The organism is Tahibacter harae, from assembly GCF_024437735.1.
GTDB classification, from domain to species: domain Bacteria; phylum Pseudomonadota; class Gammaproteobacteria; order Xanthomonadales; family Rhodanobacteraceae; genus Tahibacter; species Tahibacter harae.
Genome location: NZ_JANFQO010000028.1, coordinates 1 through 57671, shown reverse-complemented (window position 1 = coordinate 57671; position 57671 = coordinate 1). Strand labels below are relative to the sequence as shown.

The window sequence follows — 57671 nt, the reverse complement described above, 5'->3', positions numbered from 1 at the left end:
CCCTGCACCTGGATTTCCACCGCATCCAGTTCACTCCGGACCTGATGCCCAGCGACATACTCGGCACCGAGATCCTGGAAGAAGACCACGGCACCGGCCGGCGCCATTTCAAGTTCCAGCGCGGCCCGGTGTTCACCAACCTGCTGCTCGCCGACGAACTCAATCGCACGCCGCCCAAGACGCAGGCGGCCCTGCTCGAAGCGATGCAGGAGCGCACCGTCTCCTACGCCGGCGTCACCCACGCCCTGCCGCAGCCATTCTTCGTGCTGGCCACGCAGAATCCGCTGGAACAGGCCGGCACCTATCCGCTGCCCGAGGCCCAGCTCGACCGCTTCCTGCTGCATGTGCGCGTGGACTATCCCGACGAGGGCGAGGAACGCGCCATCCTGCAGCAGACCACGGGCCAGGCCTCCGGCGCGGTGCAGGCGGTGATGGGCGGGGAGGAACTGATCGCCCTGCAGCAGCTGGTGCGGCAGGTGAACGTGAGCGAGGACGTGCTGACCTGGATCACCCGCCTGGTGCGCGCGACCCGGCCGCAGACGTCCACCATTGCACAAGTGAAGGAATGGGTACGCTGGGGCGCCGGGCCGCGCGCGGGGCAATCGCTGGTGCTGGCCTGCAAGGCGCGCGCACTGCTGCACGGAAGGCTGGCGGCCACGCGCGAGGATGTGCGCGCACTGGCGGCGCCGGTGATGCGGCACCGCCTGTTGCTGTCGTTCGTGGCGGAGGCGGAGCGGCGGTCTGGGGATGATGTGGTAGGGGCGGTGCTGGAGGGGGTGGAGTTCCCGCGCGGATGAGTGGAGTGGGTTTCAATTTCCTGGCGGGCCGGTTTTCTGGGGCTGGCGGCGGCGGAGGCTTCTTGCCTCTTCCGGTGGCGACGCTGCGCGATGGCCTGGCCAAAGGCTTTCGCTCGCCCGCAGAGCGAACGCCGCGCGATGCCAGAGGCTTTCGGTCATCCGCGGCGCCCGACCCGCGCTTCCTTTGCTTGTGCAAAGAACGCGCAGACAGAAAGAGACACATCCCGGAAGCCGTGACGGCAACCACGGCAGCGACGGTTGGCGATGATGGTGTAGCGCAACTGCCTCCATCGCCTCGCCGCAAAGCCCTCTCCCCCAAGCTCGCTTGGGGGAGAGGATTGGGTGAGGGGGCGGCGTGTCAGTTTGCTTCGAAGCCGGGCTTTCGCCGAAGGTTTGTGCTGCGCAATACGGCAAAAACCCAGCTTGGCCGCATTAGTCCGCGTTTCCCCCTCACCCCAACCGCACGTATTCCGGTCGTTGGGCTGGATCGGACGAAAGGCAGCGCGAAACAAGACAGGGCGGCGAACGTATCGCCTGCGCCGTCGCACGGTTTGTCCTGCGTCGTCGCGGAGCGAAGCTCGCACTGCCGACCCGGCGGTAGCCCGTCCATGCACACCCCAATCCAAAGCCATCCATCTGCGCTCCGCCTTCACTTCACCGGCTCCCTCCAGCCACCAGGTCGCATCCACCCATGAGTTCCACGGAACTTATCTCCCCCGCCCTGCGCGCCCGCCTGCGCGATCTGCGCCTGGCGCCGCGCCTGGCCGCCGGCGGCCAGGGGCTGGGCCAGCACAGCAGCCGCAGCCGCGGTGTGGGGCTGGAGTTTGCGCAGTACCGCGCGTATGCGCCGGGGGATGAGCCGCGGCGGGTGGACTGGAAATTGTTTGCGCGTTCGGACCGCTATTTCGTGCGCGAATCCGAACGCGATTCGCCGCTGGAGTTGTGGCTGCTGGTCGATGCGACGGCCTCGATGGCACAGGCGGATGCAGCGAACCCACAGCATTCGCGGCTGGCCGCGGCGCGGACCCTGGCAGCCTGTGTCATCGAGCTTGCGCTGCGCCAGGGCGATCATTTCGGCCTGGCGGCGCTGTCGGATCAGGTGCAGTCCTTCGTCGATCTGGGACTGGGACCGCGCCAGCGCGACCGCTGCATCCAGGAGATGCTGGGCTGGCAGGCGCGCGGCAACTGGCCTGCGGCGGCGCAGTCGTTGCCGTTGTGGGAGCGGATAGCGCCGGCGTCGCTGGTCGTGCTGCTCAGCGACGGTTTCGACGAAGCCGCCATCGCGCTGGCGCAACGGCTGGCGGCGGCGCGGCGCGAGGTAGCGCTGATACAGATTCTCACGGCGGAAGAACGCGATTTCCCGTTCCGCGGCAGCCGCCGTTTCGTCGATCCGGAATCGGACAGGCAGGTGCTGGCCGATCCGGCCGCCGCACGCGCGGAATATCTGCAGGCCTTCGCCGCGGCGCGCCAGGCGCTGCGCGCACGCCTGACTGCCAGCGGCATACGCCTGGCCACGCATTTCCTGGACCAGCCCGCCGACGCGGCGCTGCGCCAGCTGTTCGGCACGCGGCCAGGTGGAGAACAGGCATGGGATTGAGCCTGTTGCTGCCGCTGGGGCTGGCCGCGCTGGCCGCGCTGCTGATTCCGCTGCTGCTGCATCTGCACCGGCGCCAAGAACAGCAGGCGACGCTGTTCGCCGCGCTGCGCTGGATACGCGGACCGGCCAAGCCGCGCCGGCGCATACAGCTGGAACAGTGGCCGCTGTTGCTGCTGCGCCTGGTGCTGCTGGCCCTGCTGGCGCTGCTGCTGGCGCAGCCGCAGTGGCGCGGCGCGGCCACGCGCGACGGCGAGTGGGTGGTCGTGGCACCGGGCGTGGATGCAGCCCAGGCGCGTGCGCAGCTGGCGCTGCCGCGGGCGCAGTGGCGCTGGCTGCTGCCGCAGTTTCCCGCCCTGGACAATGCCGCGCACGGCGCCGCCGAGGCACAGGCCAGCGCCAGCCTGCTGCGTGAACTGGACAGCGAACTTGCGCCCTCGGCGCGGCTGCATGTGATCGTGCCGGGCACGCTGCACGGCCTGGACGGCGGCGAGATCGCGCTGAGCCGCGCGGTGGACTGGCAAGTGATCGCGCAGGCTCCCGGTGCGCTCAGCGCCTTGCCCGCGCCGCGTCTGCGCATTTCGCTGCGCGGCGCCGATGTCCCGGCGCGGATCTACCTGCAGGCCGCGGTCAAGGCCTGGAACCAGATCGAACCGGAACGCTTCCCGCTGACCGAGGAAGCGCCCGAAGCAGCACTGGACGCGAACACCGCCCTGGTGTTCTGGCTGGCCGGCGAGCCGTCGCCGGCGCTGCTGCGCTGGGTCGAAGCCGGCGGTACCGCTCTGCTGGACGCACCGCAGCTGGCCGATGCCGAAGTGATCGCACGCGACAGCGATGCTGCGCCGCTGCTGCTGGCCAAAGCCCACGGTAACGGCCGCCTGCTGAGCTTCAGCAAGCCGCTGGACCCGGCACAACTGCCGCTGCTGCTGGACGCCACATTCCCGCAAACCCTGCGCAGCGCGCTGCTGCCGCCACAGCTGGTGCCGGACTGGGCTTTCGCCGCCCACCTGCCGCCGCGCGAAGGCGCTGCGCGCGGTACGCCGGCGGCGCGGCCGCTGGCACCGCCGCTGATCCTGCTCGCCGCCCTGGCCTTCCTGGCCGAACGCGCGCTTTCGCTGTACTACCGCCGGCGCCGCGCATGAACCGCCTGCTGCATTCCGCCCTCGCCGCCGTGCGCGGCCGCCGCCGCGCCATTGCGCTGCTGCTGGCGCTGCCGCCGCTGGCCGCGCTGACCTGGCTGGCGCTGCGCCAGGTCGGCACCACAGCCGCGCTGCTGACCGCCGCCGCGGCAGTACTGACCTTGCTGCTGTGGCAATGGCAGGACCTGCGCCGCATCCAGCCGCGCTGGCTGGTGCGCGCGCTGGATGCAGCCGATCCGCGCTGCGAGGATAGCGCCGCACTGCTGCTGGCCGCTGCGGACACGCTCCCGCCGCTGGCCCGGCTGCAGCGCGAGCGCCTGCTGGCGCGCCTGGCGCAGCAGCTGCCGGAACTGCGGCCGGCCTGGCCGCGCGCGGCGATCGCGGCCAGCCTCGCGCTCAGCGGCGTGCTGCTGCTTCTGTCGCTGTGGTCGCCGGAAAAAACCACCGTGCCGGCGCCCGGCGCCGCCGCAGAAACCGCGCAATCCGGCCCGTTGCGCCTGCTCGCGCAACGCCTGGATATCACACCGCCGCGCTATACCGGCCTGGGCGCCAGCCAGCAGGACGGACTGGACGCGCGCGTGCCGCAAGGCTCGCTGCTGCGCTGGCAGCTGCGCTTCTCCGCGCCGCCGCGCGCGGTGCGGCTGCGCTTCCACGACGGCCGCACGCTGGCGCTGCAGCCGGCCGGCGACAGCTGGAGCGGCGAGACAAAACTGGACAATGCCGCCTTGTACCGTATCGAGACCGACGCCGACGGCGCGCTGGCCGAAGACCGCCGCCACCGCCTGGACACCATCGCCGACCAGGCGCCGCAGATCCGCGTGGAAGCGCCGGACAAGACCCTGAGCCTGCGCGAAGCCGGCCAGGACGCCTGGGATTTCGATTTCCGCGCCAGCGACGATTACGGCCTGGGCGAGGCCGTGCTCGACATCACCCGCGCCCAGGGCAGCGGCGAGAACATCGAGGTGCAGCAGCAGAGCCTGCGCCTGCGCGGCGAAGGCACGGCGCGCGAGCGGCGCTACCGCCATCGCATCGACCTGGCCGCGCTGAATCTCGCCGCGGGCGACGAGCTGATCGTGCGCCTGGACGTGAGCGACAAACGCGAGCCGCAGCCGCAGCAAAGCCGCAGCGCCAGCTACATCCTGCGCCTGCCGCCGCCCCAGGCGGACCAGGGCGTAGGCGTGGAAGGACTGGTGCGCAAGACCTTGCCGGCGTATTTCCGCAGCCAGCGCCAGATCATCATTGATACCGAGGCGCTGATCGCCGAGAAGCCCAAACTCAGTGCCGAAGCCTTCGTCGACAAGTCCGACGAACTGGGCGTGCAGCAGAAGATCCTGCGCCTGCGCTACGGCCAGTTCCTGGGCGAGGAATTCGAGAGCGGCGGCGGCCACGGCCCCAAGCCGGCGGCGAAGAAAGAATCCGGCGACAAGGAAGCAGGCGAGGAACACGAAGACCACGCCGCCGAAGCCCCCGGCCACGACGATCACGCCGCCGCGCCGGCCAAGCGCTTCGGCGATGCCGGCAATGTGCTGGCCGAGTTCGGCCATACCCACGACCACGCCGAAGCCGCCACTCTGCTCGATCCGGATACCAAGCGCATCCTCAGGGTCGCGCTGGAGGCGATGTGGCAGGCGGAACTGCAACTGCGCAGCGGCGCGCCGGCCGCGGCCCTGCCGCATGAATACAAGGCGCTGGAGCAGATCAAGCTGGTGCAGCAGGCCAGCCGCATCTATCTGGCGCGGGTCGGCCTGGAACTGCCGCCGGTGGACGAGACGCGCCGGCTCAGCGGCGAACGCAAGGATGTGCGCAACAGCGAAAATGCGGCAAATGTCGCAACTGTGCCGGAGCCGCAGCTCGACGCATTCTGGCAGGCGCTGGAACGCAACGAGGCGCCGGACTGGGCCGGCTTCGACAGCTGGCTGGGCAAGCGCGACCCGAACGCGCCGGGCACGCTGGACCTGGCCGCCGCCGCCGACAGCTGGCGCCGCGATCCGGCCTGCACCCGCTGCCGTGACGAACTGCGCGGCCGCCTGTGGCCGCTGCTGCCGCGCGCGGCCGCCGCAACGGCCGGACGCCGCAGCGGCGGCGCCGCCGGCAAGGCCTATCTGCAGGCGCTGCAGGCCGCGGAGGCGCCGCCATGAGTACCCAGCTCATCGTCACCATTGCGCTGCTGGCCGGTGCCGTCTTCAGTCTGATCGAATGCTGGCGCCTGCGCGGCCTGCGCCGCGTGCTGGGCCTGCTCGCCAGCCTGGCTGCACCGCTGCTGTTCTACCTGCTGCTGTATCCGCCGCCGCAGCGCACGGACACCGTGCTGGCCGTGCTCACCGCTGGCACGACACCGGCGCAGATCGCGCAGCTGCCGCCGGGCGCGCGCCGCGTCGCGCTGCCCGGCGCCGCGGTGGAGGCCGGTATCGAACAGGTGCCGGATCTCGCCACCGCGCTGCGCCGTCACCCGGACGTCGCCGCGCTGCACGTGACCGGACTGGGCCTGGGCGCCGCCGACCGCGACGCCGCGCGCGGCTGGCCGCTGCGTTTCGATGCAACCGAACCGGCGCGCGGCTTCGCCGAACTGCAGCTGCCCGCGGCGATCCGCGCCGGCCATGGCTTCGCCATTCAGGGCCGCGTACGCGGCGCAGCCGGATTGCAGGTCGCGCTGCAGCAGCCCGGCGCCGCCGAACTGGTACAGGCCGCGCCGGATGCGCAAGGCCGCTTCCGCTTCGACAGCCTGGCCCGGCGCGCCGGCACGGTGGATTACGAACTGCGCCTGCTCGGCGCCGACGGCAGTGTGCTCGACCGTCTCGCCGTACCGGTGCGGGTGGAAGCCGGCGCCGCGCTGCGCCTGATGCTGCTGTCCGGCGGGCCGGACCCGGATCTGAAATACCTGCAACGCTGGGCGCTGGATGCGGGCCACTCGGTGTCCGCGCGCACCCTGCTCAGCCGCGGCATCGCCCAGCAGCGCGGCGCGGCCGGGCTGGACGCGGCCGCGCTGGCGCAGACCGATCTCGTGATCGTGGATGAACGCGCCTGGTCGCAGTTGGACAAAAATGTCCGGACCCGCCTGCTGGCCGCGGTCGACGAAGGCCTGGGCCTGCTGCTGCGCCTGGGCGGCCCGCTGCCGCCGGCACTGGCGGCGGAACTGCGCGCGACCGGGCTGGATCTGCGCAATGTAGCCATGGATACAAGGCTGCAATTGCCCGGCGCCGCGGAAAGCCAGGCGCTGCAGCGCCTGCCGCTGCAGGCTGCGCCCGGGCCGCTGCAGGTGCTGGCCGCCGCCGCCGACGGCAAGCCACTGGGCGTGGCGCGCAACCGCGGCCTGGGCCGCATCGGCGCCTGGTGGCTGCAGGGCAGCAGTGCCCTGGTGACCAGCGGCCAGGCCGGCCTGCACGATGTGCTGTGGGCGCAACTCGCCGACGCGCTGGCGCGGCCGCGCGCGCAGGCCGCCGCCCTGCTGCCGGAAGCCGCCTGGCGCGGCGAGCGCAGCCTGCTGTGCAGCGGCGAGGCATCGCTCGCAGTACGCGCGCCCGATGCCGGCATGACGCCGCTGCTGCCGCGGCGGGCGGACGCGCAGACCTACTGCGCCGGCTTCTGGCCGCGCCTGTCCGGCTGGCACGAACTACAGGCCGGCGACACGCGCCAGCCGTTCTACGTGCGCGCCGCCGAAGACGCGCCCGGCCTGCACCAGACCCAGTTGCAGGCCGCCACCCGCGTCCTCGCCGGCGGCGGCCAGCCCAACGCGGCAGCCGGCGCCGCCGGTGCGCGCTGGCCCTGGTTCCTGGCCTGGCTGCTGCCGGCCACCTTGCTGTGGTGGCTGCAGCGCCGGCCTGCGGCCGACGCATGATCCGGCACGTCCTGTGCAAGCGGCTGCGGCACCGCTGCGCGCAGGCGCCGGCGGATTCTGTGACCAGGGCCACGCTGGCCGTCCACACTGTCTTGACGCAAGGCCGAAACGCGCTACCGTCGTGGTGGTGAACGGCTCCGGGGGGAAGCTCGATGCAGGCAATTTTCGCACTCGCTCTGGCGCTCAACCTGAGCCTGCCCGGAGTGAGCTACAAATGCCGCGACGCCCAGGGCAACTGGACCGCACAGGCCTGCCTCAGCGCCGCGCCGCTGCCCGAATCGGACTACGTGCGCCAGCAGCGCGTGCGCCAGGCCGTCGCGCGCCAGCGCCGCGAGGTGCGCGACCGCCTCTCCATGTACTGCTTCCGCCTGGACACCAAGGCCTCGGTCTATGACTGCGTGGACCAGCAGATGCTGGCCTACGACATCATCAACACCCTGGCCAAGCAACTGGGCCCGGTCTCGCCCAACAGCGCCAAGCTGGCCAGCTGCATGAACCGCAACCTGGACCCGCGCAGCCAGGCGACGGACTACCGCCGCGCGATGGAGTGCTATTTCACGCGCTGAGCGGGCCGTCGAAGCCGTCGCGGAACAGATTTCCGGCACGGCTGCCCAGGGCCGGATCGCTGACGCCGGCCGTACCGTTCTCCATATGCCCGGCCAGGCGACGCAGCCATTGCGCGTCGTGGTCGCTGCGCAGGCTGAGGTCGTACCAGCGCGCGGCCGCGTCCAGCGGCCAGGACACATCCACCGTGGCCCCTGCAGCCAGGTCGTACTGCTGCAGCGGTGCGCGGCTGTAGCGGTTCGCCGCCAGGCTGACGCGGCAGGCGGCGTTGCCGGAATTGCTCAGGCGCAGCACCAGGGCATTCTCCGGCGTGTCGTACAGCGCCACCACTTCCGGATTCGCACCGGCCAGGCCCAGGGCGATATCGCCGCTGAATTCGCGCAGGAAACCGTTCGGGCCGTGTACGCGCAGATCGTAGATGCCGGCGGTGACGGCCTGGGCGCTCCAGTAGTCGCTGAGTGCCGTGCCGCCTTCCAGCGAATAGAACCAGGGCCCGTCGCTGCGGTTGCCGGCGTAGACATTCAGGCCGGCGCCGGCGCTGCCGTCGTTGAAGAAATCCAGCCAGTAGCGGCCGCTGTCCGCCTCGATGCGGCCGTTGACGCTGAGTTCGTACGGCAGGGCGCGCGCCGGCCGGCTGCCGGCTTCCTGCGCCGGCACGGCGCCCGCGGCCGGCGCGGGGGGCGCGCCGAGCTGGCAGCTCAGGTCCGCGTTGGCGATGCTGTGCGAGGTATCCGGCAGCGCCGGCCACAGCGGCTGCGGCGCGGAGAAATCGAAGGCCGAGGTCAGGTCGCCGGTCATGGCGCGGCGCCAGGCGCCGATGTTCGGCTCGGCCACGCCGAAGCGCGCTTCGAGGAAGCGGATCACCGAGGTGTGATCGAACACCTGCGAATTGACCCAGCCGCCGCGGCTCCATGGCGACACCACCAGCGTCGGCACGCGCACGCCCAGACCCACCGGCACGCCGTTGTAGCTTTCGCTGGCCGTGGCCACCGTGCTCTTGCCCAGCGCCGCGGTCAGCGCCGGCACATGAGAGGGGATATGGTCGAAGAAGCCGCCGTTCTCGTCGTAGGTGATGATGAACACGGTGCGCGACCACACCGCCGGGTTCGCCGCCAGCGCGGCGAGCAGGCGCGCCGTCAGCGCTTCGCCGTAGGCCGGCGCGGCCTCCGGATGTTCACACATGGAAAACGGCGCAACGATCCACGACACCTGCGGCAGGGTGCCGTTCTGCACGTCGCTGCGGAACTGCTCGATCAGCGGCAGGCCCAGGGTCTGGTAGGCGTTGGCCGCGCTGGAGCCCGGCGCCCAGTCGCGGCCGCGGCGGTACAGCGGCGAATTCGTGTCCAGGCCGCGGAAATTGCGGAAATAGGCCAGCGAGTTGTCGCCGTAGTTGTCGTATTCCTGGTACACCTTCCAGCTCACCCCGGCGTTCTGCAGGCGTTCGGCGTAAGTGATCCAGTCGAAGGCGCTGAAGCCGGCATTGTCGCGCGCCATGTCGGCGGTCCAGTTGCCGTCGTCCACATTGTTCACCGCGTGATTGCCGGGCCGCCCCACGGCCAGGCCGCTGGTGCCCGTGAACAGATGCATGCGGTTCGGATTGGTAGGCCCGTGCACGGAGCAGAACCAGGCGTCGCAGACAGTGAACGCATCGGCCAGCGCGTAGTAGAACGGCAGGTCGGCGCGCGTGAAGTAGCCCATGCACATAGGCCCCTTCTCGCGCACCCAGTTGTCGTGGTTTTTCCAGCGCGCATGGTTGCCCTTCCAGCTGTGGTCGATATCAGCCATGCACTGGGCGCCGCTGAGCGTGGTGTCCAGACGGAACGGCGCGAGCCGGCCGCTGCCGCTGCGCGGCTGCTGCCATACGTCCACGCCGCCGGGCAGCGGGATGGGACGCGGATCGTCGAAGCCGCGCACGCCGCGCAGCGCGCCGAAGTAATGGTCGAAGGAGCGGTTTTCCTGCATCAGCACCACGACGTGTTCCACGTCCTGGATGGTGCCGGTCACGCGCGCCGGCTGCACCGCGAGCGCTTCGCGTATCGCCGGCGGCAGCGCCGCCAGTACCGCCGCCGCGCCGGCCGAGCCCGCCGCCAGGCGCAGGAATTCGCGTCGATTGGTGCCGGCCATGGACCTGCCTCCGCTGCAGTGGACGAGTGCCGCCGTTTTCCGGGGCGCGGCGCGCATGCTCGGCGGGCTTTGTTGCAGCGAGGTTTAAGGCAGTTGAAGGTTTGGATTTTTGCGGAATTGCGGCGCGGAAATGCCAGCAGCCGCCTACGGCCGGCGCAGGATCAGTCCTGCCGTGGCGGCCCATGGACCGCGGCGCTGCCGGCCTGCGTTCGTGCCTGCATCGACGGCGCATTCCATGCCGGCAAGTGCAGCGCAAAGCCGGCCGACCGTACGGCGCCGCCGTACGGAATGGTTTTGCAGACAGGCAGAGTCCTGGCCGGTGCATTCACGCCGGCGTCGAGCCGTTTGGAGGACGCAGCGGTTCCGCAGCACGCACGCTGCGCGGCCGGAGCAGCCGCGGCTAAAGGGAGAAGCGGCCGTGCGCCTGCCGGAAACAGAGTCAGGCGCACGGCCGCCGCATCGGAACCGACTGCGGACAGCCCGGGGCCTTTGCTGAAAATTGTCAGCGCATTTCAGCATTGCATCAGATGCCGGCCGGCGCCGCCCCTTAGGCCAGCAGCACCCGCAGCAGTCCCCAGCTGCCCGCCAGCAGCAGCGCCAGCGCGGCCAGCATGGAGATGATGAAGCCCGCACCGCGCTTGTTCGCCGCCTGGGAATAGGCCAGCGCGTACCAGAAACGCCCGGCCACCCAGACCAAGCCGCCGATGCCGGCAAGCAGGGCGCTGCTGTACTGGGTCGCCAGCCACAGCGCCGGCAGGAACAGCACCGTGCTCTCGATCGTGTTCATCTGCGCGCGGAACACCCGCTCGAAATGCTCGTTGCCGGTAGTCGCCGGCGCACGGATGCCGTAGCGGCCGCGAGCCCGGCCTACCTGCCAGGTGACGAAGAACAGCAGCAGCACCGTGAGCACGACGACGACCGCGGGCAGGTGGGCAGACATGGAGTTTTCCTGCAGATGAGGGAGGCGCGACGATAGCACCGGCGGGCCGCGTCTTGGGCAAGCCCCTCACTCGTCCGCGTGCCGCATCGGTGCGGCACGCGGACGGGCGCGGATTCCAGTGCGGATACGCCAGCTTGAATTCGGTGGCGCACACGCCATCTTGTCCCAGTGCCTGCCGCCGCAGCGGCCGGCCGCGGCCGCTGTCAGCGCGTCTTCATCGCCGGCCGTCGGCCGGCACTTCCCGTCTTTGCCAAAAGGAGCACCGCCGCCATGAGCCGCGCCTTCGTCAAAGAATCCGACCAGGTCGAGCCGCTGCCGGAAATTCCGCTCAGCGAACATCCCAACCGCACCACGCCGGCCGGTCTGTCGCGCCAGCAGCAGCGTCTGCGCGAACTGCGCGCCCGGGCCCAGGATGCAGCACTGCTCGACGACCAGGCCGCCGCCCAGGCCGTCGCGCGCGAACTGCGCTGGCTGGAAGCCCGCATCGCCAGCGCCATCGTCGTCGCCCCCGCCGTCCAGCCGCGCGACCGCGTCGCCTTCGGCGCCGTGGTCGACCTCGTCGACGAGAACGACCAGCGCTCGCGCTACCGCATCGTCGGCGAAGACGAGGCCGACGCGGAGCAAGGCAGCGTGAGCTGGCTCTCGCCGCTGGCCCAGGCCGTGCTCGGCGCGCGTGTCGGCGATGAAGTGACCTGGCGGCGGCCGGCGGGGGACCTGCGGCTGGAGATCGTGGGGATACGCTACGACTGAAGGATTCGCGGCGCGGCTGCGGACAGGCTTCACGTTTTTCGGCGCGAAAGCTGAAACTGCTGCGCCGCGAATACGGCCGCGCCCTGTGGCGATAATCTGAACTTCGCGCCGAGGTTCGGGCGGCGCCCCCTCAGCCCAACCCTCTCCCCCAAACGCGTGCGTGTTGGGGGAGAGGGTGCGCTTCTTCTGCGAAATCGTGGCAATGCGTCCTGTGCGAAGCCTCGGATACTGCGACGCAACGGGTACGCAGCGCCAATCTCCAATCCCGCTTCCCGAATCCCCGCTATTCAAACCCATCCGCAAATATCCGCTCGGACACCACCACCGCCATACCCGTACGCCGCTGACTGCCGCGACCCGTGCCCCATAGCACGCGCGCGGTGGCGCTGCCGGGCAGATCCCAGGCTACGAGGCCGCTCTGTGCAGTGCCGGCGACGATTTCCAGGTCGGGATCGGCGTCGAGGTTGGCCAGGGTCGGTGCGCCCAGGCCGCCGTTCCAATTGTCGCCGCGCGGTGCGGGCAGGTTCAGCGCCTGCAGGGATTCGCCGCGGCAGTTGAGTACGTGCAACTGGCCGACGAGGTTGTCGCGTTTTTCCGGGTAGGAGGTGAACAGCACTTCGGCGCAGCCGTCGTTGTCCAGATCGGCGACCACGGGCTCGGCGGCGAAGCGGATGCCGCTGCCGGGGACGTCGTAAGGCCAGCTGTGTTTTTCGGTCTTGTCCAGCCACCAGGCGTGCAGCTTGCCGTCGTAGCTGGCGAACAGGATTTCCTTGCGGCCGTCGCCGTCCAGATCGGCCAGCGCGGCGTTGCTGACGGAGCTTTCGATCACGCTGAAATCCTGGCTCAGCGCGGCGCCGCTGGCGCCCGGCGGCGGCAGCACGGTCCAGTCGAAGCCGGAGCCGGCCCAGCGCGTGCGGTCGCGCCGCAGTATCCAGGGCAGGTAATACAGGTCGCCGTCGGGATCGCCGATGGCGCAGTTGTATACATCGCCGGGGAAGACCAGTTCCAGCGTGCCGTCGCCGTCCAGGTCGGCCACGGCCGGTGCGGCATTGGCAAAATTGGGACGATGCTGCGTGCCGCAATTGGCGAAGCCCTGCAAGTCGGCGGCCTGGTCCACATGCACGCCGACCTGGGCCCAGGTCTTGAGCTGGCCGGCGCTGAGACCGTAGACCGCGTTCGTGCGCAGCTGGTCGCCGTTGGGCGCCAGCGCGGTGATGTAGTGGGTGTCGGTGGGCGCGTAGATTTCCTTGGCGCCGTCGTTGTCGAGATCGGCGACGGCGATGTTCTCGTTGTACATGCCGGCGCCGAAACCGGGTTCGCCTGTGCGCCGGGCCGGCCAGCCCGGGCGTACGGTGCCGTTGTGCTCATACACGCTGACCTGGCGGTCGCCGCCGCTGCTGGCGCGGCCGACGATGATTTCCAGATCGCCGTCGTTTTCCAGGTCCTCCAGCGCCAGCGTGCGCACTTCGCCGCCGCTGAACGGGCTTTTGGGCCAGCCGGATCTGGTCGTGCCGTTACCGGCGTAGACGGTGAGCTGGTTGCCGTTGCGGCCGACGACGATTTCCAGCGTGCCGTCGCCGTCGAGATCGGCCAGGCCTATGGCCGGCCAGATGCGGCCGCTGCCGGCCTGCTGCCATTCCTGCGCGCCGGTGGAACCGGTGTAGGCAGCAATGTTTTGGCCGCCCCAGACAACTTCGGCCTGGCCATCGCCGTCAATGTCACCGGCCGCGGGCGAGGCGTACCAGCCGGTCTGGCAATCTCCCGCGCTGCAGCCGGCGTAGCTCCATTTCGGCAGCGGCGCGGGTACGGCAGCCCGCAGCGGCGTGGCGGCCAGCAACAGCACAGCGGCGCCCAGGGCCAGCGGTATCAGCGACTGCTGCGGGGTGCGGCCGGTACCGGCGCGGCGAGGCACGGCCCGGTGCGCGCGGGCGCAATGCGGACTGCGGTGGAACGGCGGAAAGTCGGTCATGAGCGGCGGTTCCTGCGGCGGCCCGGCGAGTGCAGCAGCGATGATCCCGGCCTGCCCCGCCTCGGGCAAACCCGCGCGGCGGGCGCGCCGACGCGCCGCGCAAAATCCCCGCCGGACGGCTTGCAAAGCCGCTCGGACAGGATTTATGTTAGTACTTACACAATAGCTGGACGATTTCCATGACCTTCCTCGCCGACGTGGGCCTGCTGGCCCTGGGCAGCCGTTTCCGCGCCATCAGCGACCAGCTCTACAGCATCGCCGACGAGGTCTACCGCCTGCGCGGCATTCCCATCCAGGGCCGCTGGTTTCCGCTGCTGCGCCTGATCGACGACCAGGGCCCGCAGAGCGTGGGCAGCATCGCCAGCCATATCGGCCAGACTCACTCCGCCGTCAGCCAGCTCGCCGACCGGCTGGTCGCCGACGGCTGGCTCGCGGTGACCGAGGATCCGGCCGACCGCCGCCGCCGCTGCCTCAGCCTCACGGAGCAGTCGCGCCAGGCGATACGCCAGGCGCGCCCGGCCTGGAAGGCCATCATCCAGGTGCTGCAGCAGCGCTGCGCCGAGGCCGGCATCGACGTACTGCATACGCTGGACCGCTTCGAGCGCGTGCTCGACGGCGATCTTGGTGCGGCGATCGCCGAGCAGTGCAGCCGCAACGACAAGGCCAATGTGCAAGTGGTCGGTTTCGATCCCTCGCTGCGCGAGCATTTCTACCGGCTCAATGCGGACTGGCTGCGCAAATATTTCTACCTGGAGGAGATCGACCATCGCGTGCTGTCGGATCCGGAAGGCGAGATCCTCGCCGGCGGCGGCGAAGTGCTGTTCGCCGTGCTGGACGGCCAGGTGCTGGGCACCTGCGCGCTGAAGCAGGAATCACCCGGCGTGTTCGAGCTGACCAAGATGGCGGTGGACGAATCCCTGCACGGCCTGGGCATAGGCCGGCGCCTGCTGGCGCGCGCGATCGACGTGTTCCGCGAGCGCGGCGGCAAGACCTTCTTCCTCGAATCCAGCACCAAGCTCACGCCGGCGCTGCGGCTGTACGAGAGCATGGGTTTCCGCCATCAGCCCAGTCTGAAGCCGGACTCGCATTACAGCCGGTCGGATGTGTACATGATCTGGGATTCGGAGGAAGCGCAAGCGGTGCGGCGTGAGTCGGAGCTTGTGCCGAGTGCCTGATGCGCCGGGACGAGGACGCAAAGGACCGGGCCCTTGTTCAGTGGACCCGGTACACCTGCCCGGTCTGCGCGCCTTCCACGCTGCGGCTGAAAGCCAGCGCCGCGCGCGCCACGGGTATCGCGTCGAAACCGCGGAAATACGGGCCATAGGCCGGCATCGACTCGATGAACACGTTGGGGCTGACCAGGTTGATGCGCAGCCCGCGCGGCAGTTCGATCGCCGCGGCACGCACGAAGGCTTCCAGTGCGCCGTTGACCAATGACGCCGAGGCGCCCTGGCGTATCGGCTGCTCCGCCAGGATGCCGCCGATCAGGGTGATGGAACCGCCGTCGCGCAGGTACTCCGCCGCCAGTTGGGCCAGACGCACCTGGCCCATCAGCTTGTCCTCCAGCCCCACCGACCAGTCGGCTGCGGACAGTTGCAGCAAGGGCGCGAAATGCACATTGCCGGCGGCGCAGACCACCGCATCCAGCGGCCCGGCCTGGGCCAGCGCGGCGCGGATGCTGTCGGCATCGCGCAGATCCAGGCGCAGGTCGCCGCTGTTGCGCCCGGCCGTAATCACGTCATGCCGCGGCGCCAGCTCGGCGGCGACCGCCCGCCCCAGGGTGCCGCCGGCACCGATCAACAGCACGCGGGGCGGAGGAGGTTGGGGAGGTTGCATGGCAGGCTCCGGAGTTGCGGACGGGGAATCGGGTGGAAAAACCGACAGTCGTTCACCAGACAGCGCTTAGCGGCCAAAGATTGGGGATAGGGACCGGGATTGGAAGGGGGAGAGTCCAGGCGGCCACGTCAGACCGGAGATCAGGGCCGTCCCTTAAGTTCAGGACACCCACTTTCCCCGTCCCTGGGTTGAGGCCAGGCCGAGGACGTCCCAGGTTCAGGACACCCACATTTCACGTACCGAATCGGGACACCCACTTTCCCCGCCCCCTCGTCCGCCCCCAATTCAGGACACCCATACTTCCCCAGATCGGGACACCCACTTTCCCCATCCCCGGGTTGAGCATCCAGGCCGAGGACGTCCAGGTTGAGGGCACCCACATTTCCCAACCCAAACCCAGCACGTCCCATCCCGCCTCACACTCCCCAGCATCCCTTCAATCCGCCACCGCCCTGACCTGCGTCCGCAACGCCACAATCTCCCGCCGCGGCGGCGCCCCGAACAGGCGGCGGTATTCCCGGCTGAACTGCGAGGCGCTTTCGTATCCCACCCGGTGCGCCGCGGCCGCGGCTTCGAGTCCGTCGTTGAGCATCAGCCGGCGCGCCTCGTGCAGGCGCAGGCTTTTCTGGAATTGCAGCGGCGACAAGGCTGTCACCGACTTGAAACGATGATGCAGGGCGGAAACGCTCATGTGCACGCTGTCGGCCAGTTCCTCGATGCTCAGTGCATCGGCGAAGCGTGTCTTGATCAGCTCGATCACCCGCCCTATGCGCTGGCCGCCGCCGTCGGTGACGACGAGGTCACGCAGGCGGTGGCCCCATTCGCCGGTCAGCACGCGGTAGCAGATCTCCCGCAGCACCAGCGGCGCCAGCACGCCGATTTCCTCCGGCGTATCGAGCAGCCGCAGCAGGCGCAGCAGCGCGTCCAGCATGGGCGGCTCGGTACGGGCCAGGAACAGGCCGCGGTCCGGGCCGCGCGGCGGGGCGGGCGCCGCCTGCAGCACCAGTTCGCTGATCATGCGCGGATCCAGGGCGATGCGCAGGCACAGGTACGGCTGGGCCGGCGTGGCCTCGCGCACCTGGCCTATCACCGGCAGGGTGACCGAGACCACCAGGTAATGCAGCGGATCGTAGACAAACACCTCGTCGCCCAGACGCGCCTGCTTGCTGCCCTGTACGACGATGCACAGGCTGGGCTGGTAGACCGCCGCGCAGGGCTCGGTGGGATGGTCGTGGCGGATCAGGCCCAGGGCATCAATCGCGCTCTGGTGGAAACCGTCGCCGGTGGCGAATCGGGCAATCCGCGCAGCCAGCTCGCGCTGCGGCGCCAGGCTGTCGAATGGGGCTATGGAATTAGCGGCGGCCGCCTGGGACATGGGAGTTCTGCGCCTGGTCCGGGTCTGCCGATTATGCGCGCGGGAATGACCGTGCCGGGCCGCTAACACGCAGAGCTGCAGGATCGGGCAAGGCTTGCGCAGTTTTGGACCAGCCGCGCGGCATCGCAAGCGGCCGCCGCCGGCCTCGGCCACACGGCAACGGGCGCCGGCATCGCGAACAGCGGCAGCCACAGACGCGCACGGGAAACGCCCGGATTTCGCCACAAATCGGACCGCCCCACGCCCGCCGCCGCTGCGGATACTCCGCCTCCCTCCCCAGCGCCCGTCCCTCCATGTCATTGCTTCGTTTCTGTCTGGCCGCGCTCTGCGCCGGCCTTGCCGCCTCCGTCGCCAGCGCCGCGGAACTCAAGCCTGATCCGCCGAAAAATTGCCGCTCCTGTGCCGAATGGAACCAGCCCGCCGAACCCTACCCGCTGTTCGGCAACACCTGGTACGTCGGCAGCGCGGGTTTGTCGTCAGTGCTGATCACGTCCGACCAGGGCCATATCCTGATCGGCGGCGGCCTGGCCGAGACCGCGCCGCTGATCGCGGCGAATATCGTCAAGCTCGGTTTCCGCCTGGAAGACGTCAAAATCATCGCCACTTCGCACGGCCACTACGATCACATCGGCGGCGTGGCCGCGCTGGCCCGGGCCAGCGGCGCGCGCGTGATCGCCAGCCCGCGCACGGCCGAGGCGCTGCGCGCGGGCACGGTGCCGGCGGACGATCCGCAGGCCGCGTTCGGCGCCGAGGCCAATGCTTTTCCCAAAATCAGCAAAGTGGATGTTGTCAGAGACCAGGAAACCGTCAACCTGGGCCCGCTGCAGCTCACCGCCCGCTTCACGCCCGGCCATACGCCGGGCGCGACCAGCTGGAGCTGGCGCTCCTGCAACGCCGGCACCTGCCGCGACCTGGTCTATGCCGACAGCCTGAACCCGGTTTCGGACGACGAATACCGCTACGCCGACCATCCCGCTGTCGTGAAAGGCTTCCGCGCCAGCATCGCCGCCGTCGCCGCCCTGCCCTGCGACATCATGATCCCGGCGCATCCCGGCTTCGCCGATCTGCCGCAGAAACTGGCCCGGCGCCGCGCCGGCGAAACGCCGGATCCGTTCGTCGATCCCGGCAGCTGCAAGCGCTACGCGGAAGCCGCGGCACAGAATCTGGACAAGCGTCTGGCCACGGAAAAGACCGCAAAATAGGCCGCCCGGAAATGCTGCCGTGCGGCACGGCCGCACGCATTCCCCGGCCTGACCCGAGCAATCGCGGCGCCGCCGGCAGCCGCATCGCGCTATCCGCACCACCGCGCAGGCCGTCCTCCCCGGCCTGCGCGGCACCGTCGCCATGTTGCAGCGCGGCGTGCATCAAACGTTCGTTCCAGTACCTTGCGCGTTCGGCCTGGCTCGCTGCAGGCCACACGCACTGGGGCAATACCGCACGACGCAAGCAATAAAATCCACAAAATCACAGTTCCTGGGAGGGAAAACCGTGAGCAGAAGTCCGCTGACTTTGGCCGTTCTTTCGACCCTGCTGTTGGCCGCGCCGCTGGCGCAGGCGGCTTCCGAGCCGATACCCAAGCAGTTGTCCGGCCCCGCCGAGGAATTCGCCCAGATGCGCGCGCCGGATCCGGCCGACGCCGCGGTCTTCTCGCACAGCGCCCTGCTCCCGGTGCAGATGGATGCCGACAAGGCCTCCTGGACCCAGGCAATCCCCGTCGAAAACGGCAGCGTGCGCTTCCTGCTGTTCTCCGGCCCCAGCGCTCACTGGCAGCTGCAGCTGGCCGCCCCCACGGGCCGCAGCGTGCTCCAGGCCGAACTGGCCGAAGCCGCGCGCGCGACGGATTTCGCGCTGGAAGGCGCCAGCGTGCCGGCCACCCTGTACGCGCTGGACGGCCTGGAAAGCGGCGACTGGCAGCTGCGCATCGACGGCGATGCCGGCCGCGACCGCAGCGGCTATGTGCTGCTGGAAGGCGACGAGGCGACCGAACTCATGTCCTATCCGGCGCACCGGCGCCAGCTGGTCGGCGAGCAGCTCGACGTCGTCGCCACCCTCGGCGACGCCGGCCGCATTGCCCAGGCGCAGTTGCGCGTGACCGCGCCGGACGGCTCGGTGCAGAGCTATCCCATGTTCGACGACGGCAAGCATGCCGATGCGCTGGCCGGCGACGGCATCTACGGTGCCGGCTTCGCCGCACGGACCAGCGGCACCTATGTCGCCCAGGTCGTGGCCCAGGGCCACAGCCGCGCCGGCAGCCGCGTGCTGCGCACGGCCGAACATGTGCTGCCGGTGGTCGAATCGCATCTGAGCCTCAACAGCCGCGCCACGGTGGAAGCCAGCGCCGCGGGCCGCGGTCGCTACAGCCTGGACATCCCCGTGGCCAGCCGCGACAGCGAGCCGCGCCATTACCGCGCCTATGCCGAGGTCTGGGGCCGCGATGCGCGCGGCCAGGCCCTGCCGGTGGCCTGGGTCAGCGGCATGGTCACGCCGCGCAACGGCAAGCTGGGGCTGGGCTTCGACCAGCGCTGGCAGCAGCTGACTGGCGCGCGCGGGCCGTATGAACTGCGCGAACTGCGCATCGAAGACCCCGACCATTTCGTCACCGTGGCGGCCGCCGACCGCCTCAGCCTGCAGCTGCCCGATGCGCCGCTGCGCGCCGGCGCGCGCGTCAGCATCGACGAGAGCATGCGCATGGGCCCGCGTCCGGCCGCGCAGGACCTGACCCGCGGCGTAGGTCAGCGCCTGCTGCTGGTGCACGGCTACTGCTCCGGCGGTGTCTGGCCGGCCAGCCAGTTCAGCACCGCGTCCACCTTCCTGGATACCAACCAGAACCGCAGCCATGACCAGTTCGCGCGCCTGCTGCAGAGCTTCGGCAGCACCTGGAATTCCTTCGGGACCGTCGCCCACAGCCAGGGCGGCGCGGCCTCGCTGCATCTGTACACGTACTACTGGAGCGGCCTGGACAACGCCACCGGCGCGCGCCTGATCCAGTCCGTGGGCACGCCGTATAAGGGCACCAACCTGGCCGGCATCCTGGCCACCCTGGGCTCCTGGTTCGGCGTGGGCTGCGGCACCAACGACAACCTCAGCTACAACGGCGCCGCGGCCTGGCTGGCCGGCATACCGACCTCGTCGCGCGCCAAGGTGAACTATTACACCACCGCCTTCCGCACCACGAACTGGTGGACCAACGACTACTGCCAGATCGCCACCGACCTGGTGCTCAGCGATCCGGAAGACGGCACCACCGAACAGAGCAACGGCCAGCTCAGCGGCGGCGTCAACCGCGGCCACACCACCGGCCAATGTCATACCAGCGGCATGCGCGATCCCGCGCAGTACCTGGATTCGTCGCGCAACGCGACGATGAACGCGAACGCGGCGCGCTGAGCCCGCCCACGTTTGCCTTTCCCGGCGCGCGGACTCCGGTCCGCGCGTTTTTTTGTGCCTGGCCCCGGCGCCGGAAGCGGTAGCGACGCCGCCCGCACCCGGTGTCCCGGTCCGCGCCCTTCAGCGCGATCCGCTTACCGCAGTCGCGCTCCCGCCTCGCGCTGCGTGACACATCGCAGCCCCGCTTGGCGTTTCCCGCCTGCCGGCAGCCGCCGGCAAGCGCAGGAGTACGCCCATGACTTCGCAGGGCGCCCCGAAATTGGCTGCAGCCGTGACGCGGCGTTCCGTCGCGGGAGGGTTGCTGTATGCCTGGGCCGGTCTCGCCGCGGCCCAGCCCTATGTGATCGACAGCGGCTTCAACCAGGGCCGGTGGTTTCTGGATGCCTTTGCCGGCAGCGAGACGCAGGACTACGCGGCGCGGCGCATCGCACGCCTCTCCGGCGGCGGCACCGTCGTCGCCGGCATCGTGCCGGGCGCCGAGGGCAGGCCGGCGCTGGGACTGGTGCGCTACAGCAGCGCCGGCCAGCGCGAGACCTGGCTGGCGCCGGGCGAATTCGGCCACTACGGCAATCAGTACGTGATCTATCCCGTGCCCTTCGGCGCGACCGAGGATGTGCGCGACCTGGTGCGCTACGGCGAGCGCCTGTTTGTGCTCGCCCACGGCTGGAGATACCGCTTCAGCAGCCAGCCGCCCTTCGAGCCGCGCTTCGCCGGACACAGCGTGGAAGTGCTGATATTCGGCACCGACGGATCCCTGCGCCAGCGCCAGATCATTGACGAGGACGATGATCCGGAAACCCGCCGCGCCATCGCCGGCGGCATCGCGGTATACGCCGACGACGCAGGCGCCGTCAGTAGCCCTGTCTCGCTGGTCTACGGCGGCACACGCATCGAAGGCACTACGCGGCGTCCCGCCTTCCGCCGCTACAGCGTCGGCGGCGACAGCGCACTGACCGCCGCCACCGGCCTGGTGTATCCGGATCCCGGCGGCGGCAATTGCCAAGCGGGCTGCGAGATCAACGGCCTGCGCATCGGCAGCCGTCCGGGCAACGGCATTCCGCGCATCTATGCGGCCGGCTCCTTTTTCAACGGCACGCAATGGGATATCGCGGTGATGCAGCTCAGCGCCAGCGGCCTGCCCAGCGGCAGTTTCGCCGGAGACGGATTGCAGACCGTGGGGTTCAATCTCGCCGGCAGCACATTGCATGACTACGGCCGCGCGCTCGCGGTGGTGCCCGGTTCCGATGTCGGCAGCGGCAACGACGACCGCATCTATGTCGCCGCCGATGTCGCCGTGCATTGCGGCAACGCCGCCGGCGTCATCAAGCTGCGCGGCGACGGCGCGGCCGATACCGGCTTCGGCCCCGGCGGGCTGGGCCGCTACTACTTTGGCGGGCCGCAGATACCGTCGGGCAGTTTCTGCGTCAGCCCCAGCGCCGATGCCTTCGCCCAGGACATCGCCGTCGCCGGCGGCAAGGTCGCCCTGGCCGGCTCGCGAAAAACCGAGTCGATTTTCATAGGCGGCGAGTTGCAGGTCGACGGCCTGCTCGCGGTGATGAGCGAATCCGGCGTGATGCAGTCGCAGAACGGATATGCCTACCGCGACAGCGGCGAACGCAGCCGCCACTCGGCCTTCCGCGGCATTGCGGCCAGCGGCTCGGAAAGCTTCACCGTCACCGGCGAGACGCGCCATTTCGCCGATGCCGGCGCCACCGCCGGCCATGCGCAATACGCCACGTTGCGGCTGGCACCGTTGCGCGACCCGCTCTTCGACAACGGCTTTGAACAGCCCTAACCCCGCTGATTTCCAGGAGAATCGAATGAACGCTTTCGCCCGCGCCGCGCTGGCGCTGCTGATGCTGTCGACCGCCGCGGACGCCGCCGTGCCCGGTTCGGACCATGCACTGGTCGGCCGCTACGAAGGAGCGGAACTGGTGGGCTACAGCGCCAGCGAGTACGACGAAGTCGAAGTCATCCACGAACCCATAGGCGGCAGCCAGCGCGGACCCGCGGTGCCAGGCTGGCTGAAGCTTGAAGGCAAGGTGCATCTGTACTATTACAAATTGCCGCAGGGCCGCTCCAGCCTGGAAGTGCTGCGCAACTACCAGGCCAGCCTCGAAGCCAAGGGCTTCCGCAGCATTTTCGTCTGCGCCACCGCCGATGCCAGCTGCTACGTGAACATTCCCGGCCGCAGCAATGCGAACACGGCGCCCTACGATTTCGCTCTCGCGCTGGACGCCGCGCCCGAACTGCCGCGCCTGGACGGCGACTTCATCCGCAACTATTTCGATCTCAACGCCCGCTACCTGCTGGCGCGGCGCGACGGCGCCGACGGCGCCGACGGCGTGGTGCATGCCAGCATTGCCATCGCCGAGGACAAGGACCGCGGCAACCTCGCCATCGTGCGCGTGATCGAGAGCAAGCCGCTGCAGCAGGACCGCATCCGCTTCATCGGCGCCGATGTCATGCGCCGCGACATCCAGAACACCGGCAAGGTCGATCTCTACGGCATCCAGTTCGATTTCGACCGCGCCACGATACGACCGGAATCTCGCCCCACGCTGGATGAAGTGGCGCGGCTGCTGCGCGACGACCCGGCCCTGCAGCTCACCGTCGCCGGCCACACCGACGCCCAGGGCGACGCAGCCTACAACCTCGACCTGTCCCGCCGCCGCGCCGCCGCCGTGGTCCAGGCGCTGGTGCGCGACTACGCCGTGGACAGCGCCCGCCTGCTCGCCCGCGGTGCCGGTGCCGCCGAGCCGCTGGCATCCAACGAGGACGAGGCCGGACGACAGAAGAACCGGCGCGTGGAGCTGGCACGGCAGCGCTGAGCCGCGGCCTCGTCGACGCCGGGGCGGGATGCCAGCGGACTGCGACTGCGCGCACAACCGGCGAACCGCCACCTGTGACATCCGGCACAGGCGCCCCGCCCCCGCGCTGGCGCCTGATCGGGAACCAGCCTGTTCTGCCCGCGGAGTTCCGATGAAGCGTCTGCTGCTTGCCGCCCTGTGCCTGCTCGCCCTGCCCGCCGCCGCGGCCATCGCGCCCGGCGCCGACCGCCACGAAGGCGACGGGCCGTATACGCAGCTGATCCTGCGCGGCGTCAACGTCATCAACGGCACCGGCAGCCCGGCCTACGGCCCGGCCGACGTGGTGATCGAAGGCAACCGCATCCGCGAGATCCGCATGGTCGGCGCGGATATCCAGTCGATCAAGCCGGAAGACCGGCCCAAGCTCAAGCCCGGCGGCCGCGAGATGGACCTGGCCGGCTACTACGTCATGCCCGGCATCGTCGACATGCACGGCCATATCGGCGGCGACGAGCAGGGCGTCAGCGCCGACTACGTATACAAGTTATGGATGGGCCACGGCATCACCACCATCCGCGACCCGGCCTGCGGCAACGGCATCGACTGGTGCGCCAAGGAAACCCGCCGCAGCGAGGCCAATGCGATCACCGCGCCGCGCATCTTCCCCTACGCCTATTTCGGCATGGGCCGCAGCGCGCCCATGACCACGCCGGAGGAAGCGCGCGAATGGGTGCGCGAGATGAAGAAGAAGGGCGCGGTCGGCATGAAATGCTTCGGCTACCGTCCGGAAGTGTTGCAGGCCGCGTTCGAGGAACTGAAGAAACAGGGCATGCGCAGCGCCTGTCACCACGCGCAACTCGATGTCGCCCGCGTCAACGTGCTGACCACGGCGCGCTGGGGCCTGACCTCGATGGAACACTGGTACGGCCTGCCCGAGGCGCTGTTCGACGGCCAGACCGTGCAGGACTATCCGGCTGACTACAACTACAGCAACGAGGCGCACCGCTTCGGCCAGGCCGGCCGGCTGTGGGCACAGGCTTCCGAGAAAGGCAGCGAAAAATACGAGGCGGTAATCAAGGAGCTGTTGCAGCTGGATTTCACCCTGGACCCGACCTTCACCATCTACCAGGCCAGCCGCGACCTGATGCGCGCCCGCCGCGCCGAATGGCATGACGCCTATACCTGGCCGACGCTGTGGGAATTCTTCACGCCCAACCACGACAACCACGGCAGCTTCTTCTTCGACTGGGGCACCGAGGATGAAGTCGCCTGGCGCGACAACTACCGGCGCTGGATGGCCTTCGTCAACGACTACAAGAACCGCGGCGGCCGCGTCACCGTCGGCAGCGATTCGGGCTACATCTACAAGATCTACGGCTTCGGCACCATCGAGGAACTGGAGCTGCTGCGCGAAGCCGGCTTCCACCCACTGGAAGTCCTGCGCGCGGCCACCTTGAACGGTGCCCAGGCCCTGGGCGCGGACGACCGCATCGGCTCGCTGGAGCCGGGCAAGCTGGCCGACATTGCCGTCATCAAGGAAAACCCGCTGGCCAATCTGAAGGTGCTCTACGGCAGCGGGCATATCCGCCTGGGCGCCGACGGCAAGCCGGCCCGCGTCGGCGGCGTGGACTACACCATCAAGGACGGCATCGTGTTCGATGCGAAGAAGCTGCTGGCCGAGGTGCGCGCCATGGTCGCGGCGGAGAAGAGCAAGCGCGGCATCACCCAGTACAAGCAGCCGGGCGAATAAGACGCCGCAGCGGCATCGGCCGCCGGCTGACGCCGGCGGCGTGATACAGGCCATTGGCGGAAAGGACCGGCATGCAGCCGCCGTTCCTGCGCCGCGGGCGATTAGGCCCTGAGGCAGCTGCTCATGAAGGCCTTGCGCTCGTCGCCCTTGAGCGATTTCTTGCTCGCGTCGGCGTTGCAGGATTTCATCTTCTCCTGCTGCGTGGCCGGCGCGGCGTTCTCGCCCTTGAGGCAGGTGGACATGAAGCTCTTGCGCTCGTCGCCGGACTTGCCGGCCGCCTGCTTGTTGCAGTCGGCCATGCGCTGCTGCTGCGGCGTCAGCGCCTTGGCCGGCTCGGCAGCCTGGCAGGCCCCGGCGAAGACGAACGCCGCGCCCAGCGCGACGGCGATGACGGACGAATGACGGATCGACGACATGGCGGAAGTCCGCAGTACGCCGGCGGATTGCCGGCGTCGCGCAGTCTACGCCCTGGTGCGCGGCCCGCTTCGCGCTATGCGGAAGTTTGCAGAGCATGGAACGGCGGTTCAGCCTGAGCGGCGGGAGCAGCCCTGCGGGCAGCGGCCGCAAGCGCCATACGGCGCAGCCCAGACCGGCGGGCGTAGCGGCTGAAGCGGCTGGACGGCGCTGCGGACCGGACCGCTTCGCAACCGGCCCTGGCACTTGGCGCAGGCGGCGCAGCCACAACCGGCGCAGGCGGCCCTGTCCAAGGTGAGCACAGTCAAGCAACGCGCCCGGGCCGCGGCGAAACAGCATCGCCGCGGGGCGCGCGGTTTCGCATCCGTACCGGCGACTGTCAACTGCCGGGAAAAAGACTTTCCGACCTCGCGCCAATAATCCGGTGAGCCGTTTTCCTGTCGCGCTGCTACGCCGCCGTGCGGAGGGCGGCCGGCCGCGCCACGCCGCGCACTGCATCACCGTTTGCCGACCCCACTGTTCCACATGTTTTCGTTGTGGCATCCGCGGCAGCCGCGCATTTGGCAACTCCTGCTGCATTGCGACGTGAATTGAGACGCGCGCTCCGTAGAGTGACGCGGCCCGCGGCTGCCGCCGCGGGTACGGATCGGGGGGTCCGTTCCATCAACCGGGAGGAAGTTCAACAATGATCCGCAATCACCGTCTCGCCGTGGCCGTGGCCGCGCTGCTGTCGCTGTCGGCTCCGGCCGCGTTCGCCCAGGCCGGCGCGCGCGCCGCCGAGATGAATTCCGAAACCATCGCCGTGGCGGCCGATCCGGCCAGCACCGGCGGCGCGAAGTTTGAAACCCAGGGCGCAGCGCTGGTCGCCGCGCGCCTGACGGCGCCGGACCCGGCCGAACTCGGCCTGCTGGCCGAGCGCCGCCGCGTACAGGACAAGCACGGCCAGCCGCTGGAAGTCGCCTACAGCCGCGACACCGGCGCCGGCAGCCTGGACCTGTCCGCCCTGGCCTGGGAAACCCTGCCCGGCGGCGCCCGCGGCGCCCGCTTCGCGGTCGAGTCCAGCACCGCGGTCGCCCTGCGCGCCGCGCTGGAAATCGACGTGCTGCACAGCCGCGGCGACAAGGGCGACCTGTCGGCCCTGACCCTGCGCTTCCGCGGCAAGGACGGCCAGACCTTCGAGACCGCCGGCAAGGATCTCACCACCGCCGAGGCGAACTGGTCGCCCATCGTGCAGGGCGATGTGCTGGAAGTGGAAATGGTGCTCGCCGCCGGTGCGAATCCGGCCGCCTACAGCCTGCGCGTCCCGCAGCTGTCGCACTTCGACGTGAACCCCGCCGCCAGCGACCAGGCCGTGGGCCGCGCCGTCGGCGACAGCGACTACTGCGAACGCGACATCGTCTGCCGCACCAGCCCTCCGACGAATTTCCGCAGCACCGCCAACGCCGTCGCGCGCATGGTGTTCACCAAGGGCGGCAGTTCCTACCTGTGCACCGGCACCCTGCTCAACAACAGCAACTCGCCGCGCAAGCACCTGTTCTGGACCGCCAACCACTGCATCAGCACGCAGTCGGTCGCCAGCACGCTGCAGACCTACTGGTTCTACGAGGTGACTACCTGCGGCGGCTCCACTGTCAGCTCCGCCGCGCGCACGCTGACCGGCGGCGCCTACCTGCGCCACAACAACAATGCCCGCGACACCGCCTTGCTCGAACTCAAGACCACGCCGCCCGCCGGCGCCGTCTACGCCGGGTGGAACAGCGCGGCGATCAGCGCGACCAATACCGCCATCGAAGGCATACACCATCCCGCCGGCGACGTGAAGAAATACTCGCTGGGCACGGTGACCCTGCTGTCAGGCAATATCGACGGAAAGGGCCCGTTCTACCGCGTGCGCTGGAACACCGGCGTGACCGAAGGCGGCTCCTCGGGCTCGGGCCTGTTCACCGTCAGCAACGGCAGCTACCAGCTGCGCGGCGGCCTGTACGGCGGCCTTTCCTACTGCTCGGCGCCGACGGATCCGGATTACTACTCGCGTTTCGCGGATGTGTATTCGAGTATTTCGGGGTATCTGAGTCCCTGAGTCCCGATCGGGGCAAGGACCCGGGAAACGCAATTGCCGCATAGCCGACGCGGAATTGCTCCCTCTCTCCCGGCTCCGCCGGGGGAGAGGGCCGGGACGAGGGGCAATGCCCAACGCGCCTCGCCTCCTGAATTTTCGCGAAACTTTTCAACAAACACCGGACCGGCGGAAACCTGGGCTTCGAGGTGTGCGGAAGCGTCGCCCCCTCACCCCCCCCTCTCCCCCAAGCAAGCCTGGGCGAGAGGGCTTTCCGGGCGGGCCTGGCAGCGGGGATCCGGAATCGGTGGCTCAACTGTGCATTCCGCCGCTGCTTATTCCCTACCGTACTGAGAAAGCAATAACTGGCGCACAGCCGCGGGCGTTGCAGCAGCGATAATCCGCGCCACACAAAAACACAGCATCACCGGCGTTGCCGCATCGCGCCGGAATTCCTCCGGTGCGCCTTGCGCACCCCGCTACGCCGCTGTCTATCCACCTCCGGACAGCGCACTGGACTACGCAGCCTGGCGGCCCCCGCGCCGGCCGGCGCTTGCGTGCGTGCTTTGTTCCGGAGAATTTTGCGTGCCTATTTTTCGCCTTTCCGTATTCCGCCGTATGCGCTGCCTGCCGCTGTTCGCCACGGCGCCGGCGTTGCTGGCGCCCGCGGCGCTGCAGGCCCACGGCAGCATGACCACGCCGCCCAGCCGCATCTACACCTGTTATCTCAACGGTGCCGAGAACCGACCGATCCGGCCTGCATCGCGCTGAAGAATGTCAGCGGCACAGCGCCGTTCTACGACTGGATGAGCATCAACCAGGCCAATGCCGACGGCAATCACCAGGCCGTGGTACCCGATGGCACGCTGTGCAGCGGCAACAATCCGACGTTTGCCGGACTGGACCTGCCGCGTACCGACTGGCAGGCCACACCGATACAGGCCGGCGCCGACGGCAGCTTCGAGTTCATCTTCCGCGGCACGGCGCCGCATGCGACGCGAGACTGGATCTTCTACATCAGCCGCGCCGAATGGTCGCCGGCACAGCCGCTGCGCTGGGCCGACCTGGAGGAATTCTGCCGCCTGGGCAATGTGCCGCTGCAGGACGGCAACTACCGCCTGCGCTGCCCGCTGCCGGCCGCCAGCGGCAAGCGCGTGATCTACCAGGTATGGCAGCGCGCCGACAGCCCGGAGGCTTTCTACACCTGTATGGATGTTCATTTCGGAAACTCCACCGTCGATGCTATCTTCGACGACGGCTTCCAGGCGCCCTGAGCGGCGCCGCGCCACATCACCACGAGCAAGGCCGGCGGCACGACCGCCAGGCCGCTACAAACGAAGCGTCACCGCAGTCTGCGGCCCCGGCCACAGCTGCCTTACTGCATGCCTTGCATGCGCAAGCCATACCTGTCCATCCACCTGGGAAACGCCGCAACACGTCCGCGTAGAACACAGCTCCCGAAACGCCCCGCCGCCGCGCCGGGCAATTGCAACGGCCGCCGTCGCGGCCGGGAAGCTGGACACAAGGACGCATTCCGGCGCGCCTCCGGGACAGGTCCGCCGCACCGACCGCCGGCACGCTCGCACCGGGCCGGCGGCGCGGTGCATACGACCTTTTCCCTGGGAGGGATCTGCCATGAAATTCCTGTACTCGCTGCCGCCGCTGGCCGCCTGCGCCGCGGCCCTGCTGCTGCCCGCCGCCGTGCACGCCCACGGCACCATGACCACGCCGCCGAGCCGCATCTACACCTGCTTCCTCAGCGGCCCGGAGACCACCACCGACCCGGCCTGTGTCGCGCTCAAGAACGCCAACGGCACTTCGCCGTTCTACGACTGGATGAGCATCAACCAGGCCAATGCCAACAGCAATCACCAGGCTGTGGTGCCCGACGGCAAGCTGTGCAGCGGCAACAATGCCATGTTCAGCGGGCTGGACCTGCCGCGCAGCGACTGGCAGGCGACCTCCATCAGCCCCGCTGCCGACGGCACCTACGAATTCGTATTCCGCGGCAAGGCGCCGCACGCGACCAAGGACTGGATCTTCTACATCAGCCGCGAAGGCTGGTCGCCGACCCAGCCGCTGCGCTGGTCCGACCTGACCGAGTTCTGCCGCCTGGGCAACGTGCCGCTGAACAACGGCAACTACTACCTGCGCTGCCCGCTGCCGCAGGGCAGCGGCCGGCGCGTGATCTACAACGTATGGCAGCGCTCCGACAGCACCGAGGCGTTCTATACCTGCATCGACGTCAACCTTGGCAACGGTACCAACCCCGGCTGGACCGACGAAGGCGTGCTCGCCGCGCAGGCCGCCCTGCCCGCCGGCACCGAAATCCGCCTGCGCCTGTTCAACGCCGCCGGCAACGATGTGGAAACCGTCAGCCATACCGTCGCCGCCAACCAGGGCGGCACCGGCCAGTGGCCGTTCTATTTCGCCCAGACAGTGAACGCGCAGTCGGCCTTCGCCCGCATCGGCGTGCTGGCCAATGGTGCAATCACGCCGCAGCAGAGCGCGACGGCCAACCACGTCTATACCCGCAGCAGCGACAACCTCAGCCATCAGGTCGAATTCCGCACCCCTGACACCAACCTGCCGCCGGTGGTAGTACTCAACGCTTCCGCCAGCAGCGTCAGCGGCGCCGGCAGCGTGAACCTCTCGGCCGCCGGCTCCAGCGATCCCGAGGGCGCGGTGCTGACCTACCAGTGGGCGGTGACCTCGGGCAGCGGCGCGAGCCTGAGCGCCGCCACCGGCGTGCAAACCACGCTGAACCTGACAGCGCCGGCGCAGGCGCAGACGGTGGTCGTGCGCGTCACCGCCAGCGACGGCGTCAACAGCGCGAGCAAGACCGTGTCGATCACGCACCAGCCGGCCGGCGGCGGCGGCTACGACTACGTCTATCCCGCCGGCATAGGCAGCTATGTGCCCGGCCAGACCGTGGTACTGGGCAGCGACGGCAACCGCTACCGCTGCAAGCCCTTCCCCGAAGGCGGCTGGTGCAACGTCAACAGCGCGGCGCACTACGGACCGGGTACCGGCGTGGTGTGGCAGGACGCATGGACACGCCTCTGAACTGAGCCGCCGAAACGCGGGCGGCGCCGCGAAACATCCAGGCCTCGCGGCCGGATTTCCGCGGCGCCGTCCGCCCCGGTCGCGGCCCGCGGCGGACCTGGCGCGCCGCTTCGCGCATACTTGCGCCATGACCGACATCGTTCTTGCCACCCTCAACGCGCGCTACGCGCATGCCTCGCTGGGCCTGCGCTGCCTGCGCGCCAACCTCGGCGAACTGCGCGAACGCAGCGTGATCCGCGAATTCATCATCGGCCAGAAGATCGAGGACATCGCCGAGAAGATCCTGGCCGAATCGCCGCAGGTGCTCGGCCTGGGCGTGTATATCTGGAACATCGAGGAAAGCACGCGCCTGGTCGCGCAGCTCAAGACCCTGCGGCCGGAGCTGGTCATCGTGCTGGGCGGCCCCGAGGTCAGCTACGAAACCGAAGGCCAGCGCATCGCCGCGCTGGCCGACTACGTCATCACCGGCTGGGGCGAAGTCAGCTTTGCCGCGCTGCTGCCGCCGCTGCTGGCCGGCGAGCGGCCGCAGCCGCGCATCATCGCCGGCGTGCAGCCGCCGCTGCCCACGCTGGCCCTGCCCTATGCCGAATACACCGACGAGGACGTGAGCCGGCGTTATCTCTACGTCGAAGCCTCGCGCGGCTGCCCGTTCAAATGCGAGTTCTGCCTGTCGGCGCTGGACAAGACCGCCTGGCCGTTTCCGCTGCAACCCTTCCTGGACGAACTGGAAACGCTCTACGCCCGCGGCGCGCGCCAGTTCAAGTTCGTCGACCGCACCTTCAATCTCAAGGTGGACACCTCGCTGGCAATCCTGGATTTCTTCCTGGCCAAGCTGGAAGCCGCGCCGGACGATCCGGTGTTCGTGCATTTCGAGCTGATCCCCGACCACCTGCCCGAGCGCCTGAAAAGCGCCATCCAGCGTTTCCCGGCCGGCACGCTGCAATTCGAGATCGGCATACAGACCTTCGACCCGGAGGTGCAGACGCGCATCTCGCGGCGCCAGGACAACGCCCGCGCCGCGGCCAACCTGCGCTGGCTGCGCGAGCACTGCCACGCTCATCTGCACGTGGATCTGATCGCCGGCCTGCCCGGCGAAGACGTGGAAACCTTCGCCCGCGGCTTCGACCGCCTGGTGGAACTGGCGCCGCACGAGATCCAGTTCGGCATCCTCAAACGCCTGCGCGGCGCGCCCATCGCGCGGCATACGCAGGAATTCGGCCTGCGCTTCAATCCCGATCCGCCGTACAACATCCTCGCAACCCAGGTCATCGATTTCGCCACCATGCAGCGCCTGTCCCGCTTCGCGCGCTACTGGGACCTGGTCGCCAATTCCGGCCGCTATCCGCGCACCTTGCCGCGCCTGCTGGCGCAGCAGCCCTTCGCCCACTTCCTCGCCTTCAGCGACTGGCTCTACGCCCGCACCGGCCAGACCCACGCCCTGGCACAGGAACGCCTGGTGCAGGCGCTGTACGACTTCCTCACCGCCGAACGCGGGCTGGATGCGGACGAAACCGGCGCCGACCTCGCCGCCGACTACCACGGCGCCGGCGGCCGCAGCCGCCTGCCCTTCGAAGCCGCCGACGCACCGCTGCCCGCGCCGCGCAACCGGCGCGACGCGGGGGCTACGCCAGCGCGGCAGGCGAGGCATTTGCGTACGCCCTAGGTCCATCGCAACGCACAAGGAATGAGTGCATGAACCAAGATTCGATCTGCCGCAATCTGGTCCGATTGACCGAGGCGCCCGACGCGCGCCTGCGCCGCCTGCCGCGGGAGCAGCTCAATCCGGCGGAGCAGCATGTGCTCGCGCTGCTGGAGCTGATCGGCCTGCTGCAGGAGCTCTATCTCGAAGACGACGACCTCCCCGTGGCCGAGCGTGTCGCCGGCCTGTCGCAGGATCAATGCGCGCGCTTCGATGCTGCGCTGCTCGCGCTGGAACTGCCGCGCGAACGCCGGCGCCTGCGCACCGTGTGGCGCGCCTTGTTGCAGGGCCTTGAAGGCGCGCCCCTGGAGACGCGGGTACTCACGGTTGCGGAACGGTGCGAGCGGCATATCCGGGCGCTGTCGCGCCTGGCTTTCGGCGATGGCGCCGGGGGAGAACGGCTACAGGCACAGCTGGTCGCCTATCTCGATGCCCATCAGGCCCAGGTGCCTGACTGGCCACGTCCCGGCGCCAAGCAAGCCGCGCAATCGCACGCAACAGCACCGGCATCGACACGCACCTTCCTGCGCGAGGGCAGCGGCGACAAGTACCTTTTCGTTTTTCGCCAGAATGATGCCGAAGCCTTGCTGGATGACTGGCTGCGAGAACATCCCGCCGCCTTCTACACCGGCGGTTCGCGTCGGCCTGCCACGACGCTCCGCGAGGCGCGCGGCAACAGCAGGTGGTTCCACGGCATGCCGGAAGGCGCTGTGCTCGGCCAGCTCAAGCCGGGCCGCACGGCGCGCATGCCCAGCCGGCGTGATCTCTACGGTCCCCCAGTGGATGCAGTGCTGGCCGCACTGGCCGAGGATTTCGCCTGGGCCGTGTTTTCCTGGCCCAACACCATGCAGGAATCACCGCTGGCCTGGCTGGGCAGCGATGCCGTGCTGGCCGATGCCTGGGACCGCAACCTGCGCCGCCATGCACGCACGCTTGCGCTGATCAGCCGCTACCGGCAGCTGGATTCGCTGCCGCAGCTGGCCGGCGGCGTGCAATTCGGCGAGTCCCACGGCTACGGCGAAGCAGCCCTGGTCGCGGCGGAAGGCGAGCCTTGGCTGCCCTGGCTGGTGGTGAATATTTCCAGCTGCACAACGCAGGTCTGGCGCCGCTGGACACACCGCCTGCAGTCCTGTGCTGTACTGCCGAACAACTGTGGCAACGCCCTGCGCGTCGCCTACCGCACTACCGATCGCGATGCCTATCTCGCGCTGTGGAATGATCTGGACTACGACCGCGGCATCGTCGAAGCCACCGTCTGCGGCCGCGACGATCCCCTGCGCATACTGCAGTCCTTCAATGCCGCGCGCCACGGCAGCGCCTTCCACACCGCCAATTTCCTGTCCGAACGCCATGGCTGGGCCTACTCGCATGTACACGGTGGCGGGCTGGGCGAACATCACGCTATGTTCCATGCCCAGGACACGGCAATCACCCGGCGCGTCACGGCGTTCGCGGCGGCGCAGTCGAGGTGGTATTTGTCAGGCTGGTGGTGAATCCGGGAAGCGGACAGAGGGGTGCACAACCGCGGCTTGGCCGCCTAACCGCCGGATTCAGACACCAGGTGAGACATGGAGCTCGATGCGGTTTACCTGCAGCTGGCCACGCTGACCGAAGCGCCAGACTCGCCGCTGCGGCGACTGCCGCGCAGCCAGTGGACGGCTGCGCAACGGCATGCTGTCGATCTCTGCGAGCTGATGGCGGTTATCGATGCGGCCGTTCAATGCGGCAACCCGCTCGAACGCACTGCCCGGCTGGCACAGCTGCAGGCGGAGGATGTGGCGCGCATGGACGCAGCCTTGCTGGCGATCGGCGCAACCACGCAGCGCCGGGCGCTGGCTCGCTGCTACCACTTTCTGACCAGAGGATTGCAAATGCTGGATGCCGCGGCCCGGCACCAGCAGATCGACGAGCGCCTGCATGCTTCGCCGGCGCTTCTGTACCGGCTCGCGGGCCCGATCGACACAGACGAACTGCTGCATCTGCTGCAGGGCTATCTGCGGCGGTGCTCCGCCCTGCCTCCGCTGATGCTGCCGCACCCGCCGCCGGTTGCCGCTGTACGTGCCGACGCAACGATCATCACCGCAAACCAGGGCTTGCGCGCGATCTATCTGCTGCGCGACACCCCCGCCAGCCGGCAGTTGCTGGATCGCTGGATGCAGCGGCGTGGTGGTGCTGTGTATTTCAGCCAAGGCATGCATCGGCACGTACCCGGCTATTTCGAGCTATGCCATCTCGTCCACGAGCGTCACCGATTCCACGGGCCGTTCAGGGACGGTATCGCTGGCGAGCTGCGCCTCAACGCAACTGCGCACGCGGTGCCTTTTCCACCGCTTAGCCAGCAGGCAGCGCTGGAATGGCAGGCGCTGGCGCAGCGCTTCCGCTGGGCCATGGGCCAAGCCTCCATTGGCACACAGACGGTCCTGGTCTGGACCAGCGACGAAGCAGAAATTGTCGCTGAATTCGAGCCCGGTCTGAAAGCCGTCGCCACCCGTTGCCTGGTCAGCGCATTCCGCCGCCTCGGTCATCCTCCGTATCCGGTGCACGGCCTGTGTTTCCAGGAAGACCAGCCCTACGGCACCGCTGCACTCGTCGCGGCCGACTGCGACGGCACAGCGCCATGGCTGCTCGCACAGCTCAATATCGGTACCGGACATTGGTGGCGCAAGGCCAGCGCGCGGATTCCCGCGGTTGCCTGCTGCCGCATGCCTTACTACAACCGTGACAGCCTGCTTGTCATCTACCGCGGCAGCGATCGCGAGGCATTCCTGGAGCTGTGGGGCCATCTCAGCAGCGACGACAATGTCACGGTAGCCGCGGCCAGCGGCAAGCTGGATCCGGAAATGCTGCTGCAACGCATGACGGAAACATCGAGAAGCGCCGAATCCGACGCAATGCGCCATCTGGCAGGTACGGACGGCTGGATCTACGAGCACGTCTGGGGCGGCGGCAGCGGCGAACACTACGCCATTTTCTACAGCGCGGACACACATATCAGCCGGCAAGTGGAGCAGGTCGCCCGCGACAGTGTGCCCGACTGCTGGATCACGTATTGGTAGCTGCAGCAGCCGGGTTAAGGCCGATCACGGAATCGACTGCGGCGACAGGTGCCGGACGCCGGACTCCGAACATTACCCGCGACAACACGCGGATGCCGTCCGCCCACTACAAAGACTTGCCTCCACCGCCCGGCTCCACGCCAGTAGCGGCATAATCAGGCCTCGAGCCGCAATCCGGAGCCAGGCCATCATCGACGCCATCACGCCAGACCCCGACTCCGCCACCGCCCAGCTCGGCGCCGTCGAACGCCAGCAGGCCATCGTCGAATGGGTGAATACCCGCGGCAGGGCGTCGGTGCGCGATCTGGCGCGGCATTTCGGCGTGTCGGAGGTGACGATACGGCTGGATCTCACCTTTCTCGACGAGAAGGGCCTGCTGGTGCGTTCGCGCGGCGCGGCGCTGGTGAAGAACCGCATTGCGCGGGAGCTGACCTTGCGCGAGAAGCACGGCGAGCATGCGGCACTCAAGCGCAAGCTGGGCGAGGCAACCGCGAAGCTGATCGGCAACGGCGAGCGCATTATCGTGGATTCGGGGACGACGACCGAGGAGGTGGCCATCGCGCTGCACGATCACCAGGACCTGGTGGTGATGACCAACGGGCTGAATATCGCCAACCGCCTGGCCACGGCCGAGCAGGTCGAGGTGATGGTGGCCGGCGGGCTGCTGCGCAAGAAATCGCTGTCATTCTATGGCGCAACGGCCGAGGCCAGCCTGCGCCATCTGCATTTCGACAAAGTGATACTGGGCGTGGACGGCTTCGATCTGAAGCTGGGCCTGACCACGCATTTCGAGGCCGAGGCCTCGCTCAATCGGCTGATGTGCCGCGCTTCCGAGCAGATCGTCGTGGTTACTGATTCCAGCAAGTTCCGCCGCCGCGGCTTCCACGCCATCTGCGACATCAAGGATATCGACGTGCTGGTCACCGACCGCGGCATTCCGGCCGATTATGCCGAGCGCATCGCCCAGCTGGGGACGCGGGTTATCCTCGTGGACTGAAGCGCAGCGCGACGCGCCGATGCACAACGGCCGCAGCGGCGCTGCGCTTCAACCGCCTCTCAGTAGCGATCGTCCAACGCAAAGATCGGCTTGCGCTTCTCCCATTCGCCGTCAGTGAAATCCGGGAAATCCACGGTGCGATTGCCGTTGGCGACGGACTGTTCCGACAGCGGCGTGATCGCGCTCCAGGTGACCGCGTCGTAGATGTCGATGGGCATGGGCTCGGCGCGGCGCAGCGCTTCGATAAAGGCGTTGATGACGAAGAAATCCATGCCGCCATGGCCGGAGTCGCGCGCGTCGGCGGCGAAGCGCCGCCATAGCGGGTGATCGTATTTTTCCAGCCAGGGCGCGGCGGCGTCCCATTCGTGCGGTTTCCTGGACTGGCCTTCGATATAGATGCCGTCGTTGAGATCCATCCACAGCCCGCGCGTGCCCTGTACGCGGAAGCCCAGCGAATACGGCCGCGGCAGCGAGGTGTCGTGGCTGAGCAGGATGGTTTCGCCGTTGGCGCAGGCGATATGCGTCTGCACCACGTCGCCGAGCTTGAACGCGACCTTGCTGTTGGGATGTTCCGGCGCATTGCGCTGCAGATAGTCGTGCAGGCCGCGCGGCTTGCTCGCGTAGCTGGTCAGGTGCAGGAAGCGGTTGCCGCGGTTGATATTGGCCTGCATGGCGCAGGGGCCTATGCCGTGGCTGGGATACAGGTCGCCGTTGCGCTGCACCGAATGGTTCGTGCGCCAGCGCGCTTCCGACCAGCCTTTCTCGCCGAACTCGTAGCCGCCGCCGTAGGCCTTGCCCGGCACGCCGGAATTGAATTTCACCTCGCGCAGATCGTGCTGGTAGCCGCCTTCCAGGTGCACGATCTCGCCGAACAGGCCCTGGCGCGCCATGTTCAGCACCGCCAGCACGTCGCGGCGGTAGCAGACGTTTTCCAGCAGCATGTAGGGCGTGCCGCTTTCGCGCTGGGCGCGCAGCACCTGCCAGTGCTCTTCCAGCGTGGTGCCGGCGACCACTTCGCAGCCAACGGCAATCCGGGCGCGCAGTGCCGCTGTCGCCTGTTCCGCATGCCCTTCCCAGGGTGTGACGATGAATACCGCGTCCAGGCCCGCCTTGGCGTACATCTCGCGCCAGGCGGCGGCGCTGCCGCTGTAGACCTTGGGCTTGGGTTTGCCGGCCTTGGCGATGCGCGCGAGTGCCTTGTCGATCATGAACGGGTCGATGTCGCAGATCGCCGCGACCACCACATCGTCGCGGCGCAGCAGTTCGTGCAGATGCACCTGGCCGCGCATGCCTACGCCCAGCACACCGACCTTGAGCTTGTCGCCGGACTTGCGCGGCCGCGCCAGCGCGCCCAGCGGCGTGGCCGCAACCAGGCCAGCGGCGGAGGACAGGAGGAAATCGCGTCGGTTCATGGCGGGGCTCTCCGGCGCCAGCGCTACTGGCGCGCGTTGCAGGGGATGGAAGAGGACAGCGCATGCAATTGCACGCGCGGCAGCAGATCGGCGACGGCGGCGGCGCTGATATGGCCGCTGTCGTCGGACACGGCATTGGCCGCGCCGCAGGCCACGCCCAGCCGCAGCGCCTCGCCAGGCGCAGCGCCGCGCGCCAGTGCATGGACCAGGCCGGCGAGCAGGCAATCGCCGGAACCGACCGGATTGCGCGCCGCCAGCGAGGGCGGCTGCGCATGCACGATCTGGCTGTCGTCCGCGGCCAGCGCGCCCTGTGCGCCGAGCGATACCACCGGCAGCGCCACGCCGTCGCGGCGCAGCGCGCGCAACAGGTCGGCGGCGGCGTCGATACCGGCGATGGCGCGGCCATGCAGCGCGGCGGCTTCGTCGCGATTGGGCTTGATCAGAAAAGGTTGTGCCGCGGCGGCGGCGCGCAGCACCTCGCCGCTGGCATCGACGGCGCAGCGCACGCCGCGCTGCTGCGTCGCGCGCACCAGCCCGGCGTAGAGATCGGGCGCGCAGCCCGGCGGCAGGCTGCCGCTGAGCACGGCGAATTCCGCGTCGGCGGCCAGAGCGAGAAAGGTTTCGCCCAAGGCATCAACGATTGCAGGCGGCAGCACGGGGCCGGACTCCAGCACCTCGGTCACGCGGCCGTCGGGTTCGCGCAGCGCGAGGCAGCTGCGTATCGCCGCGACTTCGATCCCGTGGAAGACCACGCCGTGCGCGCGCAGCACGGTTTCAAATGCGTCGCGCTGCGCGGCGTCGATCAGCCCGACCAGATGCACTTCGCTGCCCAGCACACCCAGTGCCTGCGCCACATGCAGGCCCTTGCCGCCGGGTGCGGCGGCCACGGCGCGGGCACGGTGCACCTGGCCGGCGGCCAGGGTGTCTATGTCGATGCGCTTGTCCAGGGCCGAGTTGAAGCCGCCGACGACAATCATTCGCTCAGTCCTGTGCCAGCAGCGCTTCGGCTTCGGCCACGCTGGCCTGGCTGGCGGTGCCGCCGCGGCCGCGCGTGCACAGCGCGCCGCAGGCCGCGCCCCAGCGCAGGCAGTCGCGCAGCGGCAGGCGGCGCAGCCAGGCGTGCAGGAAGCCGGCGTCGAAGGAGTCGCCGCAGCCGGTGCTGTCGATTGCATCGACGGCATAGGCCGGCAGTTGCAGCAGTTCGCCGTGGTGCAGCGTCGCGCTGCCCTGGGCGCCCAGGGTCGCCACCGTGCGCAGCCGGCCGTCGTCCAGCGCGCGCAGGCCGGCGGCGACGGTGGCTTCGCCGGTTATCGCGGCCAGTTCCATTTCGTTGGGAAAGAACAGGTCGGCGCCGCGCAGCAGGGCGCGCAGGTCGGCGTCCCAGCGTTCCTGCGGATCGAAGCCGGGATCCAGCGACACGCTCAGTCCCGCCGCGCGCGCCCGCGCGAACAGCCGCGGCAGGCCCGGGCGCAGCGCCGGCTGCAGGAAATACGAGGCGACGTGCAGATGGTCGCAGCCGGCGAATGCCGCCTCGTCCACCGCGTCTTCGCCCAGGGCCGCGGCCGCGCCGGGATAGGTCAGCAGCGCGCGGTCCTGCTGCGAAGTGATTGAAACAGTGAGCCCGGTTTTCAACGCTGCGCTGCGCCGCACGCGCGACACGTCGATGCCGGCATCGGCCATCGTGCGCAGGCAGAACTCGCCCCAGGCATCGTCGCCGACCAGGCCGACGAAACGCACCGCATTGCCCAGCCGCGCCAGGCCCATGGCGCAGATGGCCGAGGAACTGCCCAGGGTCAGCAGCACGTCGTCGGCCAGCACTTCGCGGCCCGGCTGCGGAAACTGGCTGTAGCCGGAGCAGATCAGGTCGACATTGATCTCGCCGACGACCAGTACCGTGCTCACGCCGGGCTCCGGCCGCCCGCGCCTATGCTGGGCACTACGCGCGTGAGCACGCCCTGCGAGGGCGCGTCGGGGCGGTGTCCCGTCTGCAGGCAGCGGAAGAAGGCGAGCAACTGGCCGGCCACGGCGCCGAGCAGCGCGGCGGCATCGTCCCCCAGGGCGCAAAGGCCGGGCAGATCGATGCAGAGATCGTCCGCACCCACGCTGTCCGGCGGCAGGTTTTCCCCCAGCAACAGGCGGCGCACGGCCAGCCCCTTGTGGCGAAGTTCGCGCAGCAGATGCAGTTCGTAGTCGCGCACCGCGGCGTCGCCGGAGACGAAGGCGACCAGGGCGGTGCCGCGCCGCAGCGCCGACATGGGACCGTGGCGCAGGCCGAGGAAGGTTTCCGCCAGGGTGCGCACTTCGCCGCCGGTCATTTCCAGCATTTTCAGCGCGGATTCGCGCGCCGCGCCGTAGTGCGCGCCGCTGCCGAGGTAGCAGACATCGTCGAAATCCGCGGCGGCGAACGCGGCGATGGCATCGGCGTACTGCGCGAACAGCCGGCGGCACAGTTGCGCGGCCTGCTGCGCCACGGTGCGGTAAGCCGCGGTGTCATCGGCGAAGGCCAGCGAACGGCCAGCCAGCACCAGGTTGGTGAAGCTGCTGGTCATGACCAGGCTGCGGTCGTTGGTGCGCGCATCCAGCACCGCGGCCAGGGCGCCGTCGCGCTCGCGGTAGCGCCGGGCCAGGCCGCCCTGGGCATTGCAGGTGATGGCGAGGTGGCGGCATTCGGGCCGGCCCTGGAAGACGGCTTCGGCCACGGCCAGGCTTTCCGGGCTGTCGCCGGAGCGGGCGAACGAAACCAGCAGGGCGCCGGCCGGCAGCGCGCCGCGCCAGTGGGTCAGCAAGGTGCCGGCCGGCACGGCCAGCACGGGCTTGCCCAGGCGCGCCTGCAGGCCGTTGGCCAGCACTTCGCCGACGTAGTGGGAACTGCCCGAGCCGGTCAGCACCAGGCAGGCGGCGGCATCCAGGGCCTCGCGCCAGGCCGGTTCGGTCAGCAGTGCGCTCAATTGCTGCGCCGTCGCCGTCCAGGTTTCCGGCTGCTGCAGGATTTCACGCAAGGTGTCGGCGTAGCCGCGCGCCGTCTGCTGCGCCGGCGCGGCGGCGAGCAGATCGGCCAGGGCGCCGCCGGAATGAAGCGAGGGATTGACAGCCATGTGTCGCCGTGCCAGAAATTGAAGCAATTCGAAACCGAAAATGGACGTTATAGAAATGAATCGAAAGAATCAACACAGTCCAGACCCGGCCAATCTCCCCGCCCATCCCGGCAAGCGCGCCCGTCTCTGGCGCCTGCTCTACGGTCACGGCCCGGGCAACGGCAGCCTGATGGTGCTGCCGCTGGACCAGGGCCTGGAACACGGCCCCACCGATTTCTTCCCGCATCCGCCGGCGCTGGATCCGCAATACCAGTTTGAACTCGCCCTGGCCGGCCGCTACTCCGCCATCGCCCTGGGCATAGGCCTGGCCGAGAAATACTTCGCGCCCTACGCCGGCCGGCTGCCGCTGATCCTCAAGCTCAACGGCAAGACCAATATCCCCGACGATGCCGAAGCCACCTCGCCCGCGCTGGCCTCGGTCGAGGACGCCGTGCGCCTGGGCGCCGATGCGGTGGGCTATACCATCTATGTCGGCTCGCCGCGCCAGGACGAGGAACTGCGCAACTTCCGCCAGGTGCGCCAGGACTGCGAGCGCTACGGCATGCCGCTGGTGCTGTGGTCGTATCCGCGCGGCCGCGCGGTGGACGCCAAGGGCGGCAAGAATTCGCTCTACGCCCAGGACTACGCCGCCCGCGTCGCGCTGGAACTGGGCGCCGACATCGTCAAGCTGCACGAGCCCGAAGCCGATGCAGGCGGCTCGCCCGCGCCGTATGCCGGCCTGGGCGAGGACGCCGCGGCGCGCACCGGCCGCGTGGTGCGCTCGGCCGGGCTGACCCGCGTGCTGTTCTCCGGCGGCACCAAGAACGACGACGACGACGCCGTGCTCGGCAAGATTGCGTTCTACATGCAGAGCGGCGCGACCGGCGTCATGTTCGGCCGCAATATGTGGCTGCGCGAGTTCGACCGCGCCGTCGCGCTCAGCCGCGCCGCGCATGAGATCCTGGCGAAATACCCGCGCTGAGGCGGCGGCCGGAATCATCGCCATGTGTACTTGCGACTACCTGCTGCGCAGCACCTGCGCAGAGCATGCCGGCGCGGCGGTTGTGCATGCGGCGGCGACACCGGACGCAGGCGCTGCACCGGCACGGGCTGCGGCGGCCACAGCGGCAAGCCTGCCGCTGGCGCAGTTCCGCCCGCGCAGCATGCTGCATACGGCGCGCACCGAAATCCGCGGACCGCGCTATCCGGTGATCGACCTTCATACGCACCTGTCCTGGTCGGCCCAGGTGCGCAGCGGCGTGGCCACCGGCGAGTCGCGCCGGTTCTTCGCCGCGCCGCAGGACCTGCTGCCGGTGATGGATGCGATGCAGGTGCGCCTGATGGTCAACCTCACCGGCGGCAGCGGGCACGGTCTGGCCGATACGCTGCAGCGCTTCGACCGGGCCGCGCCCGGGCGCTTCCTCAGCCTGGCCGAGCCGAGCTACGGCGAATGGCTGCGCGCGGACTATCCGCGCTACCAGGCCGATGCGATAGGCCAGGCCAAGGCCGCCGGCGCGGTGGGGCTGAAGATCCTCAAGACCCTGGGCCTGTACCTGCGCGAAGGCATAGACGCCGGCGCCCTGGTGCGGGTCGACGACCCGCGTTTCGATCCCATGTGGGAAGCCTGCGCCGCGCACGACCTGCCGGTGTTCATCCACACCTCGGATCCGGAAGCCTTCTTCGAGCCGGTGGACGGCGAAAACGAGCGCTACGACGAACTCGGCGCGCACCCGGACTGGTCCTTCCATGGCCGCGATTTTCCGTCCAACGCGGAACTGCTGGCCGCACGCGACCGCGTCATCGCGCGCCACCCGAAGACGCGCTTCGTGCTGCTGCACGTGAGCAATGCGGAAAAACTCGATGCCGTCGCGGCCACGCTGCAGCGCTTTCCGAATACGTGCGTGGACATCGCCGCGCGCATCGGCGAGCTGGGCCGCCAGCCGCGCGCCGCGCGGCGTTTCTTCGACCGCCACCAGGACCGCATCTGCTTCGGCACGGATGCGATCCCGCCGCCGGCGGGCGAGGAAACGCCGCAGCAGGTGTTCTGCCGCGCCCTGTACGAGATCTATTACCGCTTCCTGGAAACCGAGGACGAATACTTCGACTACGCGCCGGCACCCGTGCCGCCGCAGGGCCGCTGGCGCATCTACGGCCTGGGCCTGCCCGACGCCGTCCTGCGCAAGGTCTACCACGACAACGCCGCGCGCGTGCTGGGGCTGGCGCCGCTGCCAACCTGAAACGCCGCGGCCGATTTCTGCCCGGCGCGCTGCCGCCGGCGCACCGTTTCCCGCCCTCGCTGCAACGGGGGCGGCACCGCCGGGCTCCGCCCCAGGGCCCGGCGGCCTATTTTTTCGCCGTCGCGCGATTCTCCTGCACCAGCACGCCGCCGTCCGCGCGCGCGCCGCCGCTTGCGACCCGGCCGCATCGGGTATGCTGCCCGCGCACGGACAGGGAGCGGGCAGGTGCGGTGCGCAATGACGCGATTGATGCGGTTTCTTGCGACACTGCCGCTGGCGGTGCTGAGTTTGGCCGCGCCGGCCAGCGAACAGCGCCCGCTGAATGAGTACTTCCGCGAAACCTGGACCACGCGCCAGGGCCTGCCGCACAACCTCGTGCAGGGCGTGGCGCAGACGCCGGACGGCTATCTCTGGTTCGCCACCTGGGAAGGCGTGGCGCGCTACAACGGCATCGAATTCCGCTCCTTCGACCGCGCCAACGTGCCGGCCCTGGCCGACAACGGCATCCGCTCCCTGCTGGTCACGCGCAACGGCGCCCTGGTGCTGGGCACCTCGCGCGGCGGCGTGACCTTGCTGCGCGACGGCGAGTGGTCGCGCCTGGACATGCGCAACGGCCTGGCCCAGGACGAGATCATGGACGTGGCCGAAGACCGCCGCGGCCGCCTCTGGGTGGCCACCGAAAGCGCCGGCCTGGACCGCGTCGACGGCAGCAACATCCGCCACTACGGCCTGGAGGAAGGGCTGCCCAGCCGTTCCATGTACCTGGTCACCGCGCATGCCGACGGCAGTGTCTGGGCCGGCACCACCGAAGGCCTGGTGCGCGTGCGCGAGGACGGCGTGGACCGCTACGGCAGCGAGAACGGCCTGCCGCCGGGGCCAGTGTTCGATATCGCCTTCGACCCCGACGGCAGCGCCTATGTCGGCACCGAGCGCGGCCTGTACCGCGGCGTGGACGGCCGCTTCAGCGTGGCCTCGGCGGAACTGCCGGTGGATGCGATCCAGCGCCTGCTGTTCGACCGCGCCGGCAATCTGTGGCTGGGCACGGTCAACCACGGCGTGCTGCGCCTGCGCGATGGCCATGTGGAAGTCCTGGGCAGCGAGGTCGGCCTGCCCAACGACCGCGTCGCCGCCCTGTTCGAGGACCGCGAAGGCAGCGTGTGGGTGGGCACCAACGGCGGCCTGCTGCGCCTGCGCGACGCGCCCTTCGTCACCTATACCAACGAACACGGCCTGCCCGACGACTACGTGCGCAGCGTGCTGCAGACCGCCGACGGTACGCTCTGGGCCGGCACCAGCCGCGGCCTCGCGCGCTGGCATGGCACCCACTTCGAGCCGCTGGCCGCGCAGCATCCGGCGCTGGGCGATTCGGTGCTGAGCCTGGCCGACGACAAGGCCGGCGGCCTGTGGGTAGGCACCTATGCCAACGGCCTGCTGCACTGGAAGGACGGCAAGCTCGCCACATGGACCACCGGCGACGGCCTCGCCGGCAACCAGGTGCGCGCCGTCGCCACCGCGCGCGACGGCACGGTGTGGGTGGGCACGGCGCGCGGCCTGTCGCGGCGGCGCAATGGACAATGGCGCAGCTTCAGCCCGGCCGACGGCCTGCCGCGCGAATTCATCATCACCCTGCATGCGGCCGCCGACGGCCGCGTCTGGATAGGCACGGCCAACGGTGCGGCCGTGGCCGAAGGCGATGCGATCACGCCGCTGGCGCTGCCCGGGCCGGAACAGATCGAGGACGTGTTCGGCTTCCACGAGGACGCCGACGGCACGATCTGGATGGCTACCGACCGCGGCCTGGTGCGCCACCGCCAGGGCAAGGCCGCCGTGATCTCGCGGCGCCAGGGGCTGAGCGTGGACACGGTGTTCCAGGTGGTCGAGGACAATGCGCAGCAGTTCTGGCTCAGCTCCAACCGCGGCGTGCTGCGTCTGTCCCGCGCCGAGGCCGAGGCCGCCGCCGATGGAAAATTGAATACGGTAACTGTGGAAATGTTTGGCGAAGCAGACGGCATGGCCAGCGCCCAGTGCAACGGCGGCTCCGGCCCTGCCGCCTGGCGCGGCGCCGACGGCCAGGTCTGGGTGGCCACGGCCATGGGCCTGTCCAGCGTGGACCCGGCGCGGCTGGGCCGCTTCGCCCGTTCCGCGCCGCCGCTGGTGATCGAGGAAGTGCGCGTGGACGACCGCGCCCTGCCCGCCCGCGACGCGCTGGACCTGGCGCCCGGCACGCGCAAGGTCGAATTGCATTTCGCCGGCCTGAGCTACCTCATGCCGCAGAAAATCCGCTACCGCTACCGCCTGGACGGCTTCGACCCCGATTGGGTCGAGCGCGGCAACCGCCGCTTCGCCCAGTTCACCAATCTCGCACCGGGCGAATACCGCTTCCGCGTTTCCGCCGCCAATGCCGGCGGCGACTGGAACACGGACGAGGCCAGCCTGGTGCTGCGCGTGGCGCCGCAGCTGTGGCAGCGCAGCGGCTTCTGGGCCGGCGTTTTCCTGCTGGTCCTGCTGCTGCTCTATTTCGCCTACCTCGCGCGCACGCGCCAGCTGCGCGCCAACGAACGGCGCCTGCGCGAACTGATCGACCAGCGCACCCAGGATCTGCGCGCCCAGACCGAACGCCTGACCGCCGCCGATGCGGAAAAGAGCGCCCTGCTGGTGCGCCTGCAGGAACACGCCGACGCCTTCGAGCGCCAGGCGCGCGAGGATGCGCTGACCGGCCTGGCCAACCGCCGCTGGTTCGACGAACAGCTCGCCCTGGCCTTCGCCCGCGCCGTGCGCGAAGGCGAGCCGCTGACCCTGGCCCTGGTCGACATCGACCACTTCAAGCGCATCAACGACCGCTACTCGCATGCCACCGGCGATGCGGCGCTGCGCCGCGTCGCCGACCTGATGCGCAGCCAGCTGCGCCCGCAGGACCTGATCGCGCGCTACGGCGGCGAGGAATTCGCCCTGCTCTTCCCCGCCACCAACCTCGAACAGGCGCGCCATGTGGCCGAGCGCCTGCGCGCCGCGGTCGAAGCCGGCGACTGCTCGGCCTTCGCCAGCGATCTGCACATCACCGTGAGCATAGGCCTGGCCGAACGCAGCGGCAGCGTGCACCACGAGCGCCTGGTGTCGCAGGCCGACGTACACCTGTACGAGGCCAAGCATGCCGGCCGCAACCAGGTGCGCGGCTGATTGCAGCGCCGCCCCTTGCAAACGCAATCGCCGCCGCCACTTCGTCGGCCAGTTGACCGACACCGGCCGCAACGCCAGAATCGCGCCCCCATGAAGATCCCGACGCCCCTGCTGATAGTGAATCACCTGCTGCGCCAGCGCGCAGCGCGGGTGCGTCTGCCTGGAGCGAGCGGCATCTAGCGTCGAACCGACGCCCGCCGCAGCAGCGCAGAACAAGCACCCGTCCGGGTGCTTTTTTTTGGCCTTTTTTCCGCCGTCACACACAACACCGAGGAGAACGTGTCGTGAATACCGCCACCGAGACAGAGACCTGACCGCGCGCCCTGCAGCCAACCGGGGACGCGCGGGCGTATCCGTTGGCAACGCAAAGCGAGCCCCTCATGAACGTTCCCACTGCTTCCCGCTGGCGCAACCTCGGCATCATTGCCCATATCGACGCCGGCAAGACCACCCTCACCGAACGCCTGCTGTGGAAGACCGGCGCCATTCATCGCATGGGCGAAGTCCATGACGGCGCGGCCACCACCGACTTCAATCCGATCGAGCGCCAGCGCGGCATCACCATCACCGCCGCGGCGGTGCAGACGTACTGGAGCGTCGCCGGCCCGGGCGAACACCGCCTGACCCTGATCGACACGCCGGGCCACATCGATTTCGCCATCGAAGTGGAACGCTCGCTGCGCGTGCTCGATGGCGCCGTGGCCGTGTTCTGCGCCGTCGCCGGCGTGCAGCCGCAGTCGGAAACCGTGTGGCGCCAGGCGCGCCGCCACGGCGTGCCGCTGATTGCCTTCGTCAACAAGATGGACCGCACCGGCGCCGATTTCGCCGGCGTGCTGCAGCAGATGCGCGACAAGCTCGACGCCAACCCCTGGCCGCTGGGCATTGCGCTGGGCACGGAAAGCGCGCTGCGCGGCTGGGTCGATCTGGTCGGCCGCAGCGTGGTGCTGTGGGACGAGGACGGCGGCTTTGAACGGCGGCCGTGGTCGGCTGAAGAAACCGCGGAATATTCACCAGCGCGCGAGCGCCTGGCCGAAGCCGTGGCCGATCACGACGACGCCCTGGCCGAAGCCTTCCTCGCCGGCACGGTGGATGATGCCTTGCTCAAGGCCGCGCTGCGCCGCGCCACGCTCAAGGGCGCCGGCGTGCCGGTGCTGGCGGGTTCGGCGTTCCGCACCAAGGGCATGGAAAGCCTGCTCGATGCCATCGTCGACTACCTGCCTTCGCCGCTGGACCGTCCCGCGGCGCAGGCGCAGAGCGGCGCCGGCGCGGTGGAACTCCCGCCCGACGCGGCCGGACCGCTGGCCGGCCTGGTGTTCAAGATCGTGCACCAGGAACACGGTCCGCTGGCCTTCGTGCGCCTGTATTCGGGCACCTTGAAGGTGGGCGACATGGTGTGGGCTTCGCGCCGCGGCCGCCGCGTGCGCGTGGGACGGCTGCTGGTGGTGCAGGCCGACCGCGGCAGCGACGTGGCGCAGGCGGTTGCCGGCGAGATCGTCGCGTTGGCGGGCTGGAAGGACGCGGCCAGCGGTGAAACGCTGAGCGCGGAAACCGACCGCCTGGAACTGCCGTCGATCCAGGCCCAGCCCGCCGTGCTGTCCTGGCGGCTGGCGGCGGAGCAGTCGTCCGGGCTGATCCGGCTCGGCCAGGGCCTGGCCAGCCTGGCCCAGGAAGATCCGTCCTTCCGCGTCGGCACCGATGCGGAAACCGGCGAAACCCTGGTCTGGGGCATGGGCGAGCTGCATCTGGAAGTGATGGTGCAGCGCCTGCGCGAAGAGTGGAAAGTCGGCGTGCGCACCGGCGCGCCGCACGTGGCCTACCAGGAAACACCGGCACGCGCGGTACACGGTGTGGAAGGACGGCTGGCCAAGCAGAACGGCGGCATAGGCCAGGCCGCGCGCGTGGTGATCGACGTGGAGCCGCTGGCCGAAGGCGGCTTCGAGTTCGTCGACCGCAGCCGCGGCGGCGTGATCCCGCGCAACTTCGTGCTTGCGACCGAAAAGGGCTTGCGCACGGGGTTGAACGAAGGTCCGCTGGGCCATCCCGTGGTCGGCCTGCGCGTGGTGCTGGTCGATGGCGAGACCCACGCGGTGGACTCGTCCGAACAGGCCTTCCAGCGCGCAGCGATGGAAGCGCTGCGCACGGCGCTGGCCCAGGCCGGTACCGTGCTGCTGGAGCCGGTGATGGAGCTGGTGATCGACACGCCCGCCGCCCATGTCGGCGACGTGATCGGCGACCTGCAGCGGCGCAGCGGCCGGGTGTCGGCGATCCTGGACCACGGCAGCCGCAGCGACGTAACCGCCCGCGCGCCGCTGGCGCAGCTGTCGGGCTATACCACGACGCTGCGTTCGCTGACCCAGGGCCGCGCTTCGGCGGTGATGCTGTTCGACGGCTACGAGCCGGCGCGTCCGCTGAAGACCGCGGCGTAAAACGGAAAGGAGCCGGCAACTGCCGGCTCCTTTTTCCTGTTCGCCGGTTTTGTCGTTCGCCGGAATCCGCTGCAATCTGCACATCGGAATGCGCAACCGGCAGACAAGGTGCGAGCCTTGGCCGGGACGCCGATCCGCAGCTTCCCGTCTTCCTGCACCGCGCACTTCAAGCCGGCAGCGACAATCCCGCCGCCCGCAGCGCCGCGCCCACATAGGCAAACAGCGCCGGATCGAGTCCCTGCGCCGCCATGGCCTGCGGCTGCGCCTGATACGCCCGGCCCAGCTTGCGCGTCACTTCCGCGTCGCCGCCGGTGAAGGCCTGCACCAGCGCATACCAGCGCTGGGCCAGCGCCTGCGCCGCGGGTGCTTCCGCCGGCACGCCGGCCTCCAGCGCCGCGCGCACCTGGGCGATCAGTTCCGGCCACAGCTGCTGCGCCTCGGCCAGGCCGGCCGCGCCCAGCTGCTCGGCGCGGCGGGCGAAATCCGCCCGCTGCTGCGCCGTCCATTCCACATTCAATTGCGTCGTCATTGCGATGGTCTCCACCAGTTCGTCGAGGTCCAGGGTCGATGACGAAACCACGCCGTGCTGCAGCCGGCGCAACGCGAGCAGGGTCTGCTGGCGCTCGCTGCATTCGCGTTCCAGCACGGCGATGCGCTCGCGCAGCAGATGCGCCGCCACGCCCGGATCGCGCGCCAGCAGCCGGCCTATCTGCGCCAGGCTGAAACCCGCCCGGCGCAGCAGCAGGATCTGCCCCAGCCGCGCCAGCGCCGCACTGCCGTAGAGCCGATAGCCCGCGGCCGAATGCGCGGCGGGCTGCAGCAGGCCGCGCTGCTCGTACAGCCGCAGCGCCTTGGCACTGACGCCGCTGCGCGCGGCCAGTTCGCCGATGCGCAGATAGGATGGGGTGGACTTCGTCATCGGCGCCAGTCTCGGGGCTGCCCTTGGGACAAGGTCAAGCGGATGGATGCGCTGAAATCCGCAGCCAGGATTCGAGATTCGAGTTCAGGATTTTGCGGTTGTGGTCGCGAGTGCAGGCGGGTTGGCGAGGCGAGTTCATCGCCATGGCTGACGCAGGCATGGGGATGAACCCACCGCCGGCCATGCCGATACTGCCGCCCGCACGCAGCGCGATGGCGTGCGATCAGCGAACGGCTGGCGCAGGCGCCCCAGACAGGAGCCTGATGCCGCCGGCACTGCGAACGATGTGCTCACTGCCGCGCTGCTTCCGCCGCGCGCAGCAGCCGCAGCACGTTGCCGCTCCACAGCTTCTCCAGATCGGCCTCGGAATAGCCGGCCGCGCGCAGGCGCGCGGTGACCTTGGGCAGGGCGCCGATGTCTTCCATATCGCGCAGTCCGCCGCCGCCGTCCCAGTCGCCGCCGAAGGCGACGTGGTCCACGCCGACGACTTCGATCAGGTGCAGCAGGCTTTTCATGAAGCCTTCAAAATCCTGGTCCCACAGCGGCCGGGTCTTGTCCAGCGCGCGCGTGTCGGCGGTCAGCTTCGCCTGCTCGGCCGGCGTGGCCGCACCGATATGTTCCAGCTTGTCGAACAGGGCCTCGCGCTCGGGGCTCAGGTTCATCGTTGTCAGATAGACCGTAGTCACGCTGACCACGCCGCCGGCAGCGGCCAGCTTGCGCAGGCGCGCGTCGTCGAGATTGCGCGGATGGTCCCAGATCGTGCGCGAACCGGAATGCGACAGGATCAGCGGCGTGCGCGACAGCGCCAGCATCTGGTCGAAGGCTTCGTCCGAGGCGTGGCTGGCGTCGATGACCATGCCCAGCCGGTTCATCTGCGCCACCCATTCGCGGCCCAGCGGGCTGAGGCCGTGCCACTGCGGCTTGTCGGTGGAGGAATCGGCGAACTGGTTGCTCTTGGTATGTACCGGGCCGGCCATGCGCACGCCGCGCTGGTAGAACTCGCGCAGCAGGCCCAGGTCCTCGCCCAGCGGATAACTGTTTTCCATGCTGAGGTAGGCAAAGCGCCTGCCCGCGGCATCCAGCCGCGCCGCATCGTCGGCGCGCGTGGCCAGCGCGATGCGTCCGGGAAATTTCGCCACGGTCGCATGGATCAGGTCCGCGCGCTCCCGCGCGAAGGCCAGCGCCTTGGCATAGCCGGCGGCATCCAGCGGCCCCGGCGCGGTGTAGATCACGAAGAAGCCGCCATCCAGATCGCCCGCATCCATGCGCGCGAGATCGACCTGGATCAGATCCGTCGCATAGTCGTGCCGGTCGCCGAAACTCCAACCGGCGCGGCCGAAGTGCATGGGCGTGTCCAAGTGCGTGTCCAGCGTCAGCAGGCGGCGGTGCAGGTCGTCCGCCTGTTTCGGCGCCGAAGCGCAGCCAGCCAGCAGCAGGGAAGCCGTTGCAGCAATGACGAACCTGTTCATCCGCTCGTTTCCTCGATCGGTGTGCAGCGCCGGAGCATAGCGCAGCGGCGGGCCGCCGCCGCGCAGGCCAGCGCGCCGCCGCCTCATTGCATCAAATCGAAATCCCCGCCCAGCACCTTGTCCAGCCTTCCGCTGCGCCAGCCGCGCACGGCGTCGCGCACCAGCGGCGTGGGCTGTTCCTGATAGCGGCGGCAGAGGCGGGATTCGGCCTCGGGTTCCGCATCGAAACCGGGACCGCCGTCCGCGGCGACACGCACGCGCAGGCGCAAACGCTCGGCGGGATTGCCCTCGCCGCGCTCCAGCACATGCAGGCCGCGTTCGTCGCGCAGCGACTGCCAGGCGCCGAAGCCGCTGACCTGCAGACGCAGGCGCGCCTGGCGCGGGTCGCGTTCCAGCACGCGCACGCGCATGCCGCGCTGCTCGGCCCAGTCCAGGTACATGTGCGCGAGCTTTTCCCACCACGCCACGGTGTCGGCGGCGGCGCGGTCGGCCGGCAGCAATTCCAGCTGGGCGTCTTCGGCTTCATCGGCCAGCAAGGCCGTGGTCGCCAGTTCGATCAGGTGCAGGCGCACGGCCAGGCGGCGCACCACGTCGAGCACGCCGCGGCCGCCGCCGGTCACGCGCTGGGTCAGCGAGTGCGCGCCGCGCACGGCGTTTTCGATGCGGTCCATGCGTTCGAGCCGGTCCAGTACGGACTGGCGCGCGGCGCTGTCCCAGAAGTCGCGCGCCTGCATGGCCTGCGCCGCCTGTTCTTTCAGTTCCAGCCAGTCCGGTTGTTGCAGACGCTGCTCGCAGGCGGCCAGCGCGGCCTGCAGTGCGGCGCGCGCCGCGGCGTCGGCGGACGGATCCAGCGCCAGTGCGCGCAGATCGGCGCCGGCCGTGCTGACGGCCGCGGGACGCGCTTCCGGCGCCGCGTCCGGATCGACGAAGCGCACCTGCAGCGCATCGCCGGCGCCGGTCACGAACAGGAACTGGCCGCCGCTGGGCACGCGGTTTTCCACAATGGTGCGCGACAGCGGCGCCAGCAGGTGCTGGTCGATCGCGCGGCGCAGCGGGCGCGCGCCCAGATCGGGCGTGAAGCCGCGTTCGAGCAGGAAATCTACCGCCGACGGTTCCCATTCCACCGCCCAGTCGCGCGCGCGGAAACCGCGCCGGGCCAGCACCAGCTCCAGTTCCTTGTGCAGGATGTCGCGCATCACTGTGCGCGACAGCGGCTGGAAGATGACGATACGGTCCAGCCGGTTGAGGAATTCGCGGCGGAAGGTGGCGAACAGCGCGCGCTCGGCCTCGCCGCGCGCCGAGGCATCCGCCGCGGCGACGAAGCCCGGCCCGCTGCGCCGGGTCACGGTGGAGCCGACATTGCTGGTCAGGATGATGAGGCTGTGGCGGAAATCCGCGGTATTGCCCTGGCGGTCGGTGAGGCGGCCGTCGTCGAACAATTGCAGGAACAGGTCCCACACGCGCGGATGGGATTTCTCGAACTCATCCAGCAGCACCACCGCGAACGGAGTCTGGCGGATGCGGCCGGTCAGCGAGGTGGCGCGCTCGCCGCTGCCCTCGTCGATCAGGCGCCAGTAGGCATCTTCGGACTGGTATTCGCTCATGTCGAAGCGCAGCAGCTTCTCGCGCGAGCCGAACAGGTATTCGGCCAGCGCCTTGGCCAGTTCGGTCTTGCCGGTGCCGGTGGGGCCGGCGAACAGGAACACGCCCAGCGGCCGGTGCGGATCGGTGAGGCCGGCCTTGAGCATGGCGATGCGGTCGACCAGTGCATCCACGGCTTCGTCCTGGCCGATCACGCGGCGGGTGAAGAAACCACGCACCTGGGCCAGATCCAGCTGCGCACCGCCGTCGAGGATTTCCAGCGGCAGGCCGGACTGGCGCGCCAGCGTGGCGAGGATCTGCGCCCGCGTCAGCGGCAGTTGCGGCGGATCCGCCTGCTGCGCCGCGCGCAGGCTTTCCTGCAGCAGGCGCAGGCTGCGGCCGGGTTCGGCGCGCTCGGGGAACTGCTGCGCGGCGAGGTTCATGGCTTCGTTGACCAGCTCCGCGCCGGCGACTTCGGCGCCGCAGGCCTGCGCCGCCGCGGCGGCCCAGGCCAGCGCGAGATCGCGCGTCTCGGCGCGGTCCAGCGCTTCCACATTCAGCCCGGTGACCAGGTTCTGCACGCGCGGGCGCTGCGCGATCACGCGGCTCCACGCATCCAGCGGGCTTTCGCCGAGCAGGCGGATCTCGCGCTTTTCCAGATGCGGCAGCAGCAGGTCGAGGATGCCGCTGGAATCGCTGATGCTGCGCCCCTTCTCCAGCAGCTGGTGCGCCTCGGGCACGTACCACAGTGCGTTGGGCCGGTTCAGCGCGCGCACCATGGCGGTGACGCGGCCTTCCAGTTCGCCGATGTATTTCTGCCCGGCCAGCACCTGCGACGGACTGGCTTCCAGCACGCACCAGCCCTGTGCGGCGAGCTGGCGCAGGCATTGGCGGATCAGCGTGCTCTTGCCGCTGCCCTGGGGGCCGGTGAGCACGGCGCTGCTGCGCGGCTCGCGCGTGAGCAGGGTCAGCAGGCGCTGGATCGCTTCGGCGTCGCCGGGCGCGGCGATCTCGCCGTCGGCATCGGTGGCCTCGATCAGGCGGCCGACCTGGGCCAGGGTTTCGCGGTCTTCCCGCGCGCGCAGCTGCTGCGCCAGCTGCGCGGCCAGCTCGCTGCCGCGCGCATGGCCGCTGCCGGCCAGCCAGCCTTGCAGCGCAGTCAGCTGGCCCGGATGCAGGCCGGCCACACCTTCGCCCAGGGGCGCCTGTGCCGGCAGCGCATCGAAATAGCGCTGCAGCGCCGCGCGCGTGAGCGGATGGTCGAACCACCATTCGTTCATGCGCGGCAGCAGGCCGTCCAGGCTGGCCGGATGCGGATGCGCGGCGAGATAGCCCAGCGCGTAGTGCAGGCTGAAATAGCCCAGGCCTTCGACCGTGCGCACCACGTCCAGCGGCACCACATCGCCGGCACGGTGCAGCGCGACCAGCGCGGCGCAGCTCAGCGGCACGTTGCGCGCGGGCACGCTCTCCAGGCGCTCGCGCGTGCTGAAGGCGCTGCCGGCGAGCAGTTCCACCGCAGCAGTGAATTCGGCCATGGCGGCCAGCTCGTCGGGGTGGTCGAAACTTTCCATGCGTTCGACGCAGGGCCGCAGCAGCACATAGAGGCGTTCGCGCGGCGTGGCTTCGGGGCGGGCTTCGCCGGGCGCGGGTCCGGCCGCCGCAACCTCTTCGGCGGCGGCAGCGGAGGGATCCGCGCCCGGCGCGGGCACGGCAGCGGTTTCCGTCATGGCGACGGCGGCAGTTTCCGCGCTGGATGCCGGTGCAGTCCCGGTCTGCGATTCCGTCGCTGCCGGCGGCGGCGGACGCCGCGCCGCTGCGCGCGGCAGCAGCGACCACGCCGCGAGAAAGCCCACTACCGCACCCAGCACGAACACCAGCCCCATCGTCCACCTCGCAATCCGGTCCGAAACGGGAGTTTCCCACAGGCCTGCGCGCCCCGCTGTGGCCGGCAGCGGCGGCGCCCGGCGCTGGCGGGCTCAAGCGGCCGGGTTCCTTGGTTATCGGTCGACCTGCGCATGCTGCGACGCAAGACCGACCCTGTCGCCGCCGCGGCCGTTGCGGCTGATCTGGCGCATCCGCCGACGATCGCCGCCATAAGCCTGCGCGGTGTTCAGCTACAACGCCTGCTGCAACGCAGGACGAACACACGTTCGTCGGAAAAAACGAGTCCGCCTCCGCCCGCAGCCGGACAAGTGAACCAGCGCACATATGCACAATTCTCCTATGCCCATGCGTTGCCATTGCCGCAGCGAGCGTGTACACCGTCGCCCCGGGAGAGGTGCCAGGCAACGGGTAGACGGCGCAAGCCGGCGGCACACAGGGATCGCGGGACAGCTCGAAGGCGGATCTGCGCACGTTCGATGACGCAGCCGCCACAGCCGCGATCTGCCGCCAGCCCGCGCCGACAGGATGGAGCAGGGGTACTCCATCCGCGGCAGCGACGAGATCGCCTGCGGGTACGCAAGACGCGCAATCAGTCGTGACACCAGCCGCCGCCGCGGCTGCGCGCGGCTTTGCCTCCTGCAGCCGCGCCGGGCGCTGCCGCCCTGCGTCGCGCACCGGTGACAGGGAGGTCGAACATGCCGCGCCAGCGGCCATTCGTACACCGGGAGGGAAAGATCGAATGAACGCATCAACGCAACATCACCGCCGCTGGGGCGCCGCGCTGTGGCGCGCCGCCCTGCCCGCCTGCCTGTTCCTGGCACTCACCGCCGGCGCCGGCAACGCCGCCGAGCCGCCGCAAGCCAGAGCGAGCACCATTTCAATACAATTGGACAATTACCGCGGCAAGGCGGACAGCCTGGCCCAGGTCAACCTGTTCACGCCGGCCACGAGCCGATCCGCCAGCGCCGATCCGGTGACCCAGCTCGCCGTCAGCAGCGGCACGCTGCTGGAACTGGACACCGGTGCCATCGCCGCATTGCAGAAGGCCCAGCCCAGCTCGATCACGCTGGCCCTGCCCACGCGCGAGCGCGGCACGGTGGAGCTGGAACTGTTCGCCCACGACATCTTCGCGCCGGATTTCAAGATCACCGCCAGCGGCGGCGAGGACACCAGCAAGATCAGCCGCGGCCTGCACTACCGCGGCATCGTCAAGGGCGAGCCGTCCTCCTTCGCCGCGGTCAGCGTGTTCGACAGCGAAATCATCGGCACCTTCTCCACTGCGACCGAAGGCAACTGGGTCATAGGCAAGCTGGAAGGCCTCAACCGCAGCAACCGCCATATCATCTACGCCGAATCCGCCCTGCTCGACAAGAGCGGCGCGCCGGGCTGCGCGATGGATCTCAAGGGCGGGCCGCGCGGCTCCCTGGCCAAGTTCTGGGACGATCCGGCCGAGGAAGCCGCAGCCGCTGAAGCACCGGCGGTGGCGGCGGCCAGTGCCGGCGCAGGCAGCAAGGCCAGCGACGAGCTGCAGACGGTGAAGTGCGCGACGGAATGGATGGAAGCCGAGTACGACATCTTCCAGAACCGCGGCAGCCTGCAGGCGGCGACCGACTACGTCACTGCCGTGTTCAACAACTCCTCCACCCTGTACGCCAACGACGGCATCACGCTGAAGCTGCAGCAGGCCTATATCTGGACGTCGGCCGATCCATACAACGGTTCCAGCTCGACCAGCAACCTGTCCAGCTTCCAGAGCAACCGTGCGTCGAGCTTCACCGGCACCATCGCCCAGCTGCTGACCTTCCGCTCGCTCGGCGGCGGCGTGGCCGCGGGCTTCAGCGGCATCTGCAACGCCTCGCGCTCGGCCAGCATGTGCACCAGCGGCGTGCAGTCCTCGTACAACACGGTGCCTACGTATTCCTGGACAGTCAGCGTAGTGACCCACGAGGCCGGCCATCTGCTCGGTTCGCGCCATACCCACGCCTGCGTGTGGAACGGCAACAACACCGCGATCGACGGCTGCTCCGGCGCCACCGAAGGCGGCTGCCCGCTGCCGGGCAATCCCTCCGGCGGCGGCACCATCATGAGCTACTGCCATCTGACCAATGTCGGCATCAACTTCAACCGCGGCTTCGGCTCGCAGCCGGCGACCACCATCCGCAACCGCGTCGAAGGCGGCAGCTGCCTGGGCAACTGCGAAGGCGGCGGCGGCGGCGGTGCGCTCACCCGCGGTGTGGCGCTGACCGGACAGTCGGCAGCGACCAATACGTCGCTGGCCTATACGCTGGCGGTGCCGGCCGGTGCGACCAACCTGACCTTCACCACCTCCGGCGGCAGCGGCGATGCGGACATGTTCGTGCGCTTCGGCAGCGCGCCGACCACGACCACCTACGATTGCAAGTCGGAAGGCTCGACCAACGCCGAAACCTGCACCATCGCCGCTCCCAGCGCCGGCACCTACCACGTCATGCTGCGCGCCTATGCGGCGTTCTCGGGCCTGAGCATCGTCGGCAACTACAGCACCGGCGGCGGCGGCACGCAGACCTACAGCAATACCACCGATGTCGCCATCAGCGACAACGCCACCGTGGAAAGCCCGATCACGGTCTCCGGCCGCAGCGGCAACGCGCCGTCCAACGCGCAGGTCGCCGTCAACATCGTGCACACCTACCAGGGCGACCTGAAGGTGGATCTGGTCGCGCCCGACGGCAGCGTCTACGTGCTGCACAACCGCGCCGGCGGCGGCACCGACAATATCGTGCAGACGTATACGGTGAACCTGTCCAGCGAACCGCTCAACGGCACCTGGCGCCTGCGCGTGAACGACAACGGTCCTGGGGATGTGGGCAAGATCGACAGCTGGAGCATCACGTTCTGAGCTGATGCAGCACTGATCGGAAGCTGCGTTCCAGGACGCAGCGGATGAAGAGAGCGCAAGGGAGCCGGGCGGGAGACCGCCCGGCTTTTTTATGGTTTTTTGGGTACCTTGTCTTCGATGCGCTGCTTTGTGAGTCGCCTTTCGATGCGCAGTTTTTAGTGAGCGGCGTATAGTGCATTGCCTTTGATGCATCGCCTTTGATGTATCGCTTTTGATACCTCGGCCTTTGATGCGGCGGACAGGCGCAGTGATTCATTACCATGACAAGACGCGGCGGCTGTTTGTCAGGGCGGCTGCAGTAAACAGGCTTGCGCGACTGCACGGCGACGCGAAAAGCCCTTATGTCTCGCCGCCCCCGTACTCTAGGCGTCGAGAGCCGGCATGCGCGCCCGTAAAGCCCCTGGTGAGCAACCGAGGGAGAGCCTGGAGCCGCATGCCGGAACTCACGAAGCGCCC

Annotated in this window: 39 protein-coding genes and 1 pseudogene (1 of these 40 running past the window's edge); 27 read left to right on the top strand and 13 right to left on the bottom strand. The window is 69.3% G+C overall.

The genetic code is table 11. The features are described from left to right. The 6 genes from NM961_RS21730 to NM961_RS21705 form a co-directional block, all read left to right on the top strand. Nucleotides 1–797: the 3' portion of an AAA family ATPase gene (locus tag NM961_RS21730; RefSeq protein WP_255916530.1), read on the top strand. 202 nt of this gene lie to the left of the window's left edge; only the last 797 of its 999 coding nucleotides appear in the window; its start codon lies beyond the left edge, outside the window; it ends in the stop codon at nucleotides 795–797. A gap of 691 nt (nucleotides 798–1488) precedes the next feature. After that, nucleotides 1489–2394: a DUF58 domain-containing protein gene (locus tag NM961_RS21725; protein ID WP_255916529.1), complete on the top strand. Its 906-nt coding sequence runs from the start codon at nucleotides 1489–1491 to the stop codon at nucleotides 2392–2394. Further along, nucleotides 2385–3533, top strand: coding sequence for a BatA domain-containing protein (locus NM961_RS21720; protein ID WP_255916528.1), 1149 nt, complete (start codon nucleotides 2385–2387; stop codon nucleotides 3531–3533). Before NM961_RS21725 ends, NM961_RS21720 begins: the two co-directional genes overlap by 10 nt. Beyond that, nucleotides 3530–5668 (top strand): DUF4175 domain-containing protein, encoded by a 2139-nt coding sequence (locus NM961_RS21715; RefSeq protein WP_255916527.1) that lies wholly within the window; start codon nucleotides 3530–3532, stop codon nucleotides 5666–5668. Before NM961_RS21720 ends, NM961_RS21715 begins: the two co-directional genes overlap by 4 nt. Further along, nucleotides 5665–7365 (top strand): carboxypeptidase regulatory-like domain-containing protein, encoded by a 1701-nt coding sequence (locus tag NM961_RS21710; RefSeq protein WP_255916526.1) that lies wholly within the window; start codon nucleotides 5665–5667, stop codon nucleotides 7363–7365. The genes NM961_RS21715 and NM961_RS21710 overlap by 4 nt, the downstream gene beginning before the upstream one ends. Before the next feature lie 152 nt (nucleotides 7366–7517). Continuing rightward, nucleotides 7518–7931 (top strand): hypothetical protein, encoded by a 414-nt coding sequence (locus NM961_RS21705; RefSeq protein WP_255916525.1) that lies wholly within the window; start codon nucleotides 7518–7520, stop codon nucleotides 7929–7931. On the opposite strand, the gene NM961_RS21700 is transcribed toward NM961_RS21705, so the two are convergent. Both NM961_RS21700 and NM961_RS21695 read right to left on the bottom strand, forming a co-directional pair. Next, complete coding sequence (locus NM961_RS21700) at nucleotides 7921–10053, bottom strand: phosphocholine-specific phospholipase C (protein WP_255916524.1); 2133 nt, start codon at nucleotides 10051–10053, stop codon at nucleotides 7921–7923. The genes NM961_RS21705 and NM961_RS21700 overlap by 11 nt on opposite strands. A 547-nt stretch (nucleotides 10054–10600) precedes the next feature. After that, nucleotides 10601–10993 (bottom strand): MAPEG family protein, encoded by a 393-nt coding sequence (locus NM961_RS21695; RefSeq protein ID WP_255916523.1) that lies wholly within the window; start codon nucleotides 10991–10993, stop codon nucleotides 10601–10603. 270 nt (nucleotides 10994–11263) lie between these two features. Here NM961_RS21695 and NM961_RS21690 point away from each other — a divergent pair, with 270 nt between their 5' ends. Next, nucleotides 11264–11743, top strand: coding sequence for a GreA/GreB family elongation factor (locus NM961_RS21690; protein ID WP_255916522.1), 480 nt, complete (start codon nucleotides 11264–11266; stop codon nucleotides 11741–11743). A gap of 283 nt (nucleotides 11744–12026) precedes the next feature. Here the strand turns inward: NM961_RS21690 and NM961_RS21685 are convergent, their stop codons facing one another. Further along, nucleotides 12027–13712: an FG-GAP repeat domain-containing protein gene (locus NM961_RS21685; protein ID WP_255916521.1), complete on the bottom strand. Its 1686-nt coding sequence runs from the start codon at nucleotides 13710–13712 to the stop codon at nucleotides 12027–12029. A 179-nt stretch (nucleotides 13713–13891) separates the two neighbouring features. On the opposite strand from NM961_RS21685, the pseudogene NM961_RS24400 reads away from it, so the two are divergent. Continuing rightward, nucleotides 13892–14164 (top strand): annotated as a pseudogene (locus NM961_RS24400) (MarR family winged helix-turn-helix transcriptional regulator); the annotation flags it as partial. Nucleotides 14165–14482: 318 nt separating this feature from the next. Next, nucleotides 14483–14887, top strand: a complete 405-nt coding sequence (locus NM961_RS24395) for a GNAT family N-acetyltransferase (protein WP_439334237.1) — start codon at nucleotides 14483–14485, stop codon at nucleotides 14885–14887. A gap of 37 nt (nucleotides 14888–14924) precedes the next feature. Here NM961_RS24395 and NM961_RS21675 read toward each other — a convergent pair whose 3' ends face one another. Further along, nucleotides 14925–15548: a short chain dehydrogenase gene (locus NM961_RS21675; RefSeq protein WP_255916519.1), complete on the bottom strand. Its 624-nt coding sequence runs from the start codon at nucleotides 15546–15548 to the stop codon at nucleotides 14925–14927. A gap of 436 nt (nucleotides 15549–15984) precedes the next feature. Then, nucleotides 15985–16923, bottom strand: a complete 939-nt coding sequence (locus tag NM961_RS21670) for an AraC family transcriptional regulator (protein ID WP_255916518.1) — start codon at nucleotides 16921–16923, stop codon at nucleotides 15985–15987. 293 nt (nucleotides 16924–17216) lie between these two features. On the opposite strand from NM961_RS21670, the gene bla reads away from it, so the two are divergent. From bla to NM961_RS21645, 5 genes are all read left to right on the top strand, one after another. Further along, nucleotides 17217–18125, top strand: a complete 909-nt coding sequence (gene bla, locus NM961_RS21665) for a subclass B3 metallo-beta-lactamase (protein WP_255916517.1) — start codon at nucleotides 17217–17219, stop codon at nucleotides 18123–18125. 286 nt (nucleotides 18126–18411) lie between these two features. Next, nucleotides 18412–20310: a choice-of-anchor X domain-containing protein gene (locus NM961_RS21660; protein ID WP_255916516.1), complete on the top strand. Its 1899-nt coding sequence runs from the start codon at nucleotides 18412–18414 to the stop codon at nucleotides 20308–20310. A 235-nt stretch (nucleotides 20311–20545) separates the two neighbouring features. Then, nucleotides 20546–22105, top strand: coding sequence for an NHL repeat-containing protein (locus tag NM961_RS21655; RefSeq protein WP_255916515.1), 1560 nt, complete (start codon nucleotides 20546–20548; stop codon nucleotides 22103–22105). Nucleotides 22106–22130: 25 nt separating this feature from the next. After that, nucleotides 22131–23141 carry an OmpA family protein gene (locus NM961_RS21650; protein ID WP_255916514.1) on the top strand — a complete coding sequence of 337 codons (1011 nt, stop codon included), beginning with the start codon at nucleotides 22131–22133 and terminating at the stop codon, nucleotides 23139–23141. Between the two features lie 151 nt (nucleotides 23142–23292). Next, a complete protein-coding gene (locus NM961_RS21645; protein ID WP_255916513.1) occupies nucleotides 23293–24870 on the top strand; it encodes an amidohydrolase family protein in 1578 nt (525 codons plus the stop codon). Nucleotides 24871–24971: 101 nt separating this feature from the next. Here NM961_RS21645 and NM961_RS21640 read toward each other — a convergent pair whose 3' ends face one another. Then, nucleotides 24972–25247 (bottom strand): PsiF family protein, encoded by a 276-nt coding sequence (locus NM961_RS21640; RefSeq protein ID WP_439334236.1) that lies wholly within the window; start codon nucleotides 25245–25247, stop codon nucleotides 24972–24974. A 722-nt stretch (nucleotides 25248–25969) separates the two neighbouring features. Here NM961_RS21640 and NM961_RS21635 point away from each other — a divergent pair. The 8 genes from NM961_RS21635 to agaR all read left to right on the top strand — a co-directional run bounded on the left by NM961_RS21635 (nucleotide 25970) and on the right by agaR (nucleotide 36158). Further along, on the top strand, nucleotides 25970–27364 hold the full coding sequence (locus NM961_RS21635) for a trypsin-like serine peptidase (RefSeq protein ID WP_255916511.1): 1395 nt from the start codon (nucleotides 25970–25972) through the stop codon (nucleotides 27362–27364). Between the two features lie 561 nt (nucleotides 27365–27925). After that, the gene (locus NM961_RS24230; RefSeq protein WP_255916547.1) at nucleotides 27926–28111 is read left to right on the top strand and encodes a lytic polysaccharide monooxygenase; all 186 of its coding nucleotides are present in this window, start codon (nucleotides 27926–27928) and stop codon (nucleotides 28109–28111) included. Continuing rightward, nucleotides 28060–28614 carry a lytic polysaccharide monooxygenase auxiliary activity family 9 protein gene (locus NM961_RS21625; protein WP_255916546.1) on the top strand — a complete coding sequence of 185 codons (555 nt, stop codon included), beginning with the start codon at nucleotides 28060–28062 and terminating at the stop codon, nucleotides 28612–28614. Before NM961_RS24230 ends, NM961_RS21625 begins: the two co-directional genes overlap by 52 nt. Nucleotides 28615–28975: 361 nt before the next feature. After that, nucleotides 28976–30406: a lytic polysaccharide monooxygenase auxiliary activity family 9 protein gene (locus tag NM961_RS21620; protein ID WP_255916510.1), complete on the top strand. Its 1431-nt coding sequence runs from the start codon at nucleotides 28976–28978 to the stop codon at nucleotides 30404–30406. A gap of 127 nt (nucleotides 30407–30533) precedes the next feature. Then, the gene (locus NM961_RS21615; RefSeq protein ID WP_255916509.1) at nucleotides 30534–32069 is read left to right on the top strand and encodes a B12-binding domain-containing radical SAM protein; all 1536 of its coding nucleotides are present in this window, start codon (nucleotides 30534–30536) and stop codon (nucleotides 32067–32069) included. 29 nt (nucleotides 32070–32098) lie between these two features. Further along, nucleotides 32099–33598 carry a hypothetical protein gene (locus tag NM961_RS21610; protein ID WP_255916508.1) on the top strand — a complete coding sequence of 500 codons (1500 nt, stop codon included), beginning with the start codon at nucleotides 32099–32101 and terminating at the stop codon, nucleotides 33596–33598. 75 nt (nucleotides 33599–33673) lie between these two features. Then, entirely contained in the window at nucleotides 33674–35161 is a 1488-nt protein-coding gene (locus NM961_RS21605) for a hypothetical protein (RefSeq protein WP_255916507.1), read from the top strand. Next, the gene (gene agaR / locus NM961_RS21600) at nucleotides 35130–36158 is read left to right on the top strand and encodes a transcriptional repressor AgaR (protein WP_255916506.1); all 1029 of its coding nucleotides are present in this window, start codon (nucleotides 35130–35132) and stop codon (nucleotides 36156–36158) included. Before NM961_RS21605 ends, agaR begins: the two co-directional genes overlap by 32 nt. Nucleotides 36159–36217: 59 nt before the next feature. Here the strand turns inward: agaR and NM961_RS21595 are convergent, their stop codons facing one another. From NM961_RS21595 to NM961_RS21580, 4 genes are read right to left on the bottom strand one after another with little or no spacing between them, the layout of a single operon-like run. Further along, nucleotides 36218–37570, bottom strand: coding sequence for a Gfo/Idh/MocA family protein (locus tag NM961_RS21595; protein WP_255916505.1), 1353 nt, complete (start codon nucleotides 37568–37570; stop codon nucleotides 36218–36220). A 23-nt stretch (nucleotides 37571–37593) separates the two neighbouring features. After that, nucleotides 37594–38547, bottom strand: a complete 954-nt coding sequence (locus tag NM961_RS21590; protein ID WP_255916504.1) for a 1-phosphofructokinase family hexose kinase — start codon at nucleotides 38545–38547, stop codon at nucleotides 37594–37596. Nucleotides 38548–38551: 4 nt separating this feature from the next. Next, the gene (locus NM961_RS21585; RefSeq protein WP_255916503.1) at nucleotides 38552–39472 is read right to left on the bottom strand and encodes a carbohydrate kinase family protein; all 921 of its coding nucleotides are present in this window, start codon (nucleotides 39470–39472) and stop codon (nucleotides 38552–38554) included. Continuing rightward, a complete protein-coding gene (locus NM961_RS21580; RefSeq protein WP_255916502.1) occupies nucleotides 39469–40665 on the bottom strand; it encodes an SIS domain-containing protein in 1197 nt (398 codons plus the stop codon). The genes NM961_RS21585 and NM961_RS21580 overlap by 4 nt, the downstream gene beginning before the upstream one ends. A gap of 55 nt (nucleotides 40666–40720) precedes the next feature. Between NM961_RS21580 and NM961_RS21575 the strand changes: the two genes are divergently transcribed. The 4 genes from NM961_RS21575 to fusA all read left to right on the top strand — a co-directional run bounded on the left by NM961_RS21575 (nucleotide 40721) and on the right by fusA (nucleotide 48484). Continuing rightward, nucleotides 40721–41626, top strand: coding sequence for a class I fructose-bisphosphate aldolase (locus tag NM961_RS21575; protein WP_255916501.1), 906 nt, complete (start codon nucleotides 40721–40723; stop codon nucleotides 41624–41626). Nucleotides 41627–41648: 22 nt separating this feature from the next. Further along, complete coding sequence (locus tag NM961_RS21570; protein WP_255916500.1) at nucleotides 41649–42881, top strand: amidohydrolase family protein; 1233 nt, start codon at nucleotides 41649–41651, stop codon at nucleotides 42879–42881. Nucleotides 42882–43118: 237 nt separating this feature from the next. Next, nucleotides 43119–46058: a two-component regulator propeller domain-containing protein gene (locus NM961_RS21565; protein ID WP_255916499.1), complete on the top strand. Its 2940-nt coding sequence runs from the start codon at nucleotides 43119–43121 to the stop codon at nucleotides 46056–46058. A gap of 380 nt (nucleotides 46059–46438) precedes the next feature. Continuing rightward, nucleotides 46439–48484 carry an elongation factor G gene (gene fusA, locus NM961_RS21560; protein WP_255916498.1) on the top strand — a complete coding sequence of 682 codons (2046 nt, stop codon included), beginning with the start codon at nucleotides 46439–46441 and terminating at the stop codon, nucleotides 48482–48484. Between the two features lie 166 nt (nucleotides 48485–48650). Here fusA and NM961_RS21555 read toward each other — a convergent pair whose 3' ends face one another. The 3 genes from NM961_RS21555 to NM961_RS21545 form a co-directional block, all read right to left on the bottom strand. Further along, a complete protein-coding gene (locus NM961_RS21555; RefSeq protein ID WP_255916497.1) occupies nucleotides 48651–49403 on the bottom strand; it encodes a MerR family transcriptional regulator in 753 nt (250 codons plus the stop codon). A 290-nt stretch (nucleotides 49404–49693) separates the two neighbouring features. After that, nucleotides 49694–50872, bottom strand: a complete 1179-nt coding sequence (locus tag NM961_RS21550) for a dipeptidase (RefSeq protein ID WP_255916496.1) — start codon at nucleotides 50870–50872, stop codon at nucleotides 49694–49696. An 83-nt stretch (nucleotides 50873–50955) separates the two neighbouring features. After that, the gene (locus tag NM961_RS21545; protein WP_255916495.1) at nucleotides 50956–54336 is read right to left on the bottom strand and encodes an AAA family ATPase; all 3381 of its coding nucleotides are present in this window, start codon (nucleotides 54334–54336) and stop codon (nucleotides 50956–50958) included. A 740-nt stretch (nucleotides 54337–55076) separates the two neighbouring features. Here NM961_RS21545 and NM961_RS21540 point away from each other — a divergent pair. Continuing rightward, entirely contained in the window at nucleotides 55077–57215 is a 2139-nt protein-coding gene (locus tag NM961_RS21540; protein WP_255916494.1) for a proprotein convertase P-domain-containing protein, read from the top strand. The last annotated feature ends 456 nt before the right edge of the window (nucleotides 57216–57671 follow it).

Bases quoted from the DNA above. Each gene is read 5' to 3' on its own strand.
- NM961_RS21705 (WP_255916525.1), top strand. From the start codon at position 7,518: ATGCAGGCAATTTTCGCACTCGCTCTGGCGCTCAACCTGAGCCTGCCC.
- NM961_RS21685 (WP_255916521.1), bottom strand. From the start codon at position 13,712: ATGACCGACTTTCCGCCGTTCCACCGCAGTCCGCATTGCGCCCGCGCG.
- NM961_RS21550 (WP_255916496.1), bottom strand. From the start codon at position 50,872: ATGAACAGGTTCGTCATTGCTGCAACGGCTTCCCTGCTGCTGGCTGGC.
- NM961_RS21540 (WP_255916494.1), top strand. From the start codon at position 55,077: ATGAACGCATCAACGCAACATCACCGCCGCTGGGGCGCCGCGCTGTGG.
- NM961_RS21715 (WP_255916527.1), top strand. From the start codon at position 3,530: ATGAACCGCCTGCTGCATTCCGCCCTCGCCGCCGTGCGCGGCCGCCGC.
- NM961_RS21670 (WP_255916518.1), bottom strand. From the start codon at position 16,923: ATGTCCCAGGCGGCCGCCGCTAATTCCATAGCCCCATTCGACAGCCTG.
- bla (WP_255916517.1), top strand. From the start codon at position 17,217: ATGTCATTGCTTCGTTTCTGTCTGGCCGCGCTCTGCGCCGGCCTTGCC.
- NM961_RS21620 (WP_255916510.1), top strand. From the start codon at position 28,976: ATGAAATTCCTGTACTCGCTGCCGCCGCTGGCCGCCTGCGCCGCGGCC.
- NM961_RS21645 (WP_255916513.1), top strand. From the start codon at position 23,293: ATGAAGCGTCTGCTGCTTGCCGCCCTGTGCCTGCTCGCCCTGCCCGCC.
- NM961_RS21720 (WP_255916528.1), top strand. From the start codon at position 2,385: ATGGGATTGAGCCTGTTGCTGCCGCTGGGGCTGGCCGCGCTGGCCGCG.
- NM961_RS21690 (WP_255916522.1), top strand. From the start codon at position 11,264: ATGAGCCGCGCCTTCGTCAAAGAATCCGACCAGGTCGAGCCGCTGCCG.
- NM961_RS21725 (WP_255916529.1), top strand. From the start codon at position 1,489: ATGAGTTCCACGGAACTTATCTCCCCCGCCCTGCGCGCCCGCCTGCGC.
- NM961_RS21655 (WP_255916515.1), top strand. From the start codon at position 20,546: ATGACTTCGCAGGGCGCCCCGAAATTGGCTGCAGCCGTGACGCGGCGT.
- NM961_RS21555 (WP_255916497.1), bottom strand. From the start codon at position 49,403: ATGACGAAGTCCACCCCATCCTATCTGCGCATCGGCGAACTGGCCGCG.
- NM961_RS21575 (WP_255916501.1), top strand. From the start codon at position 40,721: ATGAATCGAAAGAATCAACACAGTCCAGACCCGGCCAATCTCCCCGCC.
- NM961_RS21590 (WP_255916504.1), bottom strand. From the start codon at position 38,547: ATGATTGTCGTCGGCGGCTTCAACTCGGCCCTGGACAAGCGCATCGAC.
- NM961_RS21545 (WP_255916495.1), bottom strand. From the start codon at position 54,336: ATGGGGCTGGTGTTCGTGCTGGGTGCGGTAGTGGGCTTTCTCGCGGCG.
- NM961_RS21635 (WP_255916511.1), top strand. From the start codon at position 25,970: ATGATCCGCAATCACCGTCTCGCCGTGGCCGTGGCCGCGCTGCTGTCG.
- NM961_RS21565 (WP_255916499.1), top strand. From the start codon at position 43,119: ATGACGCGATTGATGCGGTTTCTTGCGACACTGCCGCTGGCGGTGCTG.
- NM961_RS21570 (WP_255916500.1), top strand. From the start codon at position 41,649: ATGTGTACTTGCGACTACCTGCTGCGCAGCACCTGCGCAGAGCATGCC.
- NM961_RS21610 (WP_255916508.1), top strand. From the start codon at position 32,099: ATGAACCAAGATTCGATCTGCCGCAATCTGGTCCGATTGACCGAGGCG.
- NM961_RS21675 (WP_255916519.1), bottom strand. From the start codon at position 15,548: ATGCAACCTCCCCAACCTCCTCCGCCCCGCGTGCTGTTGATCGGTGCC.
- fusA (WP_255916498.1), top strand. From the start codon at position 46,439: ATGAACGTTCCCACTGCTTCCCGCTGGCGCAACCTCGGCATCATTGCC.
- NM961_RS21650 (WP_255916514.1), top strand. From the start codon at position 22,131: ATGAACGCTTTCGCCCGCGCCGCGCTGGCGCTGCTGATGCTGTCGACC.
- NM961_RS21595 (WP_255916505.1), bottom strand. From the start codon at position 37,570: ATGAACCGACGCGATTTCCTCCTGTCCTCCGCCGCTGGCCTGGTTGCG.
- NM961_RS21580 (WP_255916502.1), bottom strand. From the start codon at position 40,665: ATGGCTGTCAATCCCTCGCTTCATTCCGGCGGCGCCCTGGCCGATCTG.
- NM961_RS21710 (WP_255916526.1), top strand. From the start codon at position 5,665: ATGAGTACCCAGCTCATCGTCACCATTGCGCTGCTGGCCGGTGCCGTC.
- NM961_RS21605 (WP_255916507.1), top strand. From the start codon at position 33,674: ATGGAGCTCGATGCGGTTTACCTGCAGCTGGCCACGCTGACCGAAGCG.
- NM961_RS21695 (WP_255916523.1), bottom strand. From the start codon at position 10,993: ATGTCTGCCCACCTGCCCGCGGTCGTCGTCGTGCTCACGGTGCTGCTG.
- NM961_RS21700 (WP_255916524.1), bottom strand. From the start codon at position 10,053: ATGGCCGGCACCAATCGACGCGAATTCCTGCGCCTGGCGGCGGGCTCG.
- NM961_RS21615 (WP_255916509.1), top strand. From the start codon at position 30,534: ATGACCGACATCGTTCTTGCCACCCTCAACGCGCGCTACGCGCATGCC.